The following is a 57,671-nucleotide window of genomic DNA, read 5'->3' as shown; positions in this document are numbered from 1 at the left end:
CTCCCTTCCCCTCGGCCTGCTCCTTACCTTCGCCGCAAGGACCCGGTTTAAGCCTTTAACATGGCTGATTCAACTGTACATTACCGTCATGCGGGGAACGCCGCTTTTGCTGCAGCTCCTCTTCATTTGTTTCGGGCTCCCCCTGATCCCGGTCGTCGGGGATTATCTCGTCCTTGACCGGTTCGTCGCCGCCTGCACCGGTTTTATTTTGAATTATGCGGCCTACTTCGCGGAGATTTTCCGCGGCGGGCTCCTCGCCGTCGACAGGGGACAATTTGAAGCGGCCCAGGTGCTCGGTTTGAACAAATGGCAGGCGATGACGCGGATCATCATGCCGCAAATGTTCCGGGTCTCCTTGCCCGCGGCGGCCAATGAAACGATCACATTGGTGAAAGATACCGCCCTTTTGTACGCGGTGGCGGTTCCGGAACTGCTGCATTACGCGCAAACGGCCGTCAACCGCGATTTCACCACCCTGCCTTACTTCGTCGCGGGGTTGATTTACCTGGCCATCACGCTGGTCTTAACGGCGCTCTTGAAGAGGATCGAACGGCGCTATCAATACCAATGAGAAGGCGGGAAGCGAAATGGCGATCATCGAAGTGACCGACGTGAAAAAAGCATACGGCCGGACGCCGGTATTGAAAAATGTCAGTTTCCGGGTAAATGCGAACGAGGTCGTCGCCCTGATCGGGCCTTCCGGCGCCGGAAAAAGCACCCTTCTGCGAAGCCTGATCCACCTGGAAACCGTCGACGGCGGAACGATCCGCATCGCCGGGGAGCCGCTGGTGGAAGACGGGGTTTACGGAAAACCGAAAAAAATAAAAGCGATTACCTCCAAAATGGGGATGGTCTTCCAGCATTTTCACCTTTTCCCCCATCTGACCGTCCTGGAAAATTTGGAATTGGCCCCCCGTTTAAAAAAAATGGAACCGGAGGAAAAGATCCGGCAAAGGAGCTTGGAACTGCTGGATAAAGTCGGCCTCAGCCAGCGGCGTTCCGCTTATCCCGCCCGCTTGTCCGGCGGGGAAAAACAGCGGGTGGCCATCGCCAGGGCGCTGATGATGAACCCGGAGATCATGCTCTTCGACGAACCCACTTCCGCTTTGGATCCGGAATTGACCGGCGAGGTGCTCGACGTGATGAGACAGCTGGCGAAGGAACGGATGACGATGGTCGTCGTCACCCACGAAATGAATTTTGCCAAAGAAGCGGCCGACACCGTGATTTTCATGGACCGGGGGGAAATCATCGAATCGGGGCCGCCCGCCTCCCTGTTCGCCGGACCGAAACACGACCGGACGAAGGCCTTTTTGAACCGGATGTTAAAATAAATCCGGATCCTTGACCGATGGATCCGAAGACATGTTTTTCATGCCATCGATCCGGCGAACCCCTTCCCCTCTCCGGCTCCCGCCTTTCCTAGGGCAAACGTCCGGCTCTTCCAAGGTTTTCCCGCCTGCGAGGTTGGCTTGCCCGGTCCTTTGTCGAGGCGGTCTTTCTTCCGCCCCATCACGGCAAAGTCCGGCCTTTCCGTTTTTCCCGTCCATAGGTCTGATTGCCCCATCCTTGCCAATCGGTCTTTTTGCGGCCCGCGATCTCCAACGCCTCCGGCCGCTCCCTTTCCCGCCTGCGAGTCCGGCCTGCCCGATCTTTGCCGGCGCGTTTTCCCGCCCGTACCACCGGCAAAGGTCGATTTCCCCGGCGTTTATCTTCCCCACAGATCCGGCTTGTCCGATCTTTGAAAGACGGCCGAAGAATACCGGCTATGGCGGCCCCCGCTTCCGGGATCGGGGAACCGCCGGCATCGGGCAAGACAGCGTTTTCCGGAGCCCTCCGGAATGCCCTACGACCTCTCCCTATCCGTTACGCATTTCTTCCGTCACCGATAAATTCAACAATTTTTTGTTGCTCAAATCATGAACGACGGTGACGATCACAAATTTTTCCACTCCGTTCTCCTTCACCTCAAAACGGAACCGGTCCTGAACCCGGTTTCCGGATAGTTCCTCCCTGCCCAAGTAGGCATATTCCGTCACCGGCTGCCCGGGATAATCTTCCCTGACGACGGCGGTGGCTATCCTTCCGTATTTTGCATAGCCGTCCTCTTCCTTGGCCAAAGCCATGGACGGAAGCAGGACGAGGGAAAGGAAAATAAACAGCTGAATGAATTTCTTCACTTGGCACCCCTTCTTTTCCGCAATTTTTCCGGTGAAATGATTTTTCCTGTTATTCATTATTTGGCAGGACCGTTTCCCTATTCACGGCAAAAAATTCCATCCCCCGCTCCGTGGGGATTGTCAACTTTTAGGGCGTAAAAGAAGGGGAAATTCGCGCACAATAATCACAACCCCTGAAAGGGAGGAGGGTCCATGAATAAAGCGGATTACGACCGCGCCTTGCATTACGCGAAGCTCGCCCAGTGGGACCATTTGCTCATCCTGATGGTGCGGACAAAGGACGACATTTTATCGAAAAAGATCGAACAATTTTTGCATGCCTACCACTTCCAATACGACTACACGCGAATGGAATATTGTTTTTACGAACTGCTCCGCTACGCCGAATACGCCAACGAAAAAGCCGCCGGCGAACAAAATGAAGCGATCTTCGTCTGAAGGAAACGAAAGAAACCATTGAGCCTTGCCATGCCGCAAGGTTTTTTTTCATGCAAAAAGTTCCAAAAGTGAAAACGCAAAAAAGGGCCGAGTGTGTTAAAATCATTACTAGAAATCGGAAGGCGGTGATCGAATGTTTTACGATCAAAAAAAGATGGAATCCTATCTTTTTTTTAGCTGGTGTGTTTCTATTGTAGCCACTTTTGGCAGTTTATATTTTTCCGAAATCCGCCAATTTGAACCGTGCGAACTTTGCTGGTATCAGCGGATTCTCATGTACCCGTTGACGGTTCTGCTCGGCATGGCGGTCGTCCGGAAAGATTTCCGGATCAGTCTTTATGCGCTGGTCTTGTCGGTGATCGGGGGATCCATTTCCTTGTACCATTATTTGATCCAAAAGGTTCCCTTTTTCACCGAAAACGCCATTTCCTGCGGCAGAATTCCCTGCACGGCCCAATATATCAATTGGTTCGGTTTTATCACCATCCCCTTTCTCGCCTTGACGGCGTTTATCCTGATCGCCGGGGCGAATTACATCGTCTGGAAAAAATGGAAGGAGGCCAATTGGTGAAGAAAGTCATCGCCTTTTTGAGCGTCGTCATCGTTATTTTTGCCGCCATTTGGGTTTTAAATGTATACCAGCAGCGGGAAAAATTAAAGGGAAACCCGTATAAAAAATCGAGCCTCCACAGCGAAACCATCGCCCAGCTGGACGATCCCAATTATCAAAACATCGTTTTGCCGGAGGAATTGGCCGCCCAATTGAAGGACGGCAACGATGAGACGGTCTATTTTTACAGCCCGACCTGCAGCTATTGCAGAAAAACGACGCCGATCGTCGTCCCCCTCAGCAACGATTTGGGGATCGACTTAAAATTATTCAATTTGCTGGAATTCGAAGAAGGATGGGAACAATACGATATCGAGGCGACGCCGACCATCATCCATTTCGAGAACGGCAAAGAATCCGCCCGGATTGTCGGATATAACGAAAAAGAGGTCTTTGAACAATGGTTCGAGGAAAATGTTTTAAAATAACAGCGGGGAAAAGCATGGCCGGGAAGAGGGGAAGGTCCTGATTTCAGGAACAGGCCGTTTTGCCTTCCCCTTTTTCTTTCCTTCTGCCGGCGCCATTGCGGCCGCGCGGGCATTTTTTAGGATTTAACGGGAGGTTTCCGTCCCTTTTCGCTGAACGCCCGCGAATCACGGCGGATCCGCTTTTCGGCCATTTTGCGCGGCACAACGCCGGACCACGGCGGTTCCCCAAGCGGACAAAGCGGAAACGGAGATACCAACTGCGGCGGAAAAAGAAAGGCGGTGAACATCATGGAACAGGGTCCGCCGATCCAGTCCTATTTCAAGGTCACCATTCCGAAGGAATGGGCGGGAATGACGGTGGAACAATTGCTCAAGGAAATATGGAACTTCCCGCGAAAATTCCTCCATCTGTACCGGATGAGCGGCCGGCTGTCGCTGAACGGCAAATCGGGACGATTTTCCGACCGGCTGCAGGAAAACGACGAGCTGACCCTGCCGATCTTTGCGGAACCGTCGGCGAAAATCGTCCCGTCGGAAGGGGAAGTTTCGATCCTTTACGAAGATGAGCATTTGCTCGTTGCCAACAAAAAGGCAAACATGCTGATCCATCCGGACGGAAAAACGGTCGAAGGCACTTTGTCCAACATACTTGCCGGTTATCTGGCGAAAAAGGGGGACAGCCGCTATATCCAGGCGGTCCACCGGCTGGACAAGGATACGACGGGGGCGGTTCTTTTCGCCAAACACCCGCTGGCGAAGGCCCTCCTCGACCGACAACTGGCTTCGGGAAAAATCAAGCGGACCTATTATGCCATCGTCCACGGCAGGCTCAAAAACAGCCGGGGGACCATTGCGGAAAAAATCGGCCGCGACCGGCATCATCCGTCCAAACGGAGGGTTTCCCGAACGGGCAGGGAGGCCGTTACCTGCTATGAGGCGATCGGCTACGATGCCGGCCGGGATTTGAGCATCGTTTCCTGCCGCCTGCAGACGGGACGCACCCACCAAATCCGCGTCCATTTTTCCTATATCGGCCATCCCTTGGCCGGGGACGTGTTGTACGGAGGCAAGCCCGTGTTCCCGCGGCAGGCCCTCCACGCCAAATTTTTGACCTTCGTCCATCCTTTCTCCGGAGAGACCATCGAGGTGGAGGCCCCTTATGTGGACGATCCGCCGATTTTCCGCTGGAAGGGTATGGAGCAAAACGGAACAACCGCGGAATAAAAAAGATGGAATGGCCGAAAGGATGAACTGGCTCGGCGAAAAGGTGATCGAGCGGCAAGTTTTGGCGAAGAAAGCAGGGCCGGATTTGACATTTTACCGGGATTGCCTGGCGAAATTCGGACGTTCACATCTTCGCATATCCCTCGGATGCTGAAGGACCCGGAAATGCGGCATCCGGATTTTTCGGCGGAAAAGAAAAAGGCGGGGAACGCCTCAAACGCCCCGCCGGTTGCAAAGGGATAGCCGCGGAAACCCGGAAAAGACAAAGGAAAAGAGCGGAAAAATCCTCCGCTCTTTTTTTAACGGCAATCAGAAGTCCACATGATCCGGGTCTTTGCCGAAACGTTCGTTCCGGTTCAGGCGGTTGATCGCCGCCATATCCTCGTCGCTCAGTTCGAAATCGAAGATATCGGCATTTTCTTTAATCCGCTCCGGATGGACCGACTTCGGGATGACGATGATGTCATTTTGCACATGCCATCTCAAAACCACTTGGGCCGGCGTCTTCCCGTACTTCTCGGCGATCCGCTTCAATTCGGGGAGATCCAAAAGCCGGCCGCGGCCGAGGGGCGACCAGGCCTCCACCTTGATATTGTGCTTGGCGCAAAATTCCCGCAGTTCCTCCTGGGTCAAATAGGGATGGAGCTCCACTTGGTTGACCGTCGGAATTTCATCAAAATGATCCATGATGTCTTGCAAATGATGGATTTGGAAATTGCTGACGCCGATCGCCCGGACCCTTCCTTCCTTATACAGCTCGACAAGGGCCTTCCACGTGTCCAAGTATTTCCCTTTGACCGCCCAATGGATCAAATACAGGTCGATATAGCCGATATCCAATTTTTTCAGACTGGTTTCAAAGGCCCGTAATGTGGAATCATAGCCTTGGTCGCTGTTCCAGACCTTCGTCGTGACAAAGATCTCTTCCCGCGGGATGCCGCTGTCCCGGATGGCGCGGCCAACCCCTTCTTCATTTTCGTAAAGGGCGGCCGTATCGATCAGGCGGTATCCGGTTTCCAAAGCGGTCCTAACGGCGTTGTAGACTTCTTCCCCTTCCTTTACCTTGTACGTACCGAAACCGAAATAGGGCATCTTCACGCCATTATGTAGGACGGTTGTCCCCTGCAATGTTTTCTTCACGTCATTTCCCCCTTTTTTGAATCTATATTTATTTTACAAAAAGGATCGGGCGGAACCAATTCCCGGCACGCAAACCTTCAAATTTTTTTAAATCTTCCCCCTCCGGAAAGGGAAACCCGCCTGCGGGCGGATCGCGGGAGCCATCCGTTCTTTTTGTCCGGAAATTTGCGGAAATTCTGGACGGCGGATCCGTTCCTTTCAGGCTTTCCGCCGATGTTTCCCCGCAAGGATTGCGGGAATTTAACGGACGGCGGGGGGATTTTCCTTTTCTCCGGAACGAAACAACCGGCGCCCGCTCCGGACAAAACAGTCCCCGGAGTGGATTTTTTTCCGGAAATTGTTTTAATATGAAAGCAAAAGACATAACGGAAAGGCGGGGGAAGCGTTGGACTGGAAATTCGATCATCTCGTGCATTTCACCCTTCGACCGGAAGAGGCGAAGGAAAGTTTTGCGGGGCTTGGTTTTCAGGCGATCGAGGGCGGAAGGCACGAAGAATGGGGGACCTACAATTGTCTCTGCTATTTCCGGGATTTAAGATACATCGAATGGATCGGCTTCGCCGACAGGGAACGGGCGGAAAGAAGCGGCAATCCCCTCATCCGGCAAATCGTCAAGGACGCGAAAGACGGGGAAGGGTTTTCCCAAATCGCCATCCGGACGCGGGACATCAAGGAGACGGAAGAAATTTTAAAAAGCAGGGGCTTGCAGCCGGTCGGCCCCTTTCCCGGAAGCCGGCGGGGAAAGGACGGAAGGCCCTTGACCTGGTCCATGCTGTTTGTCCGGGATGAGAAGGAGGACGACTGCCGTTATCCTTTCTTTATCCAATGGGGCGCCGATGAAAGGGAAAGGGAGGCCGGATTGGGAAAGTTCATGATCCACGGCGGGGCGAAACCTTCCCTTTCCGTGATCGGATACGCCGCGGAACGGCCGGAAAACGCGCTCCGGAAGTTCGTCCGCCTGTTCGGGACAGATGCCGGCGCCGCTTCCGGGCAGGACGAATACGGCCCTTATCTCGCTTTGCCTGCAGTCGGGGTGGAACTTCGTTTTTATGAGATTTCCGGGAAGGGCGGCCGTCCGTTTTTCTGCGAAATCAGGGGGACCGGGCAATCCCGGGTCGCCCGGGTCAAAAACGGGACGTACCGCCTCGTTTCCGGCGTCTCCCTTTAAAAAAAAAAGCCGGACCGGACTTGCAAAAAGCAAGGACGGGACCGGCATCATTCATTTTTCCCGGCATTCGATCGAATTTTTTGTGACCCGCACGGCGGACTCGGGTCTTGGCAATACGACCCCTTTCCCATTCGCTACTTTTCATGCAAATTTCTTGGACTTCATCGTTCGATCCCGGGCGGAACCGGCGGACGCCGCTGCCCGGGAAGCGCGTTTCCGCCCGGGGTGCCAGGCCCTTTGGTCGCCCGGCTTTCCTTTAGAAAAATTCCTTCTCTATCACGGATTGGCCGGCTTGTTCTGTTTCTCCTTACGAAAATTGTTCCTCCGTCTGGCCGTAATAAACGGTTCCCGTGTCTACCGGCTGTCCCAACTGTTTGAGATACAGGTGGAACTGGCCGCGATGATGGTGCATATGAGTAATCAGTTGAAACAGATGTTTTTTGGCCGTCGCCGAAGGATAAAACGGACAGGGGAACCGTTTTGTCTCCCATTCCTCATCGGACAAGGAAGCCATCGCGGAAAACAGGGCCGCCATGCCGTGATCCAGCACCGCCCTTAAATCGTCCGCTCCCTTCTCTTCCCGTTCCCCGGTTGATTTTTCTTCCAGTTCCTTCAGCTTTCCGCCCAAAATCAGGGCATAGTCCCCGGGAAGATGATACAGATGGCAGGCCAGCTCCAGCAACGAAAAGGAATTTTCCGCCGGTTTCCATACCTCCTTCCCGGCGGGCCAATAGGTCAAATAATGGGACAAATTTTTGTGCAAAAATTGCAGTTCCTTCACGAAATCTTCCTTTTTCATGGAATCCCCCCTCCCTGGGATAGCCTTTCGACAGCGATCCCGGATTTCCTGCCGAAGTCCCCCTTTCGTCCTCCGGTTCACCCGCTGTCACACCGGCCCATCACTCTCGCCAACGGATTTGTGCCGCCCCCGGCATTCCCCCGCCCTTGCCGGACTTCCGCCCCTTCTTTTGCCGGGCGCCCCGCCGGATACATTCTTTTTTCGCCGATCGTTTCTTATCCATTCAGAAAAAACAAAAAACCCGGAGGTCTTCCGGGTTTTCTGCAGTAGGAGCCCGCGATTCCTTGCCTGCTCCTATTCGTTTTGCCCAAGCTTCTTTTCCAATTCCTCCAGGCGCTTTTCGAACTTTTCGATCTGCCGGATCTGGCGGATCAGCCGCTTAATCAGCTGCAGTTCCGCCTGGGCGGTCATGACATGGTCCTGGGCATGGATCATGAAAAAGCTCGGGACCGTCCCTTCCTCCTGGCTTTGGATCAGCTGGGTTTGAAACTTATGGGCCTTTAAAAATTCTTCGTGGGCCTCCTGGAGCAATTTTTCCGCTTCGTCAAATTGATATTCCTCCGCCTTATCCAAGGCTTCATAAGCCGCCCCCCTGGCGTTTCCGCCATGGAGGATCAGCTGCATCATCGTCTCTTCATAATTCATTCCATCCACTCCTAAATGCTGCAGATTCAAAGCTGTTGCTGATTCCGCGGCGGATTATTCCGCCGCGGCTTGTTCGGCATTGGCCTTTTCACTTTCCGCCAGCTGTTTTTCATAGCGTTTGAAGAACGGATAATAAACCGCAGTGGCGATCAGAACATTCACGATTTGCACCAATCCGGCGAGCACGGATCCGCCGGTGGCGATAAAACCGCCGAAGAAAATCGGCACCGTAAACGGCGGCTGCAAAATGACCGGAGGAAGGATGCCCGTCGCAAACAGGATGTAGTTTAACGTGACGACGATCGCCGGACCCAAGATAAAGGGAATGATCATCAGCGGGTTCAGGACGATCGGCAGACCGAAAATGACCGGTTCGTTAATGTTAAACAACGCCGGAATGATGGCCGTTTTTCCGACTTGCCGGATTTGCGCGGACGCGGAAAACAGCATCAAAATCGTCAAGCCCAAGGTCGTACCGGAACCGCCGATATGGGTAAACATGTGGAAGAAGGGCTCGGTGACGATCCCGGTCGCCTCGGCGCCGTTTTTCACCGCTTCGGCGTTTTCCGCCAATTGGGTCATCCAGAAAGGATAGGCGACGGAAGAAACGACGTTCATTCCGTGGATGCCCAGGGACCACAGGATGAGCATGAGCAAAATCATGCCCAATGCCGCCCAGTACGAGTTGGACGCGGCGACCAGCGGGCTGAACAAATCAAGCACCAATTGGGGTATGGTGACCTTGAAATTCGCCCAGACAATCCAAGCCAAAATCCAGACGAGCGGAAGGATGATCATGAACGGCAGAAGCGCCCTGAACGTCCGCATGACATAGGGCGGAACGCCGTCCGGCATCTTGAAGGTGATGCCTTTATTGAGCAGGAAACGCATAAATTCCGTGGTTAAGATCCCTAAAATAATGGCCACAAACAAACCTTGTCCGCCCAAATAATTCAGGACGTCCCCGAAAGGCACCTTCGTAATGTCGACAACTGGGAAGGCGGTCATGAAAAAGGCAAGCATCGACAAAATGCCGGCCATGACGGCGTCCATGTCTTCCCGGCTCGCCAGGCTGTAACCGACCCCGAAGGCGACGGTCAACGCCATGATCCCGAAGGTGAGATTAAAGGGAAACAGCAATTGCCCTTGTATCGGTTTGACGGCGTTTTCCCACGCATCGATGATGCCCCAGTTCAAAGAGGTCGGCGGGTTGGCGATGATCAAAAACAGGGCTCCGGTGAGGATGACCGGCAATGCGAAGATGACGAAGGCGTCGCGGATCGCTTGCAAATATTTGTTTTGGGCCATCCGACCCAAGGGTTCCATCAAATGGTTTTCCATCCATTCTATCATTTCATTTCCCTCCCGATTTTCTTAACCGTCCTTCATTTATTTAAAATTTTCAATACTTGGTCGAGGACCTTGTCCCCGTCCATCAATGCGAAGGCCCGTTGATCCACCAGTTCTACGGGAATTTGGTGGGCTTCAGCCGTTTTTTCCACTTCCCGCTTCAAGTGGCGCACCTGCGGTTCCAGCAAGGCCACGTCGTATTCTCCCGCCTTTTGTTTAAATTCCCCGGTTCCGCCGGCATGGGCTTCCAAGGCGATGCCCCTTTTTTCCGCAGCTTCCTGCACTTTTTTGGCCAGTTGGCTGGATGTCGCCCCCCAGCTGCATAAAATGATCAATTTGATGGGTTTGTTTTCCATCCAGAACTCTCCTTTCATTTTTTGCCGAGTATCTTTTCCGTCAATTGATCCGCATTTTTGTAATAACCCATTAACCAATAGGAAAACCATGAAGCCAGAAACAGGACGGCCGAAAAAGCGAGGCCGAAGACCAGAAGCGCCGCCGCATGCGGAAAACCGGCAAACGCGGAATAGATTCCGTAACCGATCCAAACCGCCGAAAACGCCAGGGCATAACCGAGGAAAAATCTTTTCAAGCACTCCCCTCCTTTTATATTGATTAAAGTTTCCTTTCATCCTTTTTATTATGCAAATTGCGTGCCAACTGAAAAAAACGCGGCCGGAACAAGGGAAAGGCGGGCAAAAAAATAATGTGTGCAAAAATCTTGCACACATCAGCGGGACAGTCTCACCAATTCTTTTTTGATCAATTCCGGGATCCGGATATGAAAGGTTTTTTCGATTTTTTTCAGCAATGGCTCCCAAACCTTCGCCTCTTCTTCGCTGACGGCGACGGTGCGGTCGATCGGGATGTTTTTCACCAATTGCTCCTCCTGGTTTTGGATCCGGGCGGAAATGATCCGGTCGATCAATCCCCCGATATGCATCCACATCCCCAATTCCCGGTCCGGATCCCAGGAATAGTAGGCCTTTATGGCCGGCATGCATTCCTTCAACAGGCTGGTGATGCTTTTCGGATTGACGCAGGTGACGATTTCTCCCAGCCCCCGGACAATCAGCTGAAATACGTCTTCCTCTTCTTCCTTTTCCCGTTGTTCTTCCATCCTCGGGGCCGGCCTCGTCACCTCAAGCAGCTTGGTGAGCCGGGAGATTCCTTCCTGCTTCAGCAATTCCCAGGCCGGGATGTAGGGAATGCCGGGGAAGGAAACGGGAACGGTTCCGATGATGGCGATCACGTCGTAATATTTTTTCAAATCATGGAGCACGCTCGTATCCTTCGTGATCGGATCGATGCGGACGGGACGGATCAGCACGTCTTCATCGAGGGAGGACAGATGGTTTTCCAGCCACGTCTCCAGCAATTGGGCGGCCCCTTCCCCCGTAAAACAGACGGTTGCGATCATCCTTCGCTTGTTCACGCCGGAACCTTTGATATCCTTTTCCAGCATCAAGGACATCGCCCGTTTCGCCGCCTGATAAACATCTTCGAGGGACATATCGGGGACGAGGGACATCCTCCCCGCTTCGAGGGCCATCGCCAAGTTGACCCCCGGAAGGGTCAGGATCGGCAGATTGAATTCATGTTTGAGCTTGTCCCCCATCGTAATCAAGGAACCGATGTCAACGAGCAAAAGGACGCCTTTTACGCCGGATAGCCCGCTGATCAATTGTTTCACTTTTTCATAGATGTCGAAATAGGAAACATCAAGGGGCATGTCGACGGCGTGGATCACCCGGCTTCCCAACAAGGCATTGGTCATGTCGGCCATGGAAGAGGCGGTGGATTCCCCGTGGGTGACAAGGATCACGGCGATTTTTTGCTCCTCCGGGACGCCGGCCTCCTGCCGGCCGTCGTTTAAAAAGTACGCGATGAGTTCAATTTCTTCCCGCGGCAGAAGCATGCCGGTCCTTTTTTGCACACATTCGGCGAGTTTGTTTGCCGCCAGCCGGTTCGCCTCATCCGGGTGTTGGATGACCGGCAGCGCCTCGTTCGGAGACTCGTGGCCGAAATGGATGCGATAGTTCTGCAAATGCAGTCCGATGACGTAAAGCTGGTTCATGTCGATGCGGATGGAATGCTCCTGGGCCAATATCGTTTTCGCTTCCTTCAAAGCCCCGAGGAGATCTTCATCGATCAAATTTTTCCAGCTATTGTCCGTCGCCCGCCCCGGATACTTTTCCGACAGTTCCCGGATATAGCTGCGGATGACCTTCTCCACCCGCTCCTTATCGTCCGGATTCCGCGAAGCTTGCCTCAAGCGCTGATAAATATTCGGAAAGACAAACTCTCCCCTTTGGGGGCGATTCACATTGATCGTCCGCATCGGCCGCCCCCGGGAAGAATGGTCGGGAATTCCCTCCTTCACCGTTTCCGGAAGGTCCTCCTCCGTGATCGTCACCTGGTCCGCTTTTTGGGTTAAATAACGTAAATAGGCGTTGGCGCAGGCGATCTGGATATCGCTTTTCAACTGCCCGATATTTCCCGGGCAGGGATAGGTCAAAAAGGCTTGCCGGCAAGGATCGGTAATGGCGATATCCGCGTTCATTTTCCCCGCTTCTTCCCTCAAAAAGTGGTCGATCAGCGCCTTTCTTTCTTCCGCCGTCCGTTCCCGAAGCGGGGGAAGATGGAGCTTCACCGAAAACCGCCGCAAAAGGGCGGGAAGGAGCACCTTCCCCGGGTCCTCCGTCGTCGCGCCCACGAGGGTCACATTCGCCTTCCGCACCTTCGTCGTTTCCCCGAGCCTGCGGTACACCCCTTTATCCATCAAATAAAAGAGCATTTCCTGTCCGGAAGGGGGAAGCCGGTGGATCTCGTCCAAAAAGAGGATCCCGCCGTCGGCCTGTTCGACAAGGCCCATTTTATCCTCGGTCGCCCCGGTAAAGGCCCCTTTTTTAATGCCGAATATTTGACCGACGAGAAGTTCCGAATTGTGGGCGTAATCGGCGCAGTTAAACACGATGAACGGGATTTGCCGGTTGGCCTTTTCGCTGATCAATTTGGAAAGGGTCTCGGCCAGATGGGTTTTCCCCGTTCCCGTTTCCCCCGTCAACAATATGGGAAGGGATTTGCCCGGATACAGCAGGGCGGCAAGGCCGGCTTCGACAATCGGCTGCAAGCTCCCCTGCGATTCCGGCGGCAGGGAGAAATCCCCCCCGGCGTACGGAAAGGTCTTCGCGGCGGATGCAGTTTTGTATTTCACCGGTTTTCCCGGGATTTTCACCACCTTCCCCTGCCTTTCCAAATCATTTAAATAACGGCTTGCTGTTGTCCGGTCTATCTTCAGGAAATCGCCGAGTTCTCGGGCGGAAACGCCTTGCCCCGTTTTTTCCTCCAATCGTTCCAACGCTTCGTAGATCTGCTTCAGTCGGTACATCGTTGCCACCTCATCGAAACCGGGTTTCGGATATTGAAAGATAAGGAAAATTGTGATATTATTCACATCAAAAGTTATATTTTGCATACGCTGGATCTTCCCATTCAGTATATCATATTTTTAAACGTTTTCACACGATCGGAACCGGGGCCGCTCCGGGGCGGGAGCGGCCGGTTTCTTTTGATCCGCAAAAATTTAAGCCCGGGGACAAGGGATGTGCCGGCGTTTGCTTGGGTTTTCTTTTTGAAAAGGTGTATAATACTTCTGTGACATTTTTTTGGGAGGGTCTTTTCATTGTTTAAAAAATGGTTCGGCAAAAATAAATCTTCAGGAAATGACAATTTTCAAGTTTTTGCCCCTCTTTCCGGGGAAACGGTTCCCCTGGAAAAGGTGCCGGATCCGGTTTTTTCCCAAAAAATGATGGGTGAGGGCATCGCAATCCGGCCTTCGGAAGGGAAGGTGGTTTCCCCGGCGGACGGAGAAATCCTTCAAGTCTTCCCGACCAAGCACGCCCTCGGAATAAAGGCGGAAAACGGGGCGGAAATCCTGATCCATATCGGGCTGGAAACCGTCGCTTTAAAAGGAACCGGCTTCACGGTCCATGTGGAGGCGGGAAATAAAGTAAAAAAAGGCGATCTGCTCGTCACATTTGATCTGGATTATATCGCCAAAGAAGCAAAAAGCACCATTACGCCCGTGATCATTACGAATCCGCAAGATTTCCGATCGGTCGCCCCCGTCGCGCCGGAACGGGTGGAAGCCGGGAAGGACGCGGTGCTGGAACTGGCGAAAAAATAGTGAAAACACGGCAAAAGCTCCCTTCGGATGAAGGGAGCTTTTTTGCCGGGAGGAAAACGGCAACGCAAAACCGGGCATTACGAATCGTTTCCGGACTTCTTTTCCAAATCGCCGAAACTGACATAGCCGTGCAGGGAGCGGGCCTTTTTCACCGCGCGGACCACGGCCCTTTCCACGCATTTGACCGCCAGAACGCCGACGGCGTGGATGTCCGCCTCGGCTTCCCCCGTCGCCATGGCGAAGATCGTATCCCCGTCGTACATCGTATGAACCGGACGGATCGTCCGGGCGAATCCGTCATGGGCCATCTGGGCGATCTTGGCCGCCTGGCCCTTCGTCAATTTGGCGTTGGTGGCCACGACGCCGATGGTCGTGTTCCCGTTCAGCAAATGGGGATTGGACGCGCCGTTCATGATTTCCGCTTCCGTCGACAAAAATTTTCCTTCCCGGAAATCATAGAGCCCGGCCACGGTTTTCCCCGTTTCCGGATCCACCACGTCGCCCAAGCAATTGACGGCGACGAGGGCGCCGACTTGCAGGGGGCCGGCCTGCAGCGCGTACATTCCGAGCCCTCCCTTCATGGCGAATGAAGGCCCGTACAGCTTGCCGACGGTCGCCCCCGTGCCCGCCCCGACCGTCCCTTCTTCGGTGTTGTCCTTGGAAGCGTTTCGGCAAGCTTCATAGCCCATCCCCATGTCAGGACGGACGCCGGGATCCCCCAAATTCAGATCGAAAAGGACGGCGGCCGGAACGATCGGCACCTTCCCCACGCCCACATCGAGCCCGATGTTTTTTTCTTCCAAATAGCGCATGACCCCTGACGCCGCATCGAGCCCGAAGGCGCTTCCGCCGGTCAGCAGGACGGCGTGGACGTGTTCGACGAGATGGATCGGGTTCAAAAGATCCGTTTCCCTCGTCCCCGGCGCGCTTCCCCGCACGTCGACGCCCGCCGCAGCCCCTTTTTCACAGAGGACGACGGTACAGCCCGTTCCCGCCTCCAGATTTTGGGCATGGCCGACCTTGATATGATCGATTTTCGCAAAGGGAATTTCCCGCATCCCTTTTCCCCCCTTAAAAACGATGATTCATCCCGCTGTACAATCCGCCGAACTTCCGCACGCTGTGGACGGGAATTAAAGAAAAATTTCGAAAACGCCGCGCCGGATTCCTGCCGGGGGCGGCCCGCCGGCCGCGGGGGAAGGGGCCGTTTGACCAAAAATCCCACTCCCTCTTCCCCGTTCCGGCGGGCTTCCACAGACTAACAAAGGATTTCACAGGGATTTTACGCCCGGATGAGGAAATATTTCTTCTTTCCCCGGCGGATGATGATGAATTGATTTTCAATCTTGTCTTTTCCGGAAACCGTATATTGGAGATCGGTAATCCGGTCCCCGTTAATATAGATGGCGCCGTTGGCAATGTCTTCCCTCGCCTGGCGCTTCGACGGCGAGATGTTGGCCTGTACCAGAAGATCGACGAGCGGGATTTCCGGCTCGGTTAACGTGTAGGAAGGCACATCCTTAAATCCTTGCTTCACCTCATCGGCGGTTAATTTTTTCAAATCGCCGGAGAACAGGGCCACGGATATTTTTACCGCCTGTCGGAGGGCCTTATCCCCGTGGACGAGCCTTGTCACCTCTTCGGCGAGGGCTTTTTGGGCCAGCCGTTTTTCCGGCATTTCTTGCGTCGCCCGTTCCAGTTCCCCGATTTCTTCCTTGGAAAGGAAGGTGAAATATTTCAAATATTGGACGACGTCCCGGTCATCGGTATTAATCCAGAATTGATAAAATTCGTAGGGCGTCGTTTTCTCCGGATCCAGCCAGACCGCGCCGCCTTCCGTTTTACCGAATTTGGTTCCGTCGGCCTTCGTTACGAGGGGAACCGTCATGCCGAAAACTTTCGCATCCTGCGTCTTCTTCCGGATCAGTTCCAATCCCGCCGTAATGTTCCCCCATTGGTCGCTTCCGCCGATTTGCAGCTGGCAGTTTTCCTTTTCGTACAAATTCAAAAAATCGACGGATTGCAAGATCATATAGCTGAATTCGGTGAAGGAAATGCCCCCCTCGATCCGCGACTGCACCGAGTCCTTCGCCAGCATATAGTTTACGCTGAAGTTTTTCCCGATGTCCCGTAAAAACGTGATGACGTCCATTTCCCCGATCCAGTCATAGTTGTTGGCCAAAATGGCCGGATTGTCCGGACGGTCGAAATCGAGGAAGCGGGAGAGCTGTTCCTTGATCCGTTCGCTCCAGTGCCGGACGACATCCACCGAATTCAGCGACCGCTCCGATTTTTTCCCGCTCGGGTCGCCGATGAGGCCGGTCGCCCCGCCCACGAGGGCGATCGGCTGATGTCCCGCCAGCTGGAAACGGCGCAAGGTTAAGATCGGGAGCAAATGGCCGATGTGCAGGCTGTCCGCCGTCGGGTCGAAGCCGCAGTACAATTTGATCCTGTTTTCGTTCAGCAGCTTTTGCAGCCCTTCTTCGTCGGTTACCTGGTTGATTAGTCCCCTGAATTTCAAGTCTTCAAACAAGTTCATCCTGCATCCCTCCAAAAGGTTGTTCGATGTATTGCTTCTTTTTCGCCGGATAAACCGGCAAAAACCGATGTTCTTTTTAAAACGGGCCGTGGCGCCGGATGGGAATTCGGGTCCGGACCATCCGGCGAAACCGAAGGCCTTTTTCATCTCCCGGCGGACAGGTCCGGCGGCATTTTTTCCCGATTCATAAAAAAATCCCTTCGTAAACGAAGGGACGAATAAAATCCGCGGTACCACCCAACTTGAGGAAAACTCCTCCACTTTGAAAGATAACGGTTTTTCCCGTCCACTGCTACTTCCATGTTCACAGTGAATGCTCCAGGGGGTAATTCATTCTTCTATTTGTGCTGATTCGCACCGGCCATCAGCTCTCTGAAAACAGGGATAGAAGAACTACTGGCCCCTGTCATCGCCCGAATATGGAACGTTTCTTACCAATTACATTTAGCATAAGAAAGATATTCTTGTCAAATCTCCGCCCCCATCTATGCTATAATGGATATGATTTTAGGGGGAATGCGCATGGGAAATGAAAGATGGGATAAAGTAAAGTCCCTGTATGCTGTCATCAAGGAAAGGGTTACCGACCCAAAAACTTTGAAATTATTTCGCATTACTTATTCCGTGGTTTGGAATCTCCTCCTTCTTTTCATGATTTTCGCGGTTCTCGGCATCGCCGCGGCGGCCGGGGTGGGCGCCGGATACTTCGCCTCCCTCGTCAAGGATGAAAAGATCCGCTCCTACGAAAGCATGAAAAAGGATATTTACGATTATGAAGAACCGTCGGAAGTTTATTTTGCCGGCAATGAATATTTAGGGAAACTTCGTTCGGATGTGGAACGGGAAGAGGTAAAAATCGGCCAGGTTTCCGAATATCTCATAAAGGCGGTCATTGCCACCGAAGACGAAAACTTCATGGAGCATAACGGGGTCGTCCCGAAGGCGGTAATGCGCGCCCTGTTCCAGGAAGTGAGCAACTCCGCCGTCCAATCCGGCGGAAGCACCTTGACCCAGCAATTAATTAAAAACCAAATTTTAACGAATGAAGTTTCCTTTGAACGGAAGGCGAAAGAGATTTTGCTCGCCCTCCGGCTGGAAAAATTTTTCAGCAAAGAGGAGATCTTGGAAGCCTACTTGAATGTGGCCCCCTTCGGGCGAAATTCCTCGGGGAAAAACATCGCGGGAGTCCAGGCGGCCGCCAAGGGAATCTTCGGCGTGGACGCGAAGGATTTAAATCTTCCGCAGGCGGCCTACATCGCCGGCCTTCCCCAAAGCCCGTTCCGCTACACGCCCTTTACCAAAGAAGGCAAGCTGAAGGAGCAAAAATACCTGCAGTACGGCTTGAACCGTTACAAAACCGTGTTGAAACGGATGTATGAAACGAAGGCCATTTCCAAAAAAGAATATGAAGAGGCCCTGAAATACGACATCGTCAAAGATTTCATCCCGCCGCAAAAATCACCGCTGGAAAAATATCCTTATTTGACGATGGAAGTGGAACGGCGGGCCGTGGAAATCTTGATGAAAAAACTTTATACCGAAGACGGCTACACCGATGAAGACATCGAAAACAGCGAGGTCCTGTACCGGCAATATCAATCGCTGGCCTACAAGAATCTCCGGCAAAACGGCTACAAAATTTACACGACGATCGACAAGGAGATTTACGACAAATGGCAGCAAGTGGTAAAAAACTTTAATGGCTACGGCCCCGATCTCCGGGAAACGGTGGACGATCCGGAAACCGGGGAAAGGAAAACCGTGGCGGAGCCGATGGAAGTGGGGGCCGTTTTAATCGAGAACAAAACGGGGAAAATCCTCAGCTTCGTCGGCGGCAGGGATTACGAGCGGGAAAATTTGAACCACGCCACCCAGGCCTACCGGCAAAACGGTTCGACGATGAAGCCGCTCCTCGTCTACGGCCCGGCGATCGACATGGGGATCGCCTCCCCCGGTTCGGTCCTGGCGGACGTGCCCCTGGCCATTCCGACGGGAAGCGGCGTGTACCGGCCGTCCAACTTCACCAAAAACCGGTATTACGGCCTCGTTCCCGCCCGGGAGGCGCTGAAACATTCGTACAACGTTTCCGCCGTCTACCTGTATCAAAAGGTATTGCCGAAAAACCCCGTAGAGCATTACTTGGAAAAAATGAAGTTTTCCAAATTGACGCCGTCCGATTACTCCAACTTGTCGATGGCACTCGGGGCGCTGGGATACGGGGTTTCCGTCGAAGAAAACACGAACGCCTTCAGCACCTTCGCCAACGGCGGGAAATTTGTCGATGCCTACATGATCGAAAAAATCGTCGACGGCGAAGGAAAGGTCATTTACGAGCACAAAAGCGAACCGGTCGAAGTCTACTCCCCGCAGGCCAGCTATTTAACCATCGATATGATGCGGGATGTGGTAAGGGGCGGGACGGCAAGGGCCCTTCCAAGCTATTTGAAGTTTTCCGCCGACTGGGCGGGCAAGACGGGGACGTCCCAGGAGACGAGGGACATCTGGTTCGTCGGTTTGAACCCCAACGTCACGGCCGGCATTTGGATGGGCTATGACACGCCGAAAACGATCCCCGGATCCTACCGGAGCGTCCACCTCCGCCTGTGGGCCCAGCTGATGAACGCGGCCTACGATGCGGATCCGGATTTCATCGCCCCGAAGGAACGGTTCCGAATGTCCGGAGGAATCGTCAAGCGGACCTATTGCGCGGTCTCCGGCCTCCTTCCTTCGGCGGCATGCGCGAAAGCCGGGTTGACCGCTTCCGACTATTATATCGCCAAATACGCTCCGACAAAAACGGATGACAACCTGATCCTGGGGAAATATGTGGCGATCGGCGGCAAAAAATATCTTGCCCTGGATTCGACCCCGAGGGAATTCGTTCAGGAAGGATGGATCCTCCGCCCCGAATTCGTCAAAGAAATGGCGCCGAACTTGAAGGATCCGCGGCAATTGCTGCCGAACACGGGCAGATGGTCCAAAATTTTAATCCCGGATGCGGTCATGGAAGAAAACGGAAAGATTCCTTCTCCCGTAAACATCACAATGTCCGGGCAAACCATCCGCTGGAAGGCCCATCCGGAAAAGGATATCGTCGGCTACCGGGTTTACCTGGTGAACAACGGGGAAAAGGTGCGGGTGCTGGCCAGCATCCGGGCGGGGGAACAGCTCGCTTTCCCGGTCCGCGGATCCGGGCAGTTCGCCGTGACGGCCGTGGATATAGCCGGGAAGGAATCGCCGTTGAGCAACATCGTCGCCGCCGGCTCCTTCCGGAACGAAAGCGGCCCCGGCAATCAGGGAGATCCCCCCGGCACTTCCCCGGTTGTTCCCGGGGAACCGCCTCCCTCATCCGGAGAATGAGGGAGGATGGCCGCTTTTCCCCGCGGGCGATCCGGGGACGCCCGGGACGGACTCCCGATTCTTGGCAATCCGATTTCTTCCGCGATGATAGAAGGAAACCCCGTTCCGAACGTTTCGGAACGGGGTTGCTTTTTTCAGCCGAACCCTCCGGCGGCAAGGGCGGTTTCCCGAAAATCCGCTTCCCGTCAATCTTCCATTGTGGACAAATCCCCGGCGGGGAGATTCAGTTCCCACGCCTTCAGCACCCGGCGCATGATTTTTCCGCTCCGGGTTTTCGGAAGTTTGTCGCGGAATTCGATTTCCCGCGGCGCGGCGTGGGCGGCGAGCCCCTGCCGGACAAATTGGCGGATTTCTTCTTTCAATTCCTCGGAAGGTTCGTACCCCTCCCGCAGGGAAATGAAGGCTTTGATGATTTCCCCCCTCACCGGATCCGGCTTGCCGATGACGCCGGCTTCGGCGACGGCGGGGTGCTCGACCAGCTTGCTTTCCACTTCAAAGGGGCCGACCCGCTCGCCGGAAGTAAGAATGACATCGTCTTTTCTCCCTTGGAACCAGAAATATCCATCTTCGTCCATATAGGCGGTATCTCCGGAAATATACCATCCGTTCGGGAGGAAGTAGGATTCATATTTGGCGGGGTTGTTCCAAATTTGCCGCATCATGGACGGCCAGCCTTTTTTAATCGCCAAATTGCCCATCCGGTACGGGGGCAGCTCGTTCCCCTGATCATCGACGATGGCCGCCTCCACCCCGGGAATCGGTCTTCCCATCGAGCCCGGGCGGATCTCCATGCACGGATAATTGCTGATTAAAATCGCTCCCGTTTCCGTCATCCACCAAGTATCATGGATCCGCCGCCCGAACACTTTATACCCCCAGCGGATCACCTCCGGGTTCAGCGGCTCGCCGACGCTTAAAATATGGCGCAGGGAGGATAGATCATATTTTTTGACCAGCTCGTCCCCGGCGCCCATCAGCATCCGGAATGCCGTCGGGGCGCTGTACCAAACCGTCACCCGGAAATCTTCGATCGTTTTATACCAGTCATCGGGGCTGAACCGGCCGCCGACAATCACGCTGGATGCGCCGTTCAGCCATGGGGCGAACACGCCGTAAGAAGTCCCCGTCACCCAGCCCGGGTCGGCGGTGCACCAATAAACATCGTCTTCCTTCAAATCCAGCACCCATTTTCCGGTCGCGTAATGCTGGATCATGGCGTTATGAACATGGAGCACGCCCTTCGGTTTCCCCGTCGAACCGGAGGTGTAATGAAGGATTAAACCGTCCTCCCGGCCGACCCAGGTGATGTCCAAATGCCTGTCGGCCTCGGCCATGCGCCTGTTGAAATCGGCGATCCGATCCGTTTCTTCAATCTTTTCCCCGACGAGCAAGATCTTTTTCAAATCCGGCAGATCTTGGACGGGGACCCTTTTGTACAGTTCGGGATTCGTGACGAGCACTTTCGCGCCGCTGTCCTGCAGGCGGTCGCGGACGGCGCCTTCCATGAAGGCCTCAAACAGCGGCCCCACGATCGCCCCTAGCTTGATGGCCCCGAGCAGGGCGAAGTACAATTCCGGAGAACGGGGCAGAAAGATGAAGACCCGGTCCCCCTTTTCCACGCCCATATCCTTTAAAACGTTGGCCGCCTTGTTGGTCAATTCTTTCATTTCCTTAAACGTATACTTTTCGTAACGGTTCTGGTCCCGGAAATAAAGGGCGATCTTGTTTTTGCGGAATCCCTCCGCATGACGGTCAATCGCCTCGTAGGCCATATTGACTTTTCCCGTCTTATGCCAGGAAAAGTCCGCTTCGATCGTTTCCCAGCGAAAATTCCGATAGGCTTCTTCATAGTTCTTCAGATTGTAGTCCCCTTGTTTGACCGGCAGCGTTTCCAATTTCAAACCCATTCACCCCTCTGTTAACGTTTACAAAGATTATTATAGTATAGAAAACTACAATTCTCAATTTTTGTTTTTCCCCGTTTTTTCATTCATTTGTAAATCTTTCGCCAACATCTTGTTCCCCTCCTCCGCCGGTTCCTGTTATACTAATGTTGAGTAAGGGCTTTCATCCGGCACGGACGGCAGCGGCGCGTTCCGGCAAAAGCCGCGCCATTTTCCGTCGCGCTTCCGTTGCAAACAATCCCGCCCAGCGAATCCTTTCCCTTCGCTTTTCAATCTTTTGATCCGCTTGAAAGGGGTGGCGGCAGTGGAGCATCCGAAGAAATATTTTTCAAAAAAACTGGAACTGAAAAACGGAAAGACGTTGGTCATTGAAGGTCCCGTTCAGCCCGGGCACATCGCCGGCCTGAAATTCCATGAAGGGCTGGTGGCTTTCCGCGAACCGGAAGAACAGAAGGAAGCCCTGATCGGAATCGCCCGATTGGAAGAAGGCCGGATCATCATCGCCAGAGACGAAGATACCATCGTCGGCTACGTCACCTTCCATTATCCGGACCCGCTGGAACGATGGGCGGAAGAAAAAATGGAAAATTTATTGGAGCTGGGGGCCATTGAAGTGGCGCCTCCCTACCGCGGCCAATCCGTCGGGAAGGAAATGCTGCGGCTGGCCATGATGGACGAGGCGATGGAAAATTACATTATCATCACGACGGAATATTACTGGCACTGGGATTTGAAGGGAACCGGGCTGGACGTTTGGGAATACCGGAAGGTGATGGAAAAAATGATGAACGCGGGCGGGCTCGTATGGTTTGCCACCGATGATCCGGAGATCTGTTCCCACCCGGCAAACTGTCTGATGGTCCGCATCGGAAAAAACGTGGACCGGGAATCCATCGAAAAATTCGACAGGCTCCGTTTCCGGAACCGGTACATGTACTGATACCGCCTTGGCCCGGGCGGGGCTCGCCTTTCGCCAGACCCTTTTTTCGCGAGGTGAACAAGGATGCTCGTTGAAGATATGATGGTCAAAGACGTCCACACGTTAAAAGAAACCGATCCGATCGAAAGGGCCCTTCGGTTGATGAAGGAAAAGAAGATCCGCCACATCCCCGTCGTAGACGGCGAAAAACGGGTGATCGGGATCGTCACGGACCGGGATATCCGGTCGGCCGTCCCGTCGGTTTTTTATTCGCGGGAACATGAAGAAGTGTTCCAAATGCCGGTGAAAAGCATCATGAAACGGGATGTCATCACCGTCCACCCCCTCGATTTTGTCGAAGACGCCGCGGTCGTCCTGTTTGAAAATCGAATCGGCTGCCTGCCCGTTGTCAAGGAAAACCGCCTGGTCGGCATCATCACCCAGACGGATGTGCTCGAGGCCTTCATTCAGCTGGTCGGCGCCAACCAGCCGGGAAGCCGCATCGAAGTCCGGGTCCCGAATCGGGCGGGGATGCTCCATGAAGTGGCCGGTCTGATCCGGGAACATCACGTGAACATTCACAGCGTGCTCGTCTATCCGGACAAAAAGGGCAGCGACGATAAGATTCTCGTTTTCCGGCTCGGAACCATGAATCCCCGTCCGATCGCGGACAAAATCCGCGAAAAGGGGTTCGCTGTCCTTTGGCCCGTTCCCCCGGAGATGAAATCATGAAAGACCGCGCGGTTTTCGTCTACTCCGACCGGCTGCTCGCCTACAAGTTTCACGATCATCATCCCTTCAATCAAAAAAGGGTTTTCCTCACCTTGGATCTCTTGAAACATTGCGGTGCGATCGGGGAGGAACAAATCGTCCCCCCGAGGATGGCGACGGAGGAAGAGCTGAGGCTCGTCCACGACCAAACCTATATCGAAGCGGTGAGGAAAGCCGGGGAAGGCAGGCTGTCGGAGGAAGAAGGGGAAAGCTTCGGCCTCGGCACGGAGGATACCCCCATGTTCCCGAACATGCACGAAGCCGCCTCGTGGATCGTCGGGGGGACGCTGACGGCGGCGGATGCGGTCATGGGCGGGGCCGGCATCCATGCCTTTCACCCCGGGGGCGGCCTCCATCACGGTTTTCCCGGAAAAGCCTCCGGATTCTGCATATACAACGACTGTGCCATCGCCATAAAATATGTGCGGGAAAAATACGGAGCAAAAGTCCTGTATGTGGATACCGACGCCCATCACGGCGACGGCGTGCAATGGACCTTTTACGACGATCCGAACGTCTGCACCGTCTCCTTTCACGAAACGGGGCGCTACCTCTTTCCAGGGACGGGGAGCGTCTACGAGCGGGGGGTCGGGAAAGGTTACGGCTACAGCTTCAACATTCCCTTGGACGCCTTTACCGAGGATGAATCCTGGTTATACGCCTACCGGAAGGTTATCATGGAAATTGCGGATTTTTTCCGGCCGGATGTCCTGATCACCCAAAACGGAGCCGACGCCCATTATTTTGATCCGCTGACCCATCTCCACGCCTCGACGGCCATTTACCGGGAAATACCCAAGCTCGCCCACGAAATTGCCCATCGCTATTGCGGTGGGCGGTGGATCGCCCTCGGCGGCGGCGGCTACGACATCTGGCGGGTCGTTCCCCGGGCTTGGTCTTTTCTTTGGTTGGAAATGGCGGGACTTCCGTCCCCCGCCGGGCCCTTGCCGAAGGGATGGGTGGAAAAATGGCAAAAGCACGCTCCTGTCCCCCTCCCCGCCCAATGGGACGACGACCGCTCGGCCTTCCCCGTCATCCCGAGGAAAAAAGAGATCGAAGAAAAAAACCGGCAAACCGTTGAAAGGATTTTGAGCATGATCGGCCGGCAAAAATAGCTGCCGAAAAATGAATGGAAACGCACCCGCAGGGAAAACCGGATTGCATCCGGGGAATTTGAGTCAAGCGTATGCGGGCAATTCTTTACCCCATGCCGGAAATGTATACCGATACATTCGTTCAGGGCTCCCGTCTTGGTCAATATTCTGCGTCTTTAAACAAACAGCGCTTTTAGCGCATTGTATGTATGCGTATCTGCCTTGTTTTTATGAGCGGGAGGTTATTTCTTGCTGATTCTCCAACCGTGCCCGTCCTTCCGAAGTCCAAGTAACGTTCCGGAAGATAGACATCTTCTCCGGTTTCCGGTCACGGTAATCGTTTCGCTTTGCCTTAATTTCACCAAAGAGGCTGCCGGTCTGGAGCTTTCGCTAATCGGGCAGCCGAAATCGTTTTTTTATTCCATTCTTCGGCAATCTGTTGATCCATGACCTCCAATAGAATTTTCAAGACCGTTGAAAAGATTTCCTGCAATTTTCCCCAAAGGATCTTCTCAATAATTTGGGGATTCATTTGGTCACGAGGGATACTCCTTTGATATTCTTTTCCCTGAGGGACAACGCGGGAACACAAAACGGTGGTCACCCGCGATCCGGCTTTGATCTTCTTTTCCATGAGGGACAACTCCTTTCTGGTGCCAATGTTCTTATGCAATTATGCTACCAAGGAGCGGTCCTCTTTTTCGTTGTATTTGGACCTTTCCTTCCTTTCCTGCCGCCCTTACGCTTGGTTTTCCCTTCCTAGGTAAAAGTTCTTTGATCACAGGGTTGGTCGCCCAAATGCCGGACCTGAAAGTCGTCCTTCCTAGGCAAGCGTTCTTTGATCACCCGCCGATGGAAGGAGCTTAATTTCGCAACAAATATTTTTTTCATACGCAAGAAAAGGTTGAAATCAAGTGTTTGCGGGTATTTTTATCCCCTCATACACGGATACTCCTCTTCGGGTGATCTTCGGTCAAAATTCCCCGTTTCCATTTCCAGCCGGCAATCCCGCCAAACATTTTCTAGAACAGGCAACATGCGCAGTTGGAGGAGGCAGAAAAGAAAAAATCCTGTACTAAAAAATATGATCCTTTCCGTGCAGGGACCGGGTCCAAGACGGGTGTCAGGGGATCCGGCATTTCCGGCTGAATGGCCATGGACCATCATGGAAGAATTAGAGTTCACTTGGGATGGCCGTTTGAGTCATGGGAGGTTAATTGTTCAATATAGAGAAAGAAGATTCAACATTCATGGATTCCCGGATCGGAATGTCCAACATTTTCATCTTCTTCGCCTCCGGATCGTTCAACATCTAAGGCACAATGTCCAACATTTTTTGCCAAACGTTCAAGTATAAATCCTTTTTGTCCAACATTTTGAGTAAAATGTTCAACATTCCTTTCGCCTTTCGGGGCGGACTGTCCAACATTTCAACCGGTTCGTTCAACATCTGAAAAAAAACGTCCAACACCGCATGGGACTGTCCAACATTTTCAAAAAAATGTCCATCATTTAAAAATGATTGTCCAACATGGAAAAAAATTTGTCCGACATGAACGAAAAAATGTCCATCATCCGGGAAAAAACGTCCATCATCGGACAAAAAATGTCCATCATCGTTACGATAGGTTTGCCGCGAATAAAATGATTCGGCGAATGGATAAGTGCCCATGGAGATCGGACGGTAGACACAGGGCGCAGTGAAGACCAATGATGCGCCAATAGGGGCCACCCAATATGAATCTGAATGCTGCAGGAACGGTTCATGCGGAAGCGGACGTGTACACAAGAAAGGACGGTGCAAAAAATGGGATGAGGGGAAAGTGACCCGGCGGCAATAAATGTCTTTGTGCGCGCTGCATCCGGTCAACGATGATGGACAAAAAATGACTTTATGGAGGTTTTACGCGTTTGTCGTCAGAATCATCGGCAGAGCCTGGAAAAGGCAAAAAATGCCTTTGTGGAGGTTTTACCCCTCGGCGCTTAATGACCGCCGGCATGAGCGGCTGCTTTGGCGGGCAGCGGTTTCTGTGCGGAGATGGATCGCAGCCGGGAAAGGCAGCAGGTCAAAACGCCGGGAAACATCGGACCGGCGGCAGAGGAGAAACGATTCGCATCCCCATGGAAACATCCCCCGGCAATAAAACGGCTTTGACCCGGCGCAACACCGGGCCAAAGCCGTTTTTGCGTTTCCCCGGAACATGGGAAGCCGGGAAAAACCATTTATTTCGTCGACTGGCGGAATTCGATATGGTGGGGCAAAATCACGTTGTGATTGTCCACATCTTCTTTGTTCATATACTTCGTCAACAGGCGCATGGCCACTGCGCCGATGTCGTACAGCGGCTGAACGACCGTGGACAATTTCGGCCGGATCATCACGGCGAGCCTTGTGTTGTCGGAGGAAATGATCTCAAAGTCTTCGGGGACGCGATATCCGCGGTCCTGAATGCCGTGCATGACCCCGAGGGCCATCTCGTCGGAACCGACAAAAATGGCCGTGGGCCTGTCTTCCGATTCGAAAATCTTATCCGCCGCTTCGATTCCCGAATCATAGGTGTAATCCCCTTCAATCACCAGCTCTTCATCGAAGGGAATACCGGCTTCCTCCAACGCCTTCCGGTAACCGGCCACCTTTTCCTTTTGATTGGCCGGTTCATGCAGGGGGCCGCTCACGAAGGCGATTCTCTTGTGTCCCTTTCCGATGAACCATTGGATCGCCTCGTAAACCGCCTTGCCGTAATCGATTTTCACCGAAGGCATTTCCGATTGATCGTCGCTGGAACCGGCAAGGACGATGGGGACCGGCGATTTTTTAAATTCTTGCAGATGCTCTTCGGTCAAATAGGCGCTCATGAAAATAAGCCCGTCCACTTGCTTGGCCAGCATCGAATTCAGCAACTGGAATTCCTTTTCCTTGTTTTGGTCCGAATTGCTCAAGATGATGTTGTAATTGTACATCGTTGCGATATCTTCGATGCCCCTTGCCAATTCGGCATAGAAAATGTTGGAGATGTCGGGAATGATCACCCCGACCGTCGTCGTCTTTTTGCTCGCCAGCCCCCGCNCCACGGCGTTGGGGCGATAGCCGAGCCGTTCAATGACCTCCAAAACCTTCTTCCTTGTTGAAGGTTTCACATTCGGATTTCCATTGACGACGCGCGATACCGTCGCCATGGATACGTTGGCTTCCCTGGCCACATCATAAATGGTTACGTTCAACGAGGATCTCTCCTTTACGACCGATATTTTTGCATTTCGGAAAAATTCCGATTCCGTTTATAATAAAAATTTTCCTGTTGAGAGGAACCTTTATTCATAATATTATAACGGTAAATAAGCAGTTTGAGAATGCTTTCACAGATAATTTTTCGTGAATTTTTCCATTTCCTCCATAAAAACGGAAAATTGATCGAGGTCCATTTGCTGCCTGGCGTCGGACAGGGCCACGGACGGATTCGGATGCACTTCCGCCATCACCCCGTCAGCCCCGATGGCGAGAGCGGCCTTCGCCGCGGGTATCAGCAAATCCCTTCTCCCCGTCGAATGGGTAACGTCGACGATCACCGGGAGATGGGTTTCCTGTTTTAAAACGGGGACGGCGGAGATGTCGAGCGTGTTTCTCGTCGCCCGCTCGAAGGTGCGGATTCCCCGCTCGCACAAAATAATCTGGCTGTTCCCTTGGGAAAGGATGTATTCGGCGGCGTACAAAAATTCTTCGATCGTCGCCGCCAGCCCCCTTTTCAATAATACCGGTTTGCGGACCCTTCCCGCTTCCTTCAGCAATTCGAAATTTTGCATATTCCGCGCGCCGATCTGGATGACGTCCACATATTCCAGCGCCTCCTCCATATGGGCGGGATTGACGATTTCGCTGACGACGGCGAGATCGTACTTGTCCGCGATCTCCCTTAAAATCTTCAGCCCCTCAAAGCCCAGCCCCTGAAAATCGTAAGGGGATGTCCTCGGCTTGAAAGCCCCGCCCCTGAAAAGCTTCAACCCCTTTTCTTTGACCGCCTTCGCCACCGCTTCCGTCTGTTCGTAGGATTCGACGGAGCAAGGACCGAAAATGAAATGGGGTTTCCCGTCCCCGAAGGTTTCCCCTTTGACGGAAACGACCGTATTTTCCTTCCGGTTTTTCCGGGAAAAAAGCATTTCGCTTTTCTGGTCGGATTCCTGCAATTCCAGGGCCGCTTTGAAAATTTCCTTGAAAATATGTTCGATGGTGGCGTCTTTAAAAGGGCCCTTATTCAGGGAAAGCAGGCGGTCGAGCATGACCCTTTCCCGTTCCGGGTCAAAACGGTTGATGCCTTGGGCATGTTTGAGCTTGCCGATCTTTTGGACCAATCTTCCCCGCTCGCTGATCAAGTGTAAAATCTTTTCGTTGATTTCATCCACCTGTTTCCGCAAAACATCCAGTTCCTCGCTGTTCATTTCCAACATCCTTCCTCGCTTCGTCGAATACGGGTCTGTCCGGCCTTGCCGCAGGCCGGCGGAACGGGCCGACATTTTTCGAAAGCGTCTCGCACCTTTTGCAAAATACGGGAAAAAAGGACGATGGCGCCAACCTTTATGAGAAAAGAAAATTATGGTACATTTCAATTAGCAAGATTCCATGTTTTGCCGCTTTTATAATTATAAAAGAATCGCCTGCCAAAGTCACGGAAGGCACCGCTTCCTTCCGGGAATCGAAATTTAAAACGATGATTTTCAAAAACACATCCAATTCGCCAACCACAATGCCGTGAAGAGGTGGACTATGGAAAATCCGAAGCAAACCTTCGCCCTCGACATCGGAACGAGAACGATTGTGGGCATCATATGGGAAGAAAGGGACAACCGGGCGGAAATCAAACATTGCATCGTGAAGGAACATCAGGAGCGGGCGATGCTCGACGGGCAGATCCATGACATTACCTCCGTCGCCCGGGTGATCCGGGAAGTGAAGGAAGAGCTGGAACGGAAGTGCGGGCCGTTAAAAAGGGCTTGCGTGGCCGCCGCGGGACGGACTTTAAAAACGGAACAGGCCGCGGCCAAGATGGAAACGGGCGGACGGCCCATCCGCAAAGAGGACGTCATCCATCTCGAACTGATGGCCGTGCAAAAGGCGGAACAACAAGTCGCGGAAAAATTCAAAAGCGCATCCGGAAAGTTTTTTTGCGTCGGTTATTCGGTCCTTTACTATTATCTGGACGGGGAACAAATCGGGAATCTGGTCGGCCAAAACGGAAGCGAAGCTTCGGTGGAGATCATCGCCACGTTTTTGCCGAAGGTCGTCATCGATTCCCTGTCCTCCGCCTTAAACCGGGCCGGTCTGGAGATGGAAGCGATCACCTTGGAGCCGATCGCGGCCATCCATGTCCTCATCCCGCCGTCCATGCGCCGACTCAACGTCGCCTTGGTCGATATCGGGGCCGGGACATCGGATATCGCCGTTACGGACAAGGGAACGATCATCAATTACGGCATGGTCCCCATCGCCGGAGACGAAATTACGGAAGCGATCAGCGACCAATTTTTGATCGATTTCCCCGTGGCCGAACAGGTCAAAATTCAGCTGTCCACCAAGGATACGGTCACCGTCAAGGATATTCTCGGCTTCGAGCTGACCTTGGAAAAGGATGAGATCATCCGGGCCATTTCCCCCGCCATCGAGCAGCTGGCGGATACGATCGCCCGCGAAATTTTGCGCTTAAACCACCAGCATTCGCCGAAGGCGGTAATGCTCGTCGGGGGAGGAAGTTTGACCCCGAATCTGCCGGAACTGCTGGCGGAAAAATTGCAACTGCCGAAAAACCGGGTGGCCATCCGGCAAATCGATGCGTTGGAAAACGTCATCATCCCCGACGAACGGTTAAGGGGGCCGGAATTTGTCACCCCGATCGGGATCGGCATCTCCGCCAAGAAAAATCCGCTGCAATATAAAACGGTTTTCTTGAACGGCCAACCCGTCCATTTATTTGAAATTAAAAAACTGACGGTGGCGGACGCCCTGCTGGCCAGCGGACTCAAAATCAGCCAACTGTACGGCAAGCCGGGGTTGGCCAAAATCATCCGTTTCAATGGCAAGGCGGTGGCATTCCCCGGGAAATTCGGCAGCCCCCCGAAAATTTTTGTCAACGGGGAACCGGCATCCGTCGACGACGAGATCCGTGAAGGGGCCGAAATCACCGTCGAAAAGGGCGACGACGGCGAAGATGCGAAAATTACCGTCGAAGAGCTGATGAAGGAAGGAAAAATCTCCCTTTTCGTAAACGATCAGGAGTATTTCCTCTTCCCTTCCGTTGAAGTGAACGGAAAAAAAACGGACAAAAGGCGGGAACTGAAGGACCGGGACATCGTCCAATGCCGCTATGCGAAAACGATCGGGGAAGCCCTCGCCGCCATCGGATTAAAGGACTTGTTGAAGGAGGCGGCGGAGTTTTCCGTCACCGTCAATAATGAACGGAAGCGCCTGCCGAAGTTTTCCGGCAAAATCCTGAAAAACGGGGCAGAGGCCACGCCCGAAACCCCGATTCAGGCGGGGGACCGGGTAACGGTCACCCGAAGGAAAAATCCGACCGTCGAAGAACTGGCATCCGAATTCCATTGGGTTTTGAAGCAAGACATGCCCGTCACCTTCAACGGAAAACCGGTCCTCCTCTCCAAAAGGGTCACCTTCGTCCGGCGGGACGGGAAATTGCTGGATGACAAGGACCGGGTGAAATCCGGCGACGTCTTGACCGTGGAGCGCGCGGAAGATTCCCCCTTCATCTTCCAGGATGTCTTCCGTTTTGTCGACTACAGCACGGGGGACAAAAGGGGGAATTACAAAATATTAAGAAACGGAAAGGAAGGAACCTTTCAGGACCGGCTAACCCCCGGAGACAAGCTGGAGATCATATGGCCGGACCAATAACAGGGCGGAAGAAGGCTTCATCCCGGCCTGCGGACGCATGCCGATTTCAACGCCTAGAGCGCTCAAAACCGCTTCAATCGCGCGGCGGATTCCCGCGGGTATGCGGATGAGGAAGGCCCATGGTCCGCCTCAAACCGCTTCAAATCCTTCGGAAGCCCCGTCCGTCGAAGCGTTCAAAAGATCCGCCGCTTTCGGTCTTTACGGCGTCCTTGCCCGTTGTGCCGAGGGTACAACGCGGAGTATCCCCGGTCCGCGATCGCCAAAGCAAGAAGATCCGCCCCGATTGGCCGGAAAACGCGCCCGAAATGCGAATAAGGAAAGGCAGCCACCCGAAGGGAGCTGCCTTTTTCGGCGTTTCGGCCATTGATCCGCGCCTATTGGAAAGCATTACCGACTTTCTTCCCGCGCCTCTTCCTGCGGTTCTTCCCGCTTTCCTTCCTTCAATGCCTCCAATTTGCGGTCGATTTCCTCTCCGATCTTCCCAATCGCTTCCTTTGCATCCTCCAGGGCCTCCTCGAGCGATTCCCCCGACTTCTTGGTCAGGGATTGGACCTTATCCAGCAATTCGTTGGATTGTTCCTTCAAGGAACGGGTTACCTTCGAGGTGGCATCGAGGGCGATGGATTTCCATTCGTTTCCCTTTTGGACGACCGTGTCTTTCACCTGGCTCGTTTTTTCCTTGGCCGCGGTGAATTGTTCCTGGATATCGCCCCGCAATTCCCTCCCGGATTTCGGAGCGAAGATGAGGGCGGCAACCGATCCCACCAGCGCGCCGAACAGAGCCCCGCCAAGGAAGGAGCCGAGACGGGATTTCCCGTTTTTCACTTCTTCCCCCACGATGAAAACCTCCTTTATGATTGAAATTCTTTTTCTTCAGCCTTCTTTGGTTTTTTGCGGTTTCTCACTTCTTCCCATTTGCTCTTCAGCTCAAGGACGATGGAGCTCCATTGGACCACCTGGGCCAATGCGTCCTTGTTCCTCTCCAGTTTCTCCTGGACAGATACGGTAAAATTCCCGAGGGAATCGTTGAATCCTTTTATCGTTTTTTCCACGTCGCCCAGCGCTTGAAAGACACCGTTCAGCGATTCCGACTTTTCGTGGATGTCCTGAATCAGCCGGTTGGTGGACCGCAAGACCTCTTCCGTCTCCTTGGCCACTTTTTCCACATCGCCCTTAAGGCCGTCCAACGATCGGGAAAGGGTGTCCAGCGTCTTTGACACGGATTTGAGGGTGAGGATCAAATAAACGGCCATTGCGGAAAAACTTGCGGCAACAAGCAGCGCGCTGACGGATAAAACCCATTCCATGTTTTGCAGCTCCTTTCTCGACGGGTGTAGAAGGACTGCGGTGCCGGATCCGGCTCCGCCGGCAGCCCATGCCGAATGCTTACTATTATTAAAACATTTTTTGACTTCTTTTTCGAGGTTTCGCGGGAAAAAGTTTGAGACAAGGGTTTGTGTAAGTATTTTTTCATCAACAACGGAAACTTTCGTTCAGCGTACGCTCTTTTGAAAAACCTCGCATTTTTAAAAACCGGCCCATGCTTTCGGAGCTCCGCATTTTGGCGTACCCGCCCTGCTTTTAAGTACGGGAGGCTCTTGCGGCTCTCCAACCGTACTTTCTGCCTTTTCAAAAAAAGGTTTCGGCGGGTTCTTGCCTTCCCCGGTTTTTGTCCATCCGCCACGGATTGGCGGACTATTTGGATCAATTGGCATTTCCTTTGGATTCTTTGCCAATGATCCCAACCCTTAAACAAAGATAGGCCGAAATATCATTCGTTACCATATTGGCTACAGTTGTTGGACAGAAGATGCGGTCGGGTCTCCAAACCGGCATTGCTCAAGCGTCAAATGACGACAAACCGGATAAAATGAAGGAAAACCCGGTCCGGATAGGTTTTCCCCATTCTGATGAAACTTGCGCACATGTTAGCTGAATACGTTCACGGGTATTCGGATATCGATTCTTTCAACACTGCTTTGCAATTTTGCAGCTGTTTTGCAATATTCACGGCCGAACCATGCTTCTCTAAATTCGATAAATAGTAAAGTCCGTGTGCATCATAAGTCACACCTATTGTAGTTGTTTCATTATTCATTTCAATAAAAATTGTTGAGTATTTCGCATCCTTACCTCTCCAATCCTGCAATTTCTCCGCCGCCTCCTCCATCAAGGGCTGAACGTAATGTCCTTTCGAAATTGAAAAAACGGTCAAGAAGATCGACATATTCTCCTGTTTTCCGGTCACGGTAGCAGTTTCGTTTTATCTCAATTTCACCAAAGAGCGCGCCCTGGGAACGGAAGACGAGGCGAAGATGGAGTTTCGTTTTATCTCAATTTCACCAAAGAGGCTGACGATACGGAGTTTTCGTTTATCGAGCAGCCGAAACCGTTTCTCTTCTTCCCTTTTAACAAACGAATCGGTTCTCCTCATGAAACGCGCGCATCGCCGTTTTCCCTTCAAGACAAGGCAGTTTTTCGTAGCTGAATACATGCCACAAAAACTGACCGAAATCAATCGACTGTTTCTCCTGCGGACTAATGGCACCGGCAAACGTTCCTTCCCAACGCCTGCGGAAGTCTTCTCCTTTTCCCATCCATTCTTCCACCATAATCCCTCTATTTTCTAATCTTTTTCGTATGTTCATCCAATTCCTACTCCCAAGGAAATATATCGCTCGCGCGGCAAAAAATCCGATACGAAACGCCTTGTTTGCGGCGCCGCGCCGCTTTGTTTCCTATTCTCGTCGTTTCAATGATATCATCCCAGAACGGAATGCGCGCGCGCAGCCGCTCAAACATCTTCCGAACGGCGGCATCGGTAACGTCTCTGCCAAAAAACGATTGAAACAACATTTTGCGGACGTCTTCCCCAGTCATCGGCCGTTCGCTATGCAGAATTGTCGCAAGCGCATAAAACGATTGGTATTCGAGCTCCACCAACTCGCCTGCGTAACGAACGACAAAACCGTCGCTGAGGCAAAGCATCACCTCATGCAGCGAAAACCGCTCCTGCTCGGAAAAATAGGTTTCCTCTGTTACAATTTCGTCGCTTTCCGGTGTAATAATGCGATAAAACGCGCGGTGAAAATCTTCAATGCGATGGAGAAAAATCGCTTGGCGATAGCGATCGACCGTTTCTTCATCATACGGCCTTGCTTCCATCTTTTCCATTTGCTTTAGCGCATTCGACGCGAGAAAAATGCCGCAATTGACAAGAAGCATATGGCTTAGCATCGCCTGCGTGTCATTAAGAGACTCGCCCCTCTTTCCTGAAAGTGCCCGATGAAAATGGTACGCCGCTTCGGCGTATCTTCCTTCGTTATAGCAAATATGTGCCAACCGATAATTGGCAACCGGATGGCTTGGCTTGAACTTTAACGCTTTTTGCAAGTACTTCTTCGCCAGCTGCGGATCAGGAGCGTTCGACATTTTAAAATGCTCGCCAAAACGAACGTACAAATGGATCAATTCGCTTTCGATTTTCTCACGCCGCTTTCGATCTTTTTCTTCTCTCAACTCCGCAAGCAAGCGGCGTTCTTCTTGAAGCGGAAAAAACTCGTACTCTTCCACTCCACACTCCCTCCCTTTGTGACAAGGAGTCACACACCGATTTGTATAGTTTTATTGTAACGAATTTGAAAAGGAGATGGATAGTATGGAAAAATGGACGAAACTCATGATTCGGCACGGATTTCATCCGGAAGATGCGGAAACAGGAATAACATCACAATGGCTTGCGCAAACATTCGCAGCGCTCATCCAACGGCACCAGCACCTTGACACCATTTCCGAAACGGACTGGATGGAAGCGCTCCAGCAAACCGCTAAGCAAATGGTTTTGCGCAATCATGACATTCCAGGAAGAGAAACGCTGGTCGACCCGACGAAAAACGAACTTCCTCTCATTCAAATCGATCCGTACGTCCGCGGCATCGTCCGCTGGCTGAATATGATGCATATTTACACTGTTAACAGCTGCGACGGAGAGGGAGTTCGCCCGGCAACGATTTATTTTCTCGAAGACTTATCCGTCCAGCAGCTCGCCATCATCCGGGCTTGCACCCCGCAGCAAATTCGAATTAAAGCGGAAAAAAGAAAAGCAACCTTATTCTATCAGCGTGGACACATCGATGACCTTTTGACGATGGCCGAACGGTTATACAACGTCTGGCGGAATCCGGAGCTGCTGATGGCGTACCGTTTAGAAACATTCAAACACCGCCTATACTCCCTTCTTTCCATCAATGGAAGAAGCGGCAGGGAAACGATGATTCGGCAAATGTTATATGGACGTCTTCGCCAAAAAACCGATTGGTGCCAAATCGATGCTTACGGAAACTTGCTTGCCGCGGTTTATTGCGGAAACGGCCCGACGATTCTGCTGTCCGCCCATATGGATACGGTTCGCCCGTTTTCACCGAAACGTACGATTATCGAAAGTGGAACCGTACTAAGCAGCTCGCGCGGCATCTTAGGAGCCGACGACCGCGCGGGAATCGCGGTCATCTTAGAAATACTTGATGTCATTCGCCATTCCCGCTTCCAAGGAACACTGAAAATCGCCTTCACCGTCGAAGAAGAAATCGGCTGCCTCGGCTCGCGCCATATCGATCCAACATTTTTGCAAGACGTCGACACCGCGATTGTCGTAGACCGCCGCGGAACGCGCGACATCGTCACTTCTTACGCCGGCATCGTACCGTTTTGCCCTGACGAATATGGCCGCATTTTCGAAACAGCCGGAGCGCTCGCCGGCATGCCCGACTGGAAAATGACCCATGGCGGACTAAGCGACGCCAAAGTATTCGCCGAATTCGGCATTCCATCCGTCAACTTATCCGTCGGCTACGAGCATGAACATACCGAATTCGAAACGCTCGACTACAAAGCAACTCTTGAAACGGTGCTTCTGCTTGAAACAGTGTTGGAAAACAACATGATTGCCGAAAAACTCGTTGCAATATGTAATAAGAGTTAAGAGAAAAATAGAGAGTAGAGTGGATCAAAACAACCACTCTACTTTTATGTATTTTTGATTTATCCATGTTCTTGCCGCTATGCATTCGTTTTTTGACGTTCCTTGCGAATCGTTTCAAAATATTTCGCGAACTCTGATTCGCCTGAATAGGAAAGGTATAAAGTATTGTTTTGCTCTTGTTATGCTTATGGAAAAAAGGTTGCCCCTTAAAACAGAAAGAAAATGTGTAAAATACAAAACTATTTCTTTTTTTTATTTTCTTTCCTTTCAAAATACACATGCAACCGGTACTCGCAAATCTCTTTCGTGCAATAGAAAAATTAAGAGAAAAGGCGCCGTTTTCAAAGGAAAGGACCAAGGAGTATCTCTCTTTTTTATTGTATTTGCCTCCTTTCCTGCCGCACTTAGGCTTGGTTCCCCCTTCAATAGGTGAGCGCTCTTTAATCACTCACCTATTGAAGGACCTTAATTTTGGCCAGAAATATTTCACTCATACCGTGAAAAGAAAAAAATTCCTTGAAACCCGGGAGAAGGCGTTTACCCTGCGCGGTAATGGAAACCCCGCATCAAACGCCCAAAAACGACACAAATCCGAAAAAGAAAAGCACAACTATTCCGTTGTGCTTGCTGTGGTCAGGATCCCCTTTTCGGCCAAATAATTTTCATAGGCCTCCTGGTATTTTTGAATGTCCCCGGCGCCCATAAACAGAATCACGCTGTCGCCGAATTCCGCCAGGGGCGAAGGATCCTTCTCATCGAGAATTTGCGAGCCTTCGATGGCCGCATTCAAGTCTTTGATGGACAATTTTCCGTGATTCTCTCTCGCCGAACCGAAAATCTCGCATAAAAACACATGGTCGGCCTTGCGCAAACTTTCGACAAATTCGTCGAAGAGCGCCTGTGTCCGCGTATACGTATGGGGTTGAAAAACGGCCACGATCTTTTTCCCCGGATATTTTTGCCTGGCCGCATCGATCGTCGCCAAAATTTCCCGCGGATGATGGGCGTAATCGTCCACCAGGATTTGCGACCCGGCCTTTTTTTCGGTAAACCGCCGTTTCACGCCGTGGAAAGTGGCCAATTGTTTCTTCACGATCTCCACATCGATGTTTTCATAATCGCAGAAGGTGATGACGGCCAAGGCATTGAGCACGTTGTGATCCCCGAAGGTCGGGATGAAAAAGGACGAGTAAAAGTTGTTGCGGACGAACACATCGAAACGGGTGCCTTCCGTCGTTTTCTCCACATTCCGCGCCTGGAAGTCATTTTCTTCCCCGAATCCGTAGTACAAGACGGGCACCTTCGCCTGGATCTTCTGCAAATTCTCATCGTCCCCGCAGGCGATGATTCCCTTCTTCACCTGCAGCGCCAATTCCTGAAAGGCGGAAAAGACGTCGTCGATGTTCGCATAATAATCGGGGTGGTCGAAGTCGATATTCGTCATGATGCAGTAATCGGGCTTATAGGCCAAAAAATGGCGGCGGTATTCGCAGGCTTCAAACACAAAAAATTCCGCCTCTTTGTTCCCTTTTCCCGTGCCGTCCCCGATCAAATAGGAAACCGGCTTGGCGGCCTCCAGCACATGGGCCAGAAGCCCGGTCGTGGACGTTTTCCCATGGGCTCCCGTCACGGCGATGCTCGTAAAATTTTCGATGAAATCGCCGATGAAATGGTGATAACGGATGACGGGAATGCCGATTTTCAAGGCTTCTTCAATTTCCTCGTGGGTGTCGGGGAAGGCGTTCCCGGCGATGGCGATCATTCCCGTTTTTATATTTTCTTTATTGAAGGGATAAATGGGTATCCCCGCTTTTTCCAACGCATCCTGGGTAAAAAAATGCTTCTTGACGTCCGAACCCTGGACGGTAAAGCCCATATCGTGAAGGATTTGGGCAAGGGCGCTCATTCCGGAACCTTTGATGCCGATAAAATGATAAACGGTCATATTCCAAGAACCTCCAACAGTCTTCCTATGTAAATTAGTATATGTGTATATTTTCTTTTCTTTTCACAAAAACCGGAGGGGATGTTCCGTATTTAATGATTATAGCACTTCTTGCGGAAAAAAACTATTTCCCGGAACGGTCCCTTGCGCAAAACTTCCAGGCCGGGCCGGCATTTCCGCAAAATTTTCCGGCGGCGGGCGGAGCATTTGAAGCGGTCCGGTATCTTTTTAACTTTATCGTTAACTATCCGGCCGCGCCGCCCTGTTTTCCGATTTTCACGCAGTCCCATTTGCCGGCACATGGGGGAGAAAGGAAAGCCCGGTCTGCGGGGAATGGCCAGAACCCCTTTCCCATACGCTAATAAAAAGAAAATATCCGTTGGCGATTGCCTTATTTTATAATCCTAGGAAATGGAGGAACCCGCCGTGCCGGTTTTTGTAGATGAAAAAACCTCCTTGTTTCACTTGCAGGCGAAAAACATGAGCTACATTTTCCGAATCATGAACGGATATCCCGTTCACGGGTACTGGGGGAAAAAATTGAACCACCAGCGCGGGCTTGCCCATTTATTTAAACCCTATGCAAAGGATTTTCTCGACCGGCTCCCGCAGGAATATCCTCAATACGGATCAGGGGATCACCGGAACCCCGCCTATCAAATCCGGCTGGAAGAAGACGGAAGCCGCATCAGCGAACTGGTTTATAAAAATCACCGCATCGTAAAAGGGAAACCCAAACTGGCCGGGCTTCCGGCGGTTTACACGGAAACGGACAAGGAAGCGGAGACCTTGGAAGTCGTTTTAACCGATCCATATTCCGGACTGGAAGCGATCCTCTCCTACACCGTATTTAAAGATTTCGATTGTCTGGCCCGCTCGGTCCGTTTCACGAACAAAGGGAAACAAACGATCCGCCTCCTTCGGGCGCTAAGCGCCTCCGTCGATTTTCCCCATAACCGTTTTGATGTCCTTTATCTTTCCGGGGCATGGAGCAGGGAAGCCCATATCCAGAGAAGGCCGATCGGCCCGGGAATCACCGCCATCGAAAGCCGGCGCGGCGCCAGCGGCCACCAGCTGAATCCATTCATGGCGCTTCTTTCCCCGAATGCGGACGAGGATCAGGGGGAAGTGTACGGGTTCAGTTTCGTTTACAGCGGGAATTTTCTGATCGCGGCGGAGGTGGACCAATTTTTCACGACGAGGGTATCGGTCGGCATCAATCCCTTTGATTTCTCCTGGAAGCTTGCTCCCGGGGAATCCTTCCAAACCCCGGAAACGGTCATGGTTTACTCCTCCCGGGGGATCGGGGAGATGTCGCGGACCTTTCACCGGTTGTACCGGACCCGGTTGGCGCGGGGGGTTTACCGGGACAAAGAACGGCCGATTTTGGTGAACAATTGGGAGGCCACTTATTTCAACTTCAATGAAAAAAAGCTCCTGGAAATCGCCAAAGCCGCAGCCGAACTCGGGATCGAATTGTTCGTCTTGGATGACGGCTGGTTCGGGAAACGGGACGATGCCACCACTTCCCTCGGGGATTGGCAGGAAGACCGGCGAAAGCTGCCCCACGGCCTGGCAGGCTTGGCCAAACGGGTGAACGATCTCGGTTTGAAATTCGGGCTTTGGGTGGAACCGGAAATGGTATCCCCGGAAAGCGAGCTGTACAAAAAGCACCCCGATTGGTGTCTGCATGTCAAAGGGAGAAGGAGGACGCTGGCCAGGAACCAGTTGATCCTGGACCTTTCGCGCCAAGATGTCCGCGAGTATATCATCGAAACGTTCAGCGGCATTTTTTCCCGGGTTCCCGTGTCCTTCGTGAAATGGGACATGAACCGGAACATGACGGAGATCGGTTCCGAAAAATGGCCGGCGGACCGGCAGATGGAAATCGCCCACCGTTATATCCTCGGACTTTATGAAATCCTTGAACGGTTAACATCGGCCTTCCCCCACATCTTGTTCGAAAACTGTTCCAGCGGCGGGGGACGGTTCGACCCGGGAATGCTCTATTACATGCCGCAAACCTGGACCAGCGACAACACCGATGCGGTGGAACGCTTAAAAATCCAATACGGAACGAGCCTCGTTTACCCGATCAGCGCCATCGGGTCCCACGTATCCGCCGTGCCGAACCATCAGGTGGGGCGGGTAACCCCCCTCGCCACCCGCGGTCATGTGGCGATGAGCGGCAATTTCGGTTACGAGCTCGACTTGACGAAATTGAACGAAAAAGAGAAGAAATTGGTGAAAGAACAGGTTGCCCGTTATAAACAGATTCGCAGGCTTGTCCAGCAGGGGGATTTTTACCGGCTTTTAAGCCCCTTTGAAGGAAACGAAACGGCATGGATGTTCGTTTCGGAGGACAAAAAGGAGGCCGTCGTCTTTTATTTCCGGGTTTTATCCGAACCCCATCCTCCCCGGAAACGGCTGCTGCTGAAGGGGCTGGATCCGGACCGGGTGTACCGGCTCGGGGAAAAAGCGGAATACTTTGCCGGCGATCAATTAATGGGTGCCGGCATTCCCCTGCGCTTGCCCCGGGAGGACTTTACCAGCCTCCTATTCAAACTGAGTGCGGCCACTTGAGTCTTGCGGTTTTCAGGCCCTTCTCCGGAACCGGACCGATTCGGGCAGCCAACCTTCGCCTTGACGTTTCGGATTGCTCTTTAGATTGTTCTTTCGGATTAGCTCATCCGCCCGGTCCTCGGCTTGGGCGGCACTATCTCCGGTGCCGCGCCAAGCTGTTTTAGTTTTCCTGGATCAGGAAATCCCGATCCTTTTTTGATGAAAGACCGGCTCCGGCCCTTCCGCAAAAACAGCCGGCCTTTTTTACAAAGAAAAAACCGGCAAACGCCGGTTCGGACGGTGAATGTTCATTGATTGCAATCGCCTTTGAAGCTCCCATTTTCCTATAGTCTCAAAAACCTTTCCATCGCCTTATCCTGGAGCCCGAGCAAATATTCGTGGCCGTATTCAGGGTACAAAAGCATTTCTTTCTTTGCCCGGATTTTATTGTAGGCGGCAAATTGGGTGGAGGGCGGACAAACGGTATCCTTCAAGCCGGTCACCCACAGGACGTTCGCTCGAATCCGGTCGGCGAAATTTTGAATATCAATATAGCCGAGACGGCGGAAAATCTCCTCGTGCTTTTCATGATTCGGGTCGAATTGCCGGAAATAATAGGCCAGCTCTTCGTAGGCGGAATTGGCGATATCCATTTCCCAAACCCTTCGATAGTCCGATAAAAAGGGATAGACGGCCACCAGTTCTTTGATCCGCGGTTCAAGGGCGGCACACACCGTCGCCAGCGCCCCTCCCTGGGAAACCCCGAAGGCGCCGATCCGGTTCTCATCCACTTCCTCCATGGACATCAAAATCCGGGCCGCCTGCACAGTGTCGAGGAACACGTTCCGGTAATAGAGCTTGTCCGGATTCGGATCGTCCAGCCCGCGGATGATATGTCCCCTTAACGTATTTCCCGCAACCGTCAAATTGTCTTGGGACAACCCGCCCTGGCCGCGGCAGTCGAGGGCGATGACAGTAAAACCGAATGCGGCGAAAGCCGCCTTGTCAAACCAATCGCCGCTTCCGCTGGAATAGCCATGAAACAGGACGAGTCCCGGCCCCGCCTTTTTCCCGGATTTCGGCTTTGCCAGCTTGCAATGGATTTTTGCGCCGCCCACGCCGGTAAAAAAGAGATCGAAGCATTCCGCATTCGGATATTGGCACGATGCGGGGACCAATTCATAATCAAAGGACTGCCGTTCCAGCTCATCCATCGCCCTTTGCCAATATTCATCGAAGTCGTCCGGTTTCGGGCTTTTTCCCGTGTACGTTTTCAGCTCCTCCAAAGGCATGTCCACATGCATGTTCATTCCTCCTCGACAGTTCAAGGTTTCTTTTTTATTCCCATCGCGGTTTAAGGATATCCGGCCGCATCGTTTCAAATGACGGTTTTCTCTATTCCAGGCTTGGAATGGCCGGCAATCCTGTGATTTTATGAAAATTGCTTTTATTCATTAAGCGCTAAACGGAAAGAATAACCGGGAAAAGTCCTCCCGTAAAACCGTGTTAAGGAAAGGGCTCGCCCTTTTTTTAACCGGCGTGGCCAGCAGGCGTCTGATGAACCCCCCGAGGATCAGGAAGAGAAAAAACGCGGGCATGTTCGCCGCAGTGAGCAAAACCATGTTTCTCCGGAAAGGCAAAGGGAAAAGGCGGATGGCTAAGCTTCCCTGCACGGATGGAACGGGTTCCCGATGTCATTCTTGAACATGGAACGGGTTTCCATTCACCCTTTCACAGAAGGCCTAAATATCCATCGGTTTTCCTTCATAATCCACAAGAATGAGATCCTGTTCCGGAAAATCGGAGAATTCAATCATTTTGCAAATGCCCGCCGCAGGGATTTCCGGGTCGATTTCAGCAGACGGCCCGCCCATGTCCGTGCGCATCCATCCGGGGTGAACGGAAAATACGCGGATCCCACTTGCCTTCAACTCCTTTTTTGCCTTTGCCGTCAGCATGTTTAAAGCTGCTTTCGAAAGGCCGTAGGCATAATCCCCGCCATATGCGCTGCTAATGCTTCCCGCGTCGGAGGAAACATTGATGACGGTCGGATTGTCTCCTTTTTTCAGGAGGGGGAGAAAATGCTTGATCACCCGCAAAGGTCCGAAGGCGTTGACATTCATCGTATCCATGCATTCGTCGAGATCCGTATCCGCAATCGAACGTTCCCTTCCCATCAAAATCCCGGCATTGTTGATCACCGCATCCAGCCGTTCCGTATGCCGTTTCACCTGTTGAAAAGCGCGGATGACGCCAGATTCGTCGGAAACATCGATTTCCACCGGGATCAGCTTGGCTCCGAAGCGGTTTTGGAGATCTTTCAACTGTGAAAGTTTTTTCGGATCGAGCGATCTTGCCCCAGCAAAAACCTCGTGACCCCTTTCCAGGGCTGTTTTCGCCAAAGCCAGCGCCAGTCCGCGATTGGCACCGGTGATAAAGATCTTCATTTCCTTCCCCTTTCAGTCATTTTCCACCAATTCGATGATCATCCGCAAAACATCGCCGGCATCCAGATAGGCATAACGCCCCCCGGGATATTCCCCGGACTGGATCAAGGGAATGCCGTTCTTGTTCAACCGTTCGATTTTTTCCTTCATGCCCGTGATTCGGAAGGCCAGATGATGAACCCCTTCCCCGCGCTCATCCAAAAATTCCTTCCATGTGCTCGGTTCGCGATCCGGTTCGATCAATTCCAGCTGAAGGTTTCCCAATTGAAAAAATGCCAGTTTCGCCCGCGCCTCCGTCGGTTTTCCCCTGAAGACCGTCTTCGCCTTCTCCCGGGAAGGGGTCATGATGATTTCGGGTTTGTCCATTCCGAAAAAATCGGCAATGGCTTGCGACGTTTTTTCGATGTCTTTGACCACCACCCCGATCTGCGCGACTACGTTCGTATCCAGCAAATTCCGATCCATGCTTCTTCGTCACCTCCCGTCCCTTTAAATTTTAATAAAAAAACCTGTATTGGAAAGCGTTTTCTTTAATAAAAACAGCTTATTGTATAAGTAATTTTTTCGCCATCGCAGGATCCTGAAGGACGCCGCCTTCCAATACAAATCCTATCAAAAAACAAGGAAGATCCCCCCGAACATTTACCTATGGAAAACAGCCGAAAGAAAAGAAGCGGGGAAAACCCCCATCCGGCAAATCCCGCCGATCAATAAAAAAAGCGGAAAGGGAACGGCCGGTTTTCCGTCCCTCCCGCATGCTTCGCATTCATCCCGTCGCGGGCCAAACGTCCCAAAAAAGGTTTTTTCATCCCGGGGAACCCGCACTTTTCCTCCGGTCTTGCGCCGCGCAAGGCCCCTACTGGCCTGGAAATTCGAAGGGTTCGCCTACCCGGTAGGCATCATCCAGCACGAGGATGCCCTTTTCCTGCGGGGCGTTTGGCAATTCCAATTCCCGCGCCGAACAAATCATCCCCATCGACTTGACACCCCTCAGTTCCGCCTCTTTGATCACCATCCCGCTCGGCATGACGGCCCCGACTTTGGCCACGACGACCTTTTGCCCCGCCTCCACATTCGGGGCGCCGCAGACGATCTGTAAAACTTCCCCGCCGACATCCACTTGGCAAACGCTCAGTTTATCCGCGTTCGGATGTTTCTTTTTCTCTTTCACCAAACCGACGACGAATTTGGGGGAAAGATCGGCGGATATTTCCTCAAACCCGTTTTCCCGCAAAAGCCGGTTGACCGCATCGATCATTTCCCCGTCGACGGCAGCCCGGCCCCTTTCCGCCTTCAGGGAAAAATGCCGGGACGCTTGAAAAATATTGTACCCGACCGTCTTTCGCGTCTTTTCGTCAAAAATGCGGACGACATCTCCCTTTTTTTCAATTCGGACGTTTTGTTTTTCGAAGGGTTCCAAAGTGATCAGCAAAATATCTCCCACACCTTCCGGATTATAAAAGGCGATCATCGTTTTACTCCTTTCTTCCGGGTTTGTTTTTTGCCATGATGAAGATCGGCTCCAGCTCGCCGTCTTTCAGGTAAAAGGAAAGGGGGGTAATCGGCACCCGGCCCGAAGTGTAGAAATGCATCGTCATATGGGCCAGCACATCGTACCCCGTGCTGTTTTGTATGTCGGAAATGATCAAAACATCCTGATGGGGAACGGAAAGGACCATCTCCCCTTTGATTTTCTTTTCCATCTCCTTCAAAAAGGATTCATTTAAAATCCGGCTGGCATCGTACCCGTCATTCGTATTGACAAAATAAAAGTCGTTGCCGGATACGGAATCCTTTTTCACCGGATGATCCAAGGAGCGCAAATTAAATCGGGCCATTTCCTTGATTCGGCCGGCGTCCAGCCCTTCGTCGGCCAGCATCCCTTCGTCGATCAGGCGGTAGCTGCTTCCCATATCCAGGGAATAGAAGATCCGGGTCTCGGCCGTATGCTCGTCGTACACAAGGGGTTTCCCGCCGGCCGTTTTCGGAAAGGAGGTGGAACGGATGACGGGAAAGATCTTCCTTTCGTTGCCGGTGATCTTCACCTCGGTTTCCATCGCCCTTAAGGCTTCTTCCACGTAAAAAACGATTTCGTCGATCGCTTTTTCCCGATTCCTTTCCCATTTGGCCAGGACGGGGCCGAGGGAAAGGGTGACGCCCTTTCCGCTCTCCGCGTTTTCCACGCGCAGCAGATCCTTTTCCCGGTTGTAAGCGATGTTTCGGCCTTCTTTTTCCAGCCTTTCCGTCAGCAATTTTTTCAATTTTTCTACCGTCATTTTCATCGCCATCATCCACTTTCTTTTCGCTTTTGCAGAAAAAACCGTCCGACAAGGCCCGGCGAAACCCGCAGGCGGTTGGAAGCGGGACCCGGTCAACCGCATGAAACGGCAGCCGAAAAAGCCGGGCGAATTCCAATGAAGAACGCAATCATGCGGCTGCCGGCGGCCTGTTTTGCAGAGGCAAGGAATTGCCGTCGCCACGGGTAAACCTTTGCCGTTTCCGCTAAAAACGGCGGGGCCGCCGGGTGCCGATGCCCGCCACAAAAAGGGCTGAAGGCGACTAGCGCCTCCGGTTTGCCCCCCATTTCCGCCCGGCAAAATGCGGAAACGATCTTCCGCATGGGACACGGACAAGAAAAAAGCTGTCCCTCCCCATCCGGAACAGTCTTTTCCCCGATTATTCCTTTTCCATCTTGATGGAACGGACGATCTCCATCATCGATTTGGCATCCTTCGAGAGGCCGGAAAGTTCCGTCTCCGTGGTCATTTTGATCCCCCCGATCCCGACGACCACTTCATACAGATCATCCTTCAATTTTTGAATGAGCAAATATCCGAACCGGCCGTCGGCCCGAAAGGTCTTGTCCAACAGGTAATCCTTGGACCCTTCCTTCGCCGTTTGATAGAGCACTTTGCTTTTTGAATCTTCATTCGGGTTGATGAACAAAATGAACATCTTCGAGCCTTTTTGAATCAGGTGATTGTATTTGTCTTCGCTTTTTACGATCATTCCCGCCGGCAAATAAAAGGAAATGTCTTCCGTTTTTTGATTCGCTTCTTTGGCTTCCTGCCGGAACGCTTCTTCAACGCCCTCTGCGGCGGCTTCCTTCTCTTTCCGGAGCGACGTGGAGCAGGCCGGCAAAAGCAGCAGAAGGCAAAGGAGAACGAGACCGATCATGAGCTTGCGTCGGGGCATACGGCTACACTCCTCTCGAACGTTGTCATGCCGAGTTTCGGTTTGGAAAAAGGAGAAGGCGGCAATGGAAAGAAAAGGGCTGCCTCATGCCATCCCGCCGGCGGCAACGCACGGAACGGCAATCGGAACCGGTCATCCTTTCTTTCTTATCGTTTCCCATACGGTGCGGTCGCATCCCTTCACCAGACGGATCAACAATTCCTTCGCCGCCGCGTAATCGTCCGTATGGATGATGGCGGCGGAAGTGTGGATATAGCGGGCCGGAATGCCGACGACGGCGCTCGGGACCCCTTCATTGGCGGTATGGACCCGTCCCGCATCGGTGCCACCTTGGGAAGCGAAATATTGATAGGGGATCCGATGGGTTTCGGCGGTATCCAGCACATATTCCAGCATGCCTTGATGGGAGACCATCGTCCGGTCGTAGATGCGGATCAACGCCCCTTTTCCCAGGCGGCCAAATTCCTGTTTGTCCCCGGTCATGTCATTGGCGGGGCTGGCTTCGAGGGCGAAAAAGATGTCGGGCCGGATCATGGAAGCCGCCGTTTGGGCCCCCCTTAAACCGACTTCCTCCTGCACGGTCGCCCCGGCGTACAACGTGTTGGGGAGGGATTCGTCTTTCAGCTCCTTCAGCAATTCGATCGCCAAGCCGCAGCCGAAACGGTTGTCCCAGGCCTTCGCCATAATCTTTTTCCGGTTGGCGAGGGGAGTGAAGGGACAAACGGGAACGATCTGCTGCCCGGGCTTGACGCCGATTTTTTCCGCGTCCTCCCTGTCGTCGGCGCCGATGTCGATCAGCATGTTCTTAATTTCCATCGGCTTTTTCCGCTTTTCCTCGTCCAGGAGATGGGGAGGGATGGAACCGATCACGCCCGGAACCGGCCCGTTGTCGGTGATAATTTCCACCCGCTGGGCCAACAGTACCTGATTCCACCAGCCGCCGAGGGGCTGAAAACGGATCATGCCGTTGTCGGTGATGGACGTAACCATAAAGCCGACCTCGTCCATATGTCCGGCAGCCATGACGACCGGTCCGCCTTCTTTGCCCCGTTTCACGCCAAAAATGCTGCCCAAACGGTCCTGGATCACCTCGTCGGCGTATTTGGCCAATTGTTCTTTCATAAACTTCCTGACCTGGTGTTCAAAGCCGGGCGCACCCGGCAGTTCCGTCAAGGTCTTAAACAAATCAAGCGTTTTCTGATTCATCGTCTTTCCCCTTTTCATCAGTCTACCGAAACAATGACGTTCACCGTTTATTTTACAGAAATTTTTTGCCATTGACTATAAGAAAAAGAAAAATAGCTTCCGCAGCCGGCTGATTCGCGAAAGCTGTAGAAAACGGAAGCCATTCCGGGTATACTTATGGTCGTAGAAGACGGGAGGAGATTTCGTTGAAATGGAGACATTTTTTCCTCGGCGCCGGGGCCGGTTTCGCAGCGGCTTATCTTTGGAAAATCCGTTCCGGCAAAACCTTGATCGGCGCCGAAAAGGCATTGCGCAAGGCGAAAGCCGCTTTGCAAAAGGACGGGAAAATCACCGGTTCCTGGATCGTTTCCATCCCGGAAGTTTTGGCAAGCGAAACGGAAAATGCCGCCGTCTACCGGGGAGGAATCACCCAAATCCGCGGCGGCAAACCGGTCACCTATGAATTTTTGGCGGATGCGAAAACGGGGGACCTTTTGAAACTGGAGGAAATCGACCCGTAAACCGAAAGGGAAAACGGATGCCCTCGCCTTTCCTTCCTGCATAAAGGCCCTCGGCAAACCGGAGATTCCTTTACCGCCGCGGTAGTTTAGCCGGCTCATCGTCTGAGCAAACCGCTGGGAAAAATCGGCCGTTTCCGCGGCCGCCCCGGTTCCGGCAAACCGACCCGGTTGCTGCCAGCCGCAGCTGCTTCCCTTTGAATGGAACCGCCTTCGGCCCGCCTGGGAGCGTCCCCGGCGGCAGGGGCAAGGGATCCGGGACGGCCTTCCGCAACCGGGAATGCCGTTCGGCGGAGGGCCGTTCCCGAAAGCGGCCGCCGGAGCTGCGGGCGGTCGGTACTGACATATCCGGCGGCATTTCTACGGCGGCCATTCCGCCGCCACGATGCACGTCGCGATCGGACGCCTTCGCCCCTTTTTCCTTTTCCGGAACCGCCGGCCGTCCAAAACCCGAAAAATCGGTTTTCCCTTCAAAAATCTTCGCCTGATCGCCCGGTTTTCAAGACGTCCGGATCCGGTTCAGGCTTTCGGTGATGCTTCCGTCCTTGTCCCACTTCAGCGCCCGGTACACGGCGTCGTGGTAGAAGAGGAACCAGGCATTTTTCTCCACCCCGTAGGGAATCCATTTTTGTTTCTGGCGGATCGAATCGATCGGATAATCGTCATAGGCCATCACCCAGAGAACGTTCTGATGGGCGTGGGTGGGCAACAGATCCGCCAAATGGATCGCCGTCTCCCCTTCCGATTCGATGAGGACGATCGCATGCCCGTCGCTGTGTCCGCCGGTATGGATCATCCGGATCCCCGGATAAATTTCCACCTCGTCGGAAAAGGTGACGACCCGGTCCGTGATCCCCTTCCAATTTATTTCCCAATATGTATTCCTCGAGCGGATATTCGGATTTCTCATCTCCGCCCATTCCTTTTCCGTGCAGTAGATCTTCGCGTTCGGAAAAACGGGGACAAACTCATCCCCCTCCCGCCTTGTAAGCCCGCAAGCATGGTCAAAATGCAGATGGGTCATGATAATCCCGTCGATGTCTTCCACAGTCAGCCCGAGGGAACGCAGGGACTCTTCGACCTTGGATTCTTCCGTCACCCCGTAGTTACGCTTTTGCTTTTCCGTCAATTTGCCGTTGCCGATGCCGGCTTCGATCAGAAAATTCCGGCCGGCGGTTTGGACAAGGATCGGGTCGGTCCGCAGTTCGATCTGATTCTTTTCGTTTACCGCGTATTTTTTGGACCATAGCGCCTTCGGAACGACGCCGAACATCGCCCCGCCGTCCAGATGGGTGACTCCCCCGTTTAACCATGTCAACGTGATTTTTCCGATTTTCAGCGATTCCATTTTTTCACCTCCCCTTCCATTTTACAGAATATTTTTTATAATGGCCATTCCGTTGTTCCGTCCCGGCCGGCGTGAACGCCGCCGTCTGCGGACCCGGAGGGGAGGTGTTACGCTTTTTCGGGCAAATAAACGGCGCAGCGGAAAATTTTGTTTCCCTTTTGGGAAAACTTTTCTTCATATTCGGTCATGATATTTTCCTTTTGGAATTCGGACTGATGAAGATCGAGACTCACCTCTTTCAAAACGAATCCGTATTGGGAAAAGCTGACGAGGGAGTATTCGAAAAACTGCTGGTTATCGGTTTTCAAATGGATTTCCCCGTTGGGGACGAGAATCCGTTCGTACATTTGCAAAAAATTTTTATGGGTCAGGCGCCTTTTTTCATGCCTTCGTTTCGGCCACGGATCGGAAAAATTCAAATAGATCCGCTCCACTTCCCCCGCTCCGAAGATTTCCGTCAGCATCCTTGCGTTCATGCGGATCAATTTGACGTTTTCCAGCCCCGATTCCAAAAGCCGGTCCAGGGCGGTTACGATGACCGAATCATAGGCTTCGATCCCGATGAAGTTGATTTCGGGAAATTTTTTCCCCATCTCGGTAATGAACTTTCCCTTTCCCGTTCCGATCTCAAGATGGATCGGGTTTTCGTTTTGAAACAGTTCCCGCCATTTTCCCGCATATTTTTCCGGTTCGGGAATGACCTGTTGGGGATGCTGGAGAATTTTTTCCTTTGCCCATGGTTTGTTTCTGAGACGCATGCCATCACCCCGTCATTTTTTTGTCTTCGGGCAGTTTAAAACCTTGATTCGTCAAGATCCCGTGTTCCTGCTCTTCACCATACCACGATTGCCCTCGCTTGGCAAGGATTATCGGGCGGGCGGAGGCTTCTTGTTCACGGCAAGGCAAAAAGGCCCGCTGCCGCCGCCGGCAATTGATCCGGACGCCTTCATCCGCAAGGAAATTCCCGCGGGCGTACAGGTTTTCTCATACGCCGCTGTCCATCCGCCGGGCCGACGGGAGAAAATCCCCGAAGACCCGCTATGTTCTTTCGCCGTTCATCAGCGGGAACGGGGAGCCTCCCGCCGACTCAAACGTGCTTTGTTTCTCGCCCGGGGAAACGTCTCCCGGCATCCGAAACCGCGCCCGCCGCCGATCCGCCGGGATCATGGCCGAAATTTCCGCGGACACATACTTTTCCCGCGGCCCGGGAAAAAATAATAACACCTGAAATCCTTGCACCGGGAGGAAAAGACGATGCCGCTCGACCACATCCATCAGATGCAATTGTTGAAGGACCTTTTGGAAGATCATTATTCGGATGCCGCCGGCACGGTGGCGGAATACGAACAGATCGAACGGACCGTGAAATCCCTCTTGGCCGACGGCAGCATCGACGAAAGTTTCAAAGCCGTTTTAATGGACGTTTACGAATACGGCCAAAAGGGGAAGAATACGAACCGGCCGGAATCCCATATCCAGAATCATCGGGAACGGCTTGCCGAATGGATCGGCCTGCTCGGACAAATTTCGGAGTAAAATAAAAAATTCTCCCTTTCAGGAGAATGGTTGGATCTTGTCCAAATATTGCGACCAAAAGCGGGAGATTTCCTCTTCTCCCTTATTTTTGTAAAAATTGGCGTTCCATATCGTTTGGTAGATGGCGTACCATTTCATCCGGTGTCTTAGCTGATCCGTCAATTCCGCCCCGTAATGGCGGAGCCAATTTTCCCAGCCGCTTTCGGGGATATACCAGTAGAGAAGCGGGCCGAGATCGAGGGCCGGATCGGAAATCGCCGCCTGTTCCCAATCGATCAGATACAGCCTTCCGTCCTTCGTCAAGAGCCAGTTTTGGTGGTGAACATCCGAATGGCATACCGCCCACTGGTCATCCGGCAGAAGCGGGAGCTGTTCATACAACGCGGCAAGGGCGGCTTTTTCCTTTTTCAGATCCGGATGGAGCCGCTCGGCCAGCTGCCGGAGCATCGTGTCCGGGGACAGGGGCTTTTTCCCCAGGCGGCGCATCATCGTCAGGAGCGGCTGGGAACCGTGGATTTTTTTCAAAAGCTTCGCCACATCCGGGTTGTTCATTTCCCGGGGCTCCAGCACCCTGCCCTCCACCCATTTCTGGGCCGTGATGACGTCGCCGTTTTCCAGCCGCTTCGTCCATATCAGTTTCGGCACGATCCCTTCCGCCGAAAGCACGGCCAAAAACGGGGAAGAATTCCGCTTCAAAAACAGTTTATCGTTTTGATGTTTGGCGAAAAAAGCTTCACCGGTCACTCCGCCTGCCGGTTCAATCTGCCATCCGCTTCCCAATATATGCTCCACCGGTTTCACCTTCATTTATCCGTCGGAAAAATAAACACCTCATGATTGTACAGTTTTGAAAACGGATTCGTCAAGCACCAAAATCTTCTGCCGAACCCTCCGTCAACACGGCGATCCCCCGCGGTTTTACCGCCAACGACACCGGACCGTACCCGGCAAATTCCCCGTCCGCATGCTGGGGCAATGCCCGGGCGGGCGAAATCCGGATCCTCTTCCCGGTCAGGACGGAAACTTCCTTCATTTTGATATGTCCGCCCCAAAAAACGGTGACGAACAGAAATAAGATCTTCATGCGGGAAATGTTGTGGACGCAGATCACATCCAATTTCCCGTCGGACAAATTCGCGCTTGGCGCGATTTTCATTCCGCCGCCGTAATAGGGCTGGTTCGACACCGTCACAAGCCAGACCTTCTCGAATTCATAGGACTTTTCATCTATTTGTATCGTCACCTTGGAAGGTTTATAAAGGAACAATTGCTGCAATAGATAACAGACATAAACGAATTTTCCCAAAGCCAGGCGGTTGAGGATCCGTTTCAGCCTCGACCGGTTCACCTTCATGGAGATGGCGGCGTCGAATCCGCATCCGAAATTGTTGACGAAGGTCCCCCGGTCAAATTTTTTGTTTTGGAAAAGGCCGATGTCAAATTTCGGGAAATGCTTCCGGTCCAACAGGCCGATCAGCTGCTTCGCCGCCTGCAGCGGTTTTTTCGGAATGGCAAAGCCCCGGGAAAAGTCGTTCCCGGAACCGGCCGGGATGTAGCCGACGGAGACATGTTCATAGCGGTTCGCCCCTTGGACGACTTCGTGAATCGTTCCGTCCCCGCCGACGGCAACGACAGCCACCGCCTGTTTGTTCCTTTTGGCGATTTCCTCGGCCAAAAGGGAGGCGTGTCCGGCAAATTTGGTGTACAAGGCGGAGAAGGAAATATTTTGTTGGATCAATAGATTTTCGATTTTTTTCCAGATTTTTAAACCGAATCCGTTTCCTGCAACCGGATTGATGATAAAATATAGTTTCATCTTCTTCCCTCTTTACCTTGCAAAATACGAAAATGGTTCGATCATCCCGCACGCGCGGCACGGATGGCGGACATGATGAACGGAAATTTGGTAATACGCGGCGTCTCATACATTCTTGGCAAATGGATGCGATGGACAAAATATCCGGCGGGCCCGCACTCTTGTTTGAAGAACCGGCCGGCCCTGCCACAGCGAAATCCCGCCCTCAAGGCAAAAGGTCCGCCGCCGCGGCGGAAAAAACGGAGAGCGGCCCTGGCCATCATCTTTGCCGCGGCAAATAGACGGAATGGCAATGCCGGAGGAGGGCCCGGGCGGCTTTCAATTGTTCGTGCTTCAGCGGCGAACGGAGGTTCCGCAAACGCTGGAACCAGGATTCGTAATTGAGCCGGTCGACGGTCTCCTGCCCGAAGGAGGCGGACGGATAATCTATATAACCGTTGCTGGCGACGACCGTTTTCGTAACCGGGAATCCGATCCCGTATTCTTTCAGCAGGCGGCGGACAATCGCTTCCGTCCGGTTCAAGGCCAAAAACGGGTTCACGATTTTCTCCTCCCGTTCCCCGGCCCGCTTCAGCCAAAATTTTTCCGATGACGCGATATAAATCGCATCCTCCTCTTCTTCCAAAAAGCTCAAGCAAAGGAGCTCCACGGGGGTGATCAGAACGATCTCCGCCTCCACGGGCGCTTTTTTCAGCAGAAAAACCGGCTTGTAGAGGCATAAAAAGGTATCGGGAAAACGCTGCATCAGGAACTTCAAATGGCCGTCACGGTAATAGGACCGGTCGACATAGGATATTTTCGCCGCCGTGGAGCTCGCCCATTTGATTTGCAGTTCGAACAGATCATTTAAAAAAGCCTTTTTCAACGCCTCCAACGAGGCGGATTTTTCCGCTGTGCCGGGATCCGCCGCCAGCCGCCCCGATCTTTGCGCCATGACGCTTTCTTCCGGAAACGGAGGCGGGGAAAAACCGGCATCCCCATCCGCCCGGTTTCCGGCGCCCGGCGCCCCCGCTTCCCGGGCGGATTCCCACCACTGTTTCAACCGCTCCCAGCGGCGCCGCTTGAACAGGATAAAACGGGTCGTGTAAGCGGCCAGATCCTCTTCGTAGCGGGAAATATAATCCTGCAGTTTAATCAGTTGCCCCATCTTCAAAACCCTCTCTGTCCTGCCCCTTTCTCCGATTCTCCGAAAGATTTCCTCAAGTTTCCTTCGGTTCCCCGGGGGTCATTTTTTCAACGGCATGACCACCAGCTCTTGATATTTCGGGGATTCTCGCCTTGCCGTCTTATAAAGGACGACCTGTTCGACGAAAAAGGTATGGGGGGTGCCTTCCGGATGATGGATCGGCTTGACGACGGAGCCGGGTTCCAAGTGTTCCGTCCCCTTCCTTGCCAAGGTGATATGAGGCCGGAAAGGTTTTTGATCCAAGCGGAACCCTTCATCGAGGCAGAGCCGGAAAATCTTCCTTTGCAGTTCCGCCAAAGGAGGGGAATCCTGCACCCCCGCCCAAAATACCCTCGGCGAATCTTTTTTCCCGAAATACCCCGTCTCTCCCAATGTCAAGGGAAAGGCGGTTTCCTCCTTCAGCATATCGGCCATCCTCAAGGAAAAGTCCTTTACCTTATTTTCCTTCACATTTCCCAAAAATGCCATCGTAATATGATAGTCGAGGGGATGAACCCAGCGCCCGAACCAGTCTTTCGGGAACGCCCCGCCCACCCAGCGGGAAAGGAACGATTTCGTCTCATCGGGAAGCTTCACGGCGAAAAAGTAATGGGGTCTCGGCCAATCATTCATCATCATCCCGCCTTTATCCGTCGATTTTTTATAAAGGAAGTTCAGGGGAGCGGATTCCCCTTGAATTTTTTTCGATTTTACGGCCGCTACGGGCAAAATTCGAGGAATCGGGAAATTTTTTACACTGGAAATATTCAATCAGATTGATTATAATATATACAATCCTTTTCACCCCCGCCCGGGTGAAACGGAAAAAGCCGGATACATCGAAGACTCGAACGAATTCGTCTCCTTCTAAGAAAATTTCAGGGAGTGGTTTTTTGAAAAATTCAACGGACCGGATGTTGACGCGCATTAAGTCGATCTACCTGTTCATCCAGGAAAAGGGTACCGTGACGACGCAAGAGCTGGTCGACGAATTTGGCATCACTCCACGAACCGTTCAGAGGGACTTGAATGTATTGGCTTACAACAACTTGGTGAAAAGTCCAAGCAGAGGAAAATGGACGACGACAAACAAAAAAGTGAAAATCTCTTCTTAATTGAACCGCAATCGGAAAATCAATCGCTGTCCGCGATTTTTTTTTGCTTTTGGACATATTCTTTTAAAAGCCCCATCTCCTCTTCGGTAAGATGCCGGTATTCCCCTTCCCGCAGCCGTTCGTCCAGGACGATCGGGCCGACGGCGAGCCTTTTCAAATAACGGACCCTGTGGTTTACGGCAAGAAACATCCGCTTCACTTGATGAAATTTTCCCTCGAAAATGGTGAGTTCCACTTCCGAGAAATCTTCCCCGGAACGAAGGATCTTCAATTCGGCAGGCATCGTTTGATATCCGTCATCGAGGCGGATCCCGCGTTTGAACTTGGGAACCAAATCCTCCGTCACTGTTCCTTCGACAATGGCATAGTAGGTTTTCGGCGTGCGTTTTTTCGGGGACAACAATTGGTGGGTCAGCTTCCCGTCGTTCGTCAAAAGCAGCAGGCCGACGGTATCTTTGTCCAGCCTTCCGACGGGATGCGGCCGGTAGGCGGCCTCCGCCTCTTCCAACAGATCGATCACCGTTTCGCCGCCGGGATCTTCCGTCGCCGACAAAACCCCTTTCGGCTTATTCATCATTAAATAAATGAAAGGTCTGTAGATGATTTTTTCCTCTCCGAAGTAGATTTCGTCCTTCTCCGGGTCCACATGCGTTTTTCCGTCGGTGACCGTTTCGCCGTTCACTTGGACGAAGCCTTCCTTTAATAATTTTTTCACTTCTTTCCTGCTCCCGTAGCCGATGTTCGCCAGGAGTTTATCAAGCCTCATCAACATGCCCTCCTTTTCCCAAACGGGGGTGTCGTACAGAATAAGAATATGGTGCAATTCAGTGGTGAAATCAACGGAAGGACGAAAGCGGAGCCCGACAGTTCCGCACCGAATACGGCGCGATTCCTGTCCCTGTTTTGCGGAGCTCCATTCCCCAAGGGAGATCCCGCCCTCTCCCGGAAAAAGGCCGGGATCAGGCCCTTTTCCCCGGAGTCCCCGCCGCATCGGGAAAATCCCTCCGGCCCGGCTTCGAAGGGAAAGCGGCATGCACGCCTTCCGACCCCTTAAAGGAAACCCTTATTGTCGGAAATTCCAAGTTATGTGCCGCCGAGACTTCCGACCGGTTCAAAACGCCTTTCGGACAAGGGTTCCCGGGCCGCCAAGCCGAAAAAGGGCCCCGGCCGCCTTTTCAAAGCCAATCTTTTACCGGACGGGCAAAGTTCCTTCCCCCTCTCCGGCATTTCCCGCCGCAAAAGCCCGATGGTGACGGACGAAAGGATGAAACACGATGCGGGTGCCGCGGAATTTCCAGAAGCAAAGCCCGACGGTGACCCTCCCCGAACATCCCGCATAAACTAAAGCATCACCGATCATAAGGAGGGTATGCCGTGTACGATTACCGCCAGTACGTACCGCCCCAGGGAACTCAGATTCCGTTTTTCCCCGGTGGCTCCTTTCCGTTTCCAGGCGGAAACCTGGGACGGCAAATCGAAAGGCTGGAGCGACAGGTCAATCAGCTGGAAAGGGAAGTTCGGCGGCTCGAACAGCGGTTAAGCCGCATCGAGCGGCGGCTGGGCATTTCCTATTAAACGGGTCCGGCTGAAAGCGCCCTTTCATTCCGTGGAAAGGCGCTTTTTCATTTTCAACATCTGTTCGCGGAACAGAAGATGAAGGAGCCTGGATTTTTTGCTCAGATAAAAGTAGACGGCCGCCCCGATCAGCCCGCAAAGGATCACGAGCAGAAAGGCCTGCAGCCGGCTTGCCGGATCGAAAACGAAAGACAGCAGGCGAAGGGCCAAATAGACGCAAAAATACATGGCGAAATTCAGAATGACCATCAGCAGGCCCCGGCGGAAGACCAAATGATAGCGATAATCGGCAAAAAACCCGATGACGGCCAAATTGAGCAGCACCGCGGCCGAATACCCCGCAGCCGTGGCGAGGATGGCCCCTTTCGCCGCCAGCCATTCGATCAACGGAACATTCAAAAGCAATTTTATCAGCAAACCGATCAGCAAGCTTAGTATGGCGTATTTCTGTTTCTCGATTCCCTGCAAAATCGCCGCCGTTACGGAAAAGAGGGCGAACAGCAGGGAAACCGGCGAATAAAAGGCCAATATTTCCGAACCGGCCGGATCATGCCCGTAAAATATGGTATAGATCGGTTCCGCCAGGACGATCAGGCCGAATATGGCGGGCAAAGTCAAAAAGAGAAG

The 57,671-nt window shown here is 52.8% G+C and carries 55 protein-coding genes and 1 other annotated feature (2 of these 56 cut by a window edge); of the genes, 19 read left to right on the top strand and 36 right to left on the bottom strand.

Going from position 1 to position 57,671, the window contains the following annotated elements; genetic code table 11:
• Together A3EQ_RS0120360 and A3EQ_RS0120355 are read left to right on the top strand one after the other, a co-directional pair.
• Window positions 1-571, top strand: partial view of an amino acid ABC transporter permease gene (locus A3EQ_RS0120360; RefSeq protein ID WP_020156993.1) — the 3' portion only. It extends 89 nt beyond the left edge of the window; 571 of the gene's 660 nt are visible here — the last part of the coding sequence; the start codon falls outside the window, past its left edge; it ends in the stop codon at window positions 569-571.
• Between the two features lie 16 nt (window positions 572-587).
• On the top strand, window positions 588-1,334 hold the full coding sequence (locus A3EQ_RS0120355; protein ID WP_020156992.1) for an amino acid ABC transporter ATP-binding protein: 747 nt from the start codon (window positions 588-590) through the stop codon (window positions 1,332-1,334).
• A 525-nt stretch (window positions 1,335-1,859) separates the two neighbouring features.
• Here the strand turns inward: A3EQ_RS0120355 and A3EQ_RS0120340 are convergent.
• Window positions 1,860-2,180 carry a DUF3889 domain-containing protein gene (locus A3EQ_RS0120340; RefSeq protein ID WP_026500117.1) on the bottom strand — a complete coding sequence of 107 codons (321 nt, stop codon included), beginning with the start codon at window positions 2,178-2,180 and terminating at the stop codon, window positions 1,860-1,862.
• Between the two features lie 192 nt (window positions 2,181-2,372).
• Between A3EQ_RS0120340 and A3EQ_RS0120335 the strand changes: the two genes are divergently transcribed.
• From A3EQ_RS0120335 to A3EQ_RS0120315, 4 genes are all read left to right on the top strand, one after another.
• Complete coding sequence (locus A3EQ_RS0120335; RefSeq protein WP_020156988.1) at window positions 2,373-2,618, top strand: YhdB family protein; 246 nt, start codon at window positions 2,373-2,375, stop codon at window positions 2,616-2,618.
• A gap of 133 nt (window positions 2,619-2,751) precedes the next feature.
• Complete coding sequence (locus A3EQ_RS0120330; protein WP_020156987.1) at window positions 2,752-3,189, top strand: disulfide oxidoreductase; 438 nt, start codon at window positions 2,752-2,754, stop codon at window positions 3,187-3,189.
• Complete coding sequence (locus A3EQ_RS0120325; RefSeq protein ID WP_020156986.1) at window positions 3,186-3,656, top strand: thioredoxin family protein; 471 nt, start codon at window positions 3,186-3,188, stop codon at window positions 3,654-3,656. The genes A3EQ_RS0120330 and A3EQ_RS0120325 overlap by 4 nt, the downstream gene beginning before the upstream one ends.
• Before the next feature lie 288 nt (window positions 3,657-3,944).
• Window positions 3,945-4,880: an RluA family pseudouridine synthase gene (locus A3EQ_RS0120315; RefSeq protein ID WP_020156984.1), complete on the top strand. Its 936-nt coding sequence runs from the start codon at window positions 3,945-3,947 to the stop codon at window positions 4,878-4,880.
• Between the two features lie 309 nt (window positions 4,881-5,189).
• Here the strand turns inward: A3EQ_RS0120315 and A3EQ_RS0120300 are convergent, their stop codons facing one another.
• Window positions 5,190-6,020, bottom strand: a complete 831-nt coding sequence (locus A3EQ_RS0120300; protein ID WP_020156981.1) for an aldo/keto reductase — start codon at window positions 6,018-6,020, stop codon at window positions 5,190-5,192.
• A 385-nt stretch (window positions 6,021-6,405) separates the two neighbouring features.
• Here A3EQ_RS0120300 and A3EQ_RS0120290 point away from each other — a divergent pair, with 385 nt between their 5' ends.
• The gene (locus A3EQ_RS0120290) at window positions 6,406-7,188 is read left to right on the top strand and encodes a VOC family protein (protein ID WP_020156979.1); all 783 of its coding nucleotides are present in this window, start codon (window positions 6,406-6,408) and stop codon (window positions 7,186-7,188) included.
• 307 nt (window positions 7,189-7,495) lie between these two features.
• Here the strand turns inward: A3EQ_RS0120290 and A3EQ_RS0120285 are convergent, their stop codons facing one another.
• From A3EQ_RS0120285 to A3EQ_RS21950, 6 genes are all read right to left on the bottom strand, one after another.
• Window positions 7,496-7,987, bottom strand: a complete 492-nt coding sequence (locus A3EQ_RS0120285) for a DinB family protein (RefSeq protein WP_020156978.1) — start codon at window positions 7,985-7,987, stop codon at window positions 7,496-7,498.
• Window positions 7,988-8,281: 294 nt separating this feature from the next.
• Entirely contained in the window at window positions 8,282-8,632 is a 351-nt protein-coding gene (locus tag A3EQ_RS0120275; protein ID WP_020156976.1) for a PTS lactose/cellobiose transporter subunit IIA, read from the bottom strand.
• Between the two features lie 54 nt (window positions 8,633-8,686).
• Window positions 8,687-9,985, bottom strand: coding sequence for a PTS sugar transporter subunit IIC (locus A3EQ_RS0120270; RefSeq protein WP_020156975.1), 1,299 nt, complete (start codon window positions 9,983-9,985; stop codon window positions 8,687-8,689).
• Between the two features lie 32 nt (window positions 9,986-10,017).
• On the bottom strand, window positions 10,018-10,338 hold the full coding sequence (locus tag A3EQ_RS0120265; RefSeq protein WP_020156974.1) for a PTS sugar transporter subunit IIB: 321 nt from the start codon (window positions 10,336-10,338) through the stop codon (window positions 10,018-10,020).
• Window positions 10,339-10,352: 14 nt separating this feature from the next.
• The gene (locus A3EQ_RS0120260) at window positions 10,353-10,574 is read right to left on the bottom strand and encodes a hypothetical protein (RefSeq protein WP_020156973.1); all 222 of its coding nucleotides are present in this window, start codon (window positions 10,572-10,574) and stop codon (window positions 10,353-10,355) included.
• A gap of 138 nt (window positions 10,575-10,712) precedes the next feature.
• A complete protein-coding gene (locus A3EQ_RS21950; protein ID WP_169382743.1) occupies window positions 10,713-13,373 on the bottom strand; it encodes a sigma 54-interacting transcriptional regulator in 2,661 nt (886 codons plus the stop codon).
• Window positions 13,374-13,667: 294 nt separating this feature from the next.
• Between A3EQ_RS21950 and A3EQ_RS0120240 the strand changes: the two genes are divergently transcribed.
• Window positions 13,668-14,171, top strand: coding sequence for a PTS sugar transporter subunit IIA (locus tag A3EQ_RS0120240; protein ID WP_020156969.1), 504 nt, complete (start codon window positions 13,668-13,670; stop codon window positions 14,169-14,171).
• 77 nt (window positions 14,172-14,248) lie between these two features.
• Here A3EQ_RS0120240 and A3EQ_RS0120235 read toward each other — a convergent pair whose 3' ends face one another.
• Both A3EQ_RS0120235 and tyrS read right to left on the bottom strand, forming a co-directional pair.
• Entirely contained in the window at window positions 14,249-15,229 is a 981-nt protein-coding gene (locus tag A3EQ_RS0120235; protein WP_020156968.1) for a P1 family peptidase, read from the bottom strand.
• A 224-nt stretch (window positions 15,230-15,453) separates the two neighbouring features.
• Window positions 15,454-16,710, bottom strand: coding sequence for a tyrosine--tRNA ligase (tyrS, locus tag A3EQ_RS0120225; RefSeq protein WP_026500116.1), 1,257 nt, complete (start codon window positions 16,708-16,710; stop codon window positions 15,454-15,456).
• A 207-nt stretch (window positions 16,711-16,917) separates the two neighbouring features.
• Window positions 16,918-17,129, bottom strand: a binding site (T-box leader).
• Window positions 17,130-17,232: 103 nt separating this feature from the next.
• On the opposite strand from tyrS, the gene A3EQ_RS0120220 reads away from it, so the two are divergent.
• A complete protein-coding gene (locus tag A3EQ_RS0120220) occupies window positions 17,233-20,070 on the top strand; it encodes a transglycosylase domain-containing protein (protein WP_020156965.1) in 2,838 nt (945 codons plus the stop codon).
• 185 nt (window positions 20,071-20,255) lie between these two features.
• Here the strand turns inward: A3EQ_RS0120220 and acsA are convergent, their stop codons facing one another.
• Window positions 20,256-21,971, bottom strand: coding sequence for an acetate--CoA ligase (gene acsA / locus A3EQ_RS0120210; RefSeq protein ID WP_026500115.1), 1,716 nt, complete (start codon window positions 21,969-21,971; stop codon window positions 20,256-20,258).
• A gap of 307 nt (window positions 21,972-22,278) precedes the next feature.
• Here acsA and A3EQ_RS0120205 point away from each other — a divergent pair, with 307 nt between their 5' ends.
• The 3 genes from A3EQ_RS0120205 (at window position 22,279) to A3EQ_RS0120195 (ending at window position 24,779) form a co-directional block, all read left to right on the top strand.
• Window positions 22,279-22,914, top strand: coding sequence for a GNAT family N-acetyltransferase (locus tag A3EQ_RS0120205; protein WP_020156962.1), 636 nt, complete (start codon window positions 22,279-22,281; stop codon window positions 22,912-22,914).
• A 63-nt stretch (window positions 22,915-22,977) separates the two neighbouring features.
• Window positions 22,978-23,625 carry an acetoin utilization AcuB family protein gene (locus A3EQ_RS0120200; protein WP_020156961.1) on the top strand — a complete coding sequence of 216 codons (648 nt, stop codon included), beginning with the start codon at window positions 22,978-22,980 and terminating at the stop codon, window positions 23,623-23,625.
• Window positions 23,622-24,779 carry an acetoin utilization protein AcuC gene (locus A3EQ_RS0120195; protein WP_026500114.1) on the top strand — a complete coding sequence of 386 codons (1,158 nt, stop codon included), beginning with the start codon at window positions 23,622-23,624 and terminating at the stop codon, window positions 24,777-24,779. The genes A3EQ_RS0120200 and A3EQ_RS0120195 overlap by 4 nt, the downstream gene beginning before the upstream one ends.
• Before the next feature lie 337 nt (window positions 24,780-25,116).
• On the opposite strand, the gene A3EQ_RS0120190 is transcribed toward A3EQ_RS0120195, so the two are convergent.
• The 4 genes from A3EQ_RS0120190 to A3EQ_RS0120150 all read right to left on the bottom strand — a co-directional run bounded on the left by A3EQ_RS0120190 (window position 25,117) and on the right by A3EQ_RS0120150 (window position 29,192).
• The gene (locus A3EQ_RS0120190) at window positions 25,117-25,392 is read right to left on the bottom strand and encodes a hypothetical protein (protein ID WP_020156959.1); all 276 of its coding nucleotides are present in this window, start codon (window positions 25,390-25,392) and stop codon (window positions 25,117-25,119) included.
• 678 nt (window positions 25,393-26,070) lie between these two features.
• Entirely contained in the window at window positions 26,071-26,361 is a 291-nt protein-coding gene (locus A3EQ_RS23065) for a hypothetical protein (RefSeq protein WP_244874610.1), read from the bottom strand.
• Window positions 26,362-26,981: 620 nt separating this feature from the next.
• Window positions 26,982-27,980, bottom strand: a complete 999-nt coding sequence (gene ccpA, locus A3EQ_RS0120160; protein ID WP_020156954.1) for a catabolite control protein A — start codon at window positions 27,978-27,980, stop codon at window positions 26,982-26,984.
• A 135-nt stretch (window positions 27,981-28,115) separates the two neighbouring features.
• Window positions 28,116-29,192, bottom strand: coding sequence for a bifunctional 3-deoxy-7-phosphoheptulonate synthase/chorismate mutase (locus A3EQ_RS0120150; protein ID WP_026500113.1), 1,077 nt, complete (start codon window positions 29,190-29,192; stop codon window positions 28,116-28,118).
• Between the two features lie 325 nt (window positions 29,193-29,517).
• On the opposite strand from A3EQ_RS0120150, the gene A3EQ_RS0120140 reads away from it, so the two are divergent.
• On the top strand, window positions 29,518-31,656 hold the full coding sequence (locus A3EQ_RS0120140) for a cell division protein FtsA (protein ID WP_020156951.1): 2,139 nt from the start codon (window positions 29,518-29,520) through the stop codon (window positions 31,654-31,656).
• A 387-nt stretch (window positions 31,657-32,043) separates the two neighbouring features.
• On the opposite strand, the gene A3EQ_RS21580 is transcribed toward A3EQ_RS0120140, so the two are convergent.
• From A3EQ_RS21580 to A3EQ_RS0120110, 5 genes are all read right to left on the bottom strand, one after another.
• Complete coding sequence (locus tag A3EQ_RS21580) at window positions 32,044-32,493, bottom strand: YtxH domain-containing protein (RefSeq protein ID WP_020156949.1); 450 nt, start codon at window positions 32,491-32,493, stop codon at window positions 32,044-32,046.
• A gap of 14 nt (window positions 32,494-32,507) precedes the next feature.
• Window positions 32,508-32,963 carry a DUF948 domain-containing protein gene (locus A3EQ_RS21575; protein WP_020156948.1) on the bottom strand — a complete coding sequence of 152 codons (456 nt, stop codon included), beginning with the start codon at window positions 32,961-32,963 and terminating at the stop codon, window positions 32,508-32,510.
• A 635-nt stretch (window positions 32,964-33,598) separates the two neighbouring features.
• A complete protein-coding gene (locus tag A3EQ_RS21570) occupies window positions 33,599-33,883 on the bottom strand; it encodes a hypothetical protein (RefSeq protein ID WP_040369744.1) in 285 nt (94 codons plus the stop codon).
• A 181-nt stretch (window positions 33,884-34,064) separates the two neighbouring features.
• Window positions 34,065-34,304: a DUF4275 family protein gene (locus tag A3EQ_RS23060; RefSeq protein ID WP_244874609.1), complete on the bottom strand. Its 240-nt coding sequence runs from the start codon at window positions 34,302-34,304 to the stop codon at window positions 34,065-34,067.
• A gap of 7 nt (window positions 34,305-34,311) precedes the next feature.
• A complete protein-coding gene (locus tag A3EQ_RS0120110) occupies window positions 34,312-35,229 on the bottom strand; it encodes a tetratricopeptide repeat protein (protein ID WP_020156945.1) in 918 nt (305 codons plus the stop codon).
• A gap of 85 nt (window positions 35,230-35,314) precedes the next feature.
• Between A3EQ_RS0120110 and A3EQ_RS0120105 the strand changes: the two genes are divergently transcribed.
• Window positions 35,315-36,637, top strand: a complete 1,323-nt coding sequence (locus tag A3EQ_RS0120105) for a M20/M25/M40 family metallo-hydrolase (protein ID WP_020156944.1) — start codon at window positions 35,315-35,317, stop codon at window positions 36,635-36,637.
• A gap of 610 nt (window positions 36,638-37,247) precedes the next feature.
• On the opposite strand, the gene murC is transcribed toward A3EQ_RS0120105, so the two are convergent.
• Window positions 37,248-38,582 carry a UDP-N-acetylmuramate--L-alanine ligase gene (gene murC, locus A3EQ_RS0120100; protein WP_020156943.1) on the bottom strand — a complete coding sequence of 445 codons (1,335 nt, stop codon included), beginning with the start codon at window positions 38,580-38,582 and terminating at the stop codon, window positions 37,248-37,250.
• A gap of 426 nt (window positions 38,583-39,008) precedes the next feature.
• Between murC and A3EQ_RS0120090 the strand changes: the two genes are divergently transcribed.
• Complete coding sequence (locus tag A3EQ_RS0120090) at window positions 39,009-41,165, top strand: alpha-galactosidase (protein ID WP_020156941.1); 2,157 nt, start codon at window positions 39,009-39,011, stop codon at window positions 41,163-41,165.
• 323 nt (window positions 41,166-41,488) lie between these two features.
• On the opposite strand, the gene A3EQ_RS0120080 is transcribed toward A3EQ_RS0120090, so the two are convergent.
• From A3EQ_RS0120080 to A3EQ_RS0120040, 7 genes are all read right to left on the bottom strand, one after another.
• Window positions 41,489-42,448, bottom strand: a complete 960-nt coding sequence (locus tag A3EQ_RS0120080; RefSeq protein WP_020156939.1) for an acetylxylan esterase — start codon at window positions 42,446-42,448, stop codon at window positions 41,489-41,491.
• A gap of 438 nt (window positions 42,449-42,886) precedes the next feature.
• Entirely contained in the window at window positions 42,887-43,591 is a 705-nt protein-coding gene (locus tag A3EQ_RS0120070) for an SDR family oxidoreductase (protein ID WP_020156937.1), read from the bottom strand.
• 12 nt (window positions 43,592-43,603) lie between these two features.
• Window positions 43,604-44,056 carry a VOC family protein gene (locus A3EQ_RS0120065; RefSeq protein ID WP_020156936.1) on the bottom strand — a complete coding sequence of 151 codons (453 nt, stop codon included), beginning with the start codon at window positions 44,054-44,056 and terminating at the stop codon, window positions 43,604-43,606.
• Window positions 44,057-44,447: 391 nt separating this feature from the next.
• Window positions 44,448-45,062 carry a YtpR family tRNA-binding protein gene (gene ytpR, locus A3EQ_RS0120055; protein ID WP_020156934.1) on the bottom strand — a complete coding sequence of 205 codons (615 nt, stop codon included), beginning with the start codon at window positions 45,060-45,062 and terminating at the stop codon, window positions 44,448-44,450.
• Window positions 45,063-45,066: 4 nt separating this feature from the next.
• Entirely contained in the window at window positions 45,067-45,873 is an 807-nt protein-coding gene (locus A3EQ_RS0120050; RefSeq protein WP_026500112.1) for a DUF1444 domain-containing protein, read from the bottom strand.
• 394 nt (window positions 45,874-46,267) lie between these two features.
• Complete coding sequence (locus A3EQ_RS0120045; protein WP_020156932.1) at window positions 46,268-46,786, bottom strand: hypothetical protein; 519 nt, start codon at window positions 46,784-46,786, stop codon at window positions 46,268-46,270.
• Window positions 46,787-46,918: 132 nt separating this feature from the next.
• Window positions 46,919-47,992: a M42 family metallopeptidase gene (locus tag A3EQ_RS0120040; protein WP_020156931.1), complete on the bottom strand. Its 1,074-nt coding sequence runs from the start codon at window positions 47,990-47,992 to the stop codon at window positions 46,919-46,921.
• Between the two features lie 185 nt (window positions 47,993-48,177).
• On the opposite strand from A3EQ_RS0120040, the gene A3EQ_RS0120035 reads away from it, so the two are divergent.
• Window positions 48,178-48,492, top strand: a complete 315-nt coding sequence (locus A3EQ_RS0120035; protein ID WP_020156930.1) for a PepSY domain-containing protein — start codon at window positions 48,178-48,180, stop codon at window positions 48,490-48,492.
• Between the two features lie 496 nt (window positions 48,493-48,988).
• Here A3EQ_RS0120035 and A3EQ_RS0120020 read toward each other — a convergent pair whose 3' ends face one another.
• Complete coding sequence (locus tag A3EQ_RS0120020; protein ID WP_020156927.1) at window positions 48,989-49,837, bottom strand: YtnP family quorum-quenching lactonase; 849 nt, start codon at window positions 49,835-49,837, stop codon at window positions 48,989-48,991.
• 107 nt (window positions 49,838-49,944) lie between these two features.
• Window positions 49,945-50,595, bottom strand: coding sequence for a tRNA (guanosine(46)-N7)-methyltransferase TrmB (gene trmB / locus A3EQ_RS0120015; protein ID WP_020156926.1), 651 nt, complete (start codon window positions 50,593-50,595; stop codon window positions 49,945-49,947).
• Window positions 50,596-51,091: 496 nt separating this feature from the next.
• Between trmB and A3EQ_RS0120005 the strand changes: the two genes are divergently transcribed.
• Entirely contained in the window at window positions 51,092-51,373 is a 282-nt protein-coding gene (locus tag A3EQ_RS0120005) for a YtzH-like family protein (RefSeq protein WP_020156924.1), read from the top strand.
• Between the two features lie 18 nt (window positions 51,374-51,391).
• On the opposite strand, the gene A3EQ_RS0120000 is transcribed toward A3EQ_RS0120005, so the two are convergent.
• The 4 genes from A3EQ_RS0120000 to thpR form a co-directional block, all read right to left on the bottom strand.
• Window positions 51,392-52,165, bottom strand: a complete 774-nt coding sequence (locus tag A3EQ_RS0120000) for a phosphotransferase family protein (RefSeq protein WP_026500111.1) — start codon at window positions 52,163-52,165, stop codon at window positions 51,392-51,394.
• A 70-nt stretch (window positions 52,166-52,235) separates the two neighbouring features.
• The gene (locus tag A3EQ_RS0119995) at window positions 52,236-53,189 is read right to left on the bottom strand and encodes a diacylglycerol/lipid kinase family protein (RefSeq protein ID WP_020156922.1); all 954 of its coding nucleotides are present in this window, start codon (window positions 53,187-53,189) and stop codon (window positions 52,236-52,238) included.
• Between the two features lie 259 nt (window positions 53,190-53,448).
• The gene (locus A3EQ_RS0119985; protein WP_020156920.1) at window positions 53,449-54,336 is read right to left on the bottom strand and encodes a hypothetical protein; all 888 of its coding nucleotides are present in this window, start codon (window positions 54,334-54,336) and stop codon (window positions 53,449-53,451) included.
• A gap of 78 nt (window positions 54,337-54,414) precedes the next feature.
• Complete coding sequence (gene thpR / locus A3EQ_RS0119980) at window positions 54,415-54,987, bottom strand: RNA 2',3'-cyclic phosphodiesterase (RefSeq protein ID WP_040369766.1); 573 nt, start codon at window positions 54,985-54,987, stop codon at window positions 54,415-54,417.
• A gap of 260 nt (window positions 54,988-55,247) precedes the next feature.
• Between thpR and A3EQ_RS0119975 the strand changes: the two genes are divergently transcribed.
• The gene (locus A3EQ_RS0119975) at window positions 55,248-55,469 is read left to right on the top strand and encodes a DeoR family transcriptional regulator (protein ID WP_020156918.1); all 222 of its coding nucleotides are present in this window, start codon (window positions 55,248-55,250) and stop codon (window positions 55,467-55,469) included.
• A 19-nt stretch (window positions 55,470-55,488) separates the two neighbouring features.
• Here A3EQ_RS0119975 and A3EQ_RS0119970 read toward each other — a convergent pair whose 3' ends face one another.
• On the bottom strand, window positions 55,489-56,235 hold the full coding sequence (locus A3EQ_RS0119970; RefSeq protein ID WP_183041684.1) for a pseudouridine synthase: 747 nt from the start codon (window positions 56,233-56,235) through the stop codon (window positions 55,489-55,491).
• A 608-nt stretch (window positions 56,236-56,843) separates the two neighbouring features.
• Here A3EQ_RS0119970 and A3EQ_RS0119960 point away from each other — a divergent pair.
• Window positions 56,844-57,044, top strand: coding sequence for a hypothetical protein (locus A3EQ_RS0119960; protein WP_020156915.1), 201 nt, complete (start codon window positions 56,844-56,846; stop codon window positions 57,042-57,044).
• Window positions 57,045-57,068: 24 nt separating this feature from the next.
• Here A3EQ_RS0119960 and A3EQ_RS0119955 read toward each other — a convergent pair whose 3' ends face one another.
• A protein-coding gene (locus tag A3EQ_RS0119955; RefSeq protein ID WP_020156914.1) for a putative polysaccharide biosynthesis protein crosses the window boundary here: on the bottom strand, window positions 57,069-57,671 show its 3' end. It continues 1,008 nt past the right edge of the window; the window shows 603 of its 1,611 coding nt (coding positions 1,009-1,611); its start codon lies off the right edge, out of view — the gene reads right to left on this strand; its stop codon occupies window positions 57,069-57,071.

Source organism: Caldibacillus debilis DSM 16016, assembly GCF_000383875.1.
GTDB lineage: Bacteria > Bacillota > Bacilli > Bacillales > Caldibacillaceae > Caldibacillus > Caldibacillus debilis.
This window is presented reverse-complemented; position numbering and strand designations above follow the sequence as displayed.

Bases quoted from the DNA above. Each gene is read 5' to 3' on its own strand.
- A3EQ_RS0119985 (WP_020156920.1), bottom strand. From the start codon at position 54,336: ATGGGGCAACTGATTAAACTGCAGGATTATATTTCCCGCTACGAAGAG.
- A3EQ_RS0120150 (WP_026500113.1), bottom strand. From the start codon at position 29,192: ATGAACAGCGAGGAACTGGATGTTTTGCGGAAACAGGTGGATGAAATC.
- A3EQ_RS0120275 (WP_020156976.1), bottom strand. From the start codon at position 8,632: ATGAATTATGAAGAGACGATGATGCAGCTGATCCTCCATGGCGGAAAC.
- A3EQ_RS0120050 (WP_026500112.1), bottom strand. From the start codon at position 45,873: ATGAAAATGACGGTAGAAAAATTGAAAAAATTGCTGACGGAAAGGCTG.
- A3EQ_RS0120190 (WP_020156959.1), bottom strand. From the start codon at position 25,392: ATGGAAAAGAAGATCAAAGCCGGATCGCGGGTGACCACCGTTTTGTGT.
- A3EQ_RS0119995 (WP_020156922.1), bottom strand. From the start codon at position 53,189: ATGAAACTATATTTTATCATCAATCCGGTTGCAGGAAACGGATTCGGT.
- A3EQ_RS0120045 (WP_020156932.1), bottom strand. From the start codon at position 46,786: ATGCCCCGACGCAAGCTCATGATCGGTCTCGTTCTCCTTTGCCTTCTG.
- A3EQ_RS0120265 (WP_020156974.1), bottom strand. From the start codon at position 10,338: ATGGAAAACAAACCCATCAAATTGATCATTTTATGCAGCTGGGGGGCG.
- A3EQ_RS0120285 (WP_020156978.1), bottom strand. From the start codon at position 7,987: ATGAAAAAGGAAGATTTCGTGAAGGAACTGCAATTTTTGCACAAAAAT.
- A3EQ_RS0120195 (WP_026500114.1), top strand. From the start codon at position 23,622: ATGAAAGACCGCGCGGTTTTCGTCTACTCCGACCGGCTGCTCGCCTAC.
- A3EQ_RS0120355 (WP_020156992.1), top strand. From the start codon at position 588: ATGGCGATCATCGAAGTGACCGACGTGAAAAAAGCATACGGCCGGACG.
- thpR (WP_040369766.1), bottom strand. From the start codon at position 54,987: ATGAATGATTGGCCGAGACCCCATTACTTTTTCGCCGTGAAGCTTCCC.
- murC (WP_020156943.1), bottom strand. From the start codon at position 38,582: ATGACCGTTTATCATTTTATCGGCATCAAAGGTTCCGGAATGAGCGCC.
- A3EQ_RS21575 (WP_020156948.1), bottom strand. From the start codon at position 32,963: ATGGAATGGGTTTTATCCGTCAGCGCGCTGCTTGTTGCCGCAAGTTTT.
- A3EQ_RS0120140 (WP_020156951.1), top strand. From the start codon at position 29,518: ATGGAAAATCCGAAGCAAACCTTCGCCCTCGACATCGGAACGAGAACG.
- A3EQ_RS0120080 (WP_020156939.1), bottom strand. From the start codon at position 42,448: ATGCATGTGGACATGCCTTTGGAGGAGCTGAAAACGTACACGGGAAAA.
- A3EQ_RS0120065 (WP_020156936.1), bottom strand. From the start codon at position 44,056: ATGGATCGGAATTTGCTGGATACGAACGTAGTCGCGCAGATCGGGGTG.
- trmB (WP_020156926.1), bottom strand. From the start codon at position 50,595: ATGCGTCTCAGAAACAAACCATGGGCAAAGGAAAAAATTCTCCAGCAT.
- A3EQ_RS0120040 (WP_020156931.1), bottom strand. From the start codon at position 47,992: ATGAATCAGAAAACGCTTGATTTGTTTAAGACCTTGACGGAACTGCCG.
- A3EQ_RS0120005 (WP_020156924.1), top strand. From the start codon at position 51,092: ATGCCGCTCGACCACATCCATCAGATGCAATTGTTGAAGGACCTTTTG.
- A3EQ_RS0120330 (WP_020156987.1), top strand. From the start codon at position 2,752: ATGTTTTACGATCAAAAAAAGATGGAATCCTATCTTTTTTTTAGCTGG.
- A3EQ_RS0119970 (WP_183041684.1), bottom strand. From the start codon at position 56,235: ATGAGGCTTGATAAACTCCTGGCGAACATCGGCTACGGGAGCAGGAAA.
- A3EQ_RS0120200 (WP_020156961.1), top strand. From the start codon at position 22,978: ATGCTCGTTGAAGATATGATGGTCAAAGACGTCCACACGTTAAAAGAA.
- A3EQ_RS0120270 (WP_020156975.1), bottom strand. From the start codon at position 9,985: ATGATAGAATGGATGGAAAACCATTTGATGGAACCCTTGGGTCGGATG.
- A3EQ_RS0120020 (WP_020156927.1), bottom strand. From the start codon at position 49,837: ATGGAATCGCTGAAAATCGGAAAAATCACGTTGACATGGTTAAACGGG.
- A3EQ_RS0120105 (WP_020156944.1), top strand. From the start codon at position 35,315: ATGGAAAAATGGACGAAACTCATGATTCGGCACGGATTTCATCCGGAA.
- A3EQ_RS0120235 (WP_020156968.1), bottom strand. From the start codon at position 15,229: ATGCGGGAAATTCCCTTTGCGAAAATCGATCATATCAAGGTCGGCCAT.
- A3EQ_RS0120335 (WP_020156988.1), top strand. From the start codon at position 2,373: ATGAATAAAGCGGATTACGACCGCGCCTTGCATTACGCGAAGCTCGCC.
- A3EQ_RS0120070 (WP_020156937.1), bottom strand. From the start codon at position 43,591: ATGAAGATCTTTATCACCGGTGCCAATCGCGGACTGGCGCTGGCTTTG.
- A3EQ_RS0120315 (WP_020156984.1), top strand. From the start codon at position 3,945: ATGGAACAGGGTCCGCCGATCCAGTCCTATTTCAAGGTCACCATTCCG.
- A3EQ_RS21570 (WP_040369744.1), bottom strand. From the start codon at position 33,883: ATGTCGATCTTCTTGACCGTTTTTTCAATTTCGAAAGGACATTACGTT.
- A3EQ_RS0120220 (WP_020156965.1), top strand. From the start codon at position 17,233: ATGGGAAATGAAAGATGGGATAAAGTAAAGTCCCTGTATGCTGTCATC.
- A3EQ_RS23060 (WP_244874609.1), bottom strand. From the start codon at position 34,304: ATGAACATACGAAAAAGATTAGAAAATAGAGGGATTATGGTGGAAGAA.
- ytpR (WP_020156934.1), bottom strand. From the start codon at position 45,062: ATGATCGCCTTTTATAATCCGGAAGGTGTGGGAGATATTTTGCTGATC.
- tyrS (WP_026500116.1), bottom strand. From the start codon at position 16,710: ATGAACTTGTTTGAAGACTTGAAATTCAGGGGACTAATCAACCAGGTA.
- A3EQ_RS21950 (WP_169382743.1), bottom strand. From the start codon at position 13,373: ATGTACCGACTGAAGCAGATCTACGAAGCGTTGGAACGATTGGAGGAA.